We start from the raw sequence: 55,796 nt of genomic DNA on the forward strand, positions 1-55,796 counted from the left end.
CAGTGCAAATTGACTTACCAAGTACCAGACGTGGTAACGCAGGTAGGTGGCATGTCTTTGTTCACACTGCCTTGGTTAAACAAAGCAACTGCTCAGGATTTCTCTTTCACTGAGAACCGCAACTCCATTATGGATCTGTCTCAGATGCTGTACGCCGACCATGACCGTTCCACCATCTCGCTTACCTTGCCTGCTAAAAAGGTGCTGGCAGAAGTGCCTCAGTCGGTAAACCTGAAATGCCAGGTGGCCGAATACTCCCTAACTTACAAAAGAGTGAACAACCAATTAGTTTTCACCAGAGAGCTGCGCTTCACCACAGATAAAATTCAACCTCAGCAAATGGCCGAGTTCCAGGCGTTTTACAAAAAAGTAATAGCCGCCGACGCTCGCCAACTGGCATTGAAATAGCCAACATTTCAAACAAACAAAAGCCCCGAAGCCAGTAGGTTTCGGGGCTTTTGTTTTTAACCTCTTTTTGAAAAAACAGGGCTAAAACGTAATACATACCTTGCAAGAAGGCACCAATAGAATCAGAAAAGCAATCAACAACTAACAATCATTAATTAACTTCTTGGGTGGAAGTCTTGGATCACCTGCTTGAGGTAGTCACGATCTAGGTGCGTGTATATTTCAGTGGTGGTGATGGATTCATGGCCTAACATTTCCTGAACGGCCCGTAAATCGGCACCGCCTTCAATTAAATGCGTGGCAAAAGAATGCCGGAATGTGTGCGGGCTAATGCTTTTCTCTAGTCCGGTTTTGGCCGCCAGATCTTTGATGATGTTAAAGATCATAACCCGGGTAAGGCTGGCACCGCGGCGGTTAAGGAAAACAAAATCTTCGTGGCCTTTCTTAATGGTTTGGTGCCGCCGCACACCATCTAAGTATACCCTAATGTACTTAAGTGCATCGCGGCCAATGGGTACCAGGCGCTCTTTGTTTCCTTTTCCGGTCACGCGTATAAAGCCTAAGTCTTCGTACAGATTGCTCAATTTCAGCTCAATCAGCTCAGACACCCGCAAACCAGAGCTGTACAAGGTTTCCAGCATAGCCTTGTTCCGCGTGCCTTCAGGAGTGCTCACGTCTATAGCTTCAAAAAGGGAAACTATCTCGTCGTAGCTGAGGGTATCAGGTAGTTTGCGCTGCAGTTTAGGGCCTTCAATGGTTTCTGTGGGGTCTGCATTGAGCAGGTCTTCCATGATCAGGAACTTGTAAAATGCCCTGATGCCTGAGATGGTGCGCGCCTGAGAGTGGGAGGTCATGCCCAAGCCGTTAATCCATTCCAGGAAACCCTGCAGATGGCTGGCTTCTACGTCAAGCGGATTTACTTTCTGACCAGTTGAATCAAAATACTGCACTAACTTTTTGACATCACGCAGATAGGCCTCTACGGAGTTGCCAGACAAGGATTTCTCTACCTGCAGGTATCCTTGAAATTGTTTAAGACTGTTAGACCAATTCATGGGGGAAGTGAAATGGGTGTTTTAAGATAAGCAACATGCTAAGGTTTCTGCCAGTAAAAGAGGCCTAAAAGTTTTATTCCGTACATTTAGCGCAGAATTGCTTTTTTAACCTCACCCTGACAGCAAGGCAGAAAGTTATTATGAAAATTTTAATACTCAACGGGCCTAACCTTAATTTATTGGGCAAACGCGAGAAATCTATCTATGGCTCAAGGTCTTTTGAAGATTACTATGAAAAAGACTTGGTTCCGGCCTTTCCTGATTTGGAGCTGGAGTATTTTCAATCAAACACTGAAGGCACTCTCATAGACAAATTACACGAGGTAGGTTTCCACTATCAGGGCATAGTTTTCAACGCCGGTGCCTACACCCACACCTCCTTGGCTTTAGCAGATGCCATTGCCGCCATTGAGGCACCTGTCATTGAGGTGCACATCTCTAATGTGTATGCCCGTGAGGCTACTCGCCACGCCACCTTCATTGGCGGCCGCTGCAAGGGCAGCATCAGCGGATTTGGGTTGGAAAGTTATCGGCTTGCCTTGCAGTACTTTGAGCGCCAGCGGCCAAATAAGGTTGGATTTAATTACACCAAAGCGTAACCCAACTGCGTTTTAAGGTGTACCACAAGTTCGCACCACACCTTCACTTTTCTGTTTCAGGCCTGTTTTTCTAAAACAAGCCCTAAAACGCGCACCCAAGTGCAGGAGGAGATTGATAAGCCGAACCAACACACCGCCACCTAAAGCCCTTTTACCCATGCTCAATTTTTATCCCGGCCCTTCAAAAGTTTATCCTGAGGTGAGAGATTACCTTGTGATGGCTTATGATGAGGGCATTCTGAGCATTCCGCACCGCAGTGACCGTTTTGTGCAGATGATGCGCGACTTAGTAGGTTTACTGCGCAAGAAACTGAACATACCCCAAGACTATTATATCTTCTTCACCTCTTCGGCCACAGAGTGCTGGGAAATTATTGCCCAAAGCCTTACTCCTAACAAAAGCATGCACGTGTATAACGGAGCGTTTGGTGAGAAATGGCTGGAGTATGCTAAAAAGCTTCGCCCTGATTCTTACGGGCAGTCATTTGAATTGAATGATGCGATAGATGCTCCTCTCTTGCCTGTAGAGGACCATACTGATGTGATTTGCGTAACCCAAAACGAGACCTCCAACGGTACGCAGGTCAACATGCAAACCCTGCTGAAGCTGCAGAATCAACACAAAGACCCGCTATTAGCCATTGACGCCACCTCCAGCATGGCCGGCCTGAACCTGAAGTTCATTCGGGCAGATATCTGGTTTGCCTCCGTGCAAAAGTGTTTCGGATTACCGGCTGGCATGGCCGTGATGGTCTGCTCTCCCCGCACCATGCAGCGGGCCAAGGCGCTCAATGACAAAAAGCATTACAACAGCCTGGTATACTTCTATGAGAAAATGCTCAATTACCAGACAGGCCACACCCCCAATGTGCTTAACCTGTACCTTATGCGGCAGGTTCTGGATAGAAAGCCTCTCATAAAGCAGGTAGACCAGATGTTGGTGGAAAGGGCGCAAGATCTGTATGCTTTTTTTGAAGAGTTCACAGATGTACAGCTGCTGGTAGAAAACCCTGAGGTGAGGTCACACACGGTGATAGCGTTGAAAGGTCCCGCCAAGCTTATTCAGGAAATAAAAAGGAACGCGGCCACCCAGGGTATTGCGTTGGGTAATGGGTACGGAAACTGGGCGAAGGACACCTTCCGGATTGCCAATTTTCCGGCCATTGTTGATGCCGAGTACGACGAGCTGAAAAATTTCTTCCGAAAGAACTACCAGTAAAGGTCACGTTTATTGCTTTAGCCAATCAACAGCCTCTGATTCAGATTCAAAATTGCGGGTATTAATGGTAAATTTGATTTCTTCTACCACCTCAGTGTAAACTGTCTGGGCAAATTCTTCCTGCTCCCCAAGTTCTTTAGGAGACATAAGCCTTGCTATTTTCTCCAGCCGGGTAGCGGCCATTGCCTTGCCTAATTTTTGAATCAGGTCTTTATAATCCTGACTATCTAAATCAATCTGGTAACTGCGGGAATCAACTAGCAGGCGCTTAATGTCATAGTGGTTAATGGTGTTAATGAGCTGCTGACAAGAATGATTCAGCTCCGCCATGGTGCCTTTTATCAAATCAGGCCACTTCACTGAAAGTATGTCTTTCGTTACTTCGTACTTTAATTCAACAAGGCGGTCTTGGTATAGCAGCATAAATATTTGATATCGTTTAACTAATGTAAGAATTAAAAAAGGCAAATCCTCTTGCCAATGTACAGAGTGTCAAATCTTTTTATTTAGTTAACATTCCCAAAGCCACCTAAGAAGCGTAATAAATGCACTGAAAACCAGATGCAGTTACATGCTGCTGCCAAAGTAAATTTGCTAGTTTTGCAGCTCATTATATCTGGCTCATGCTAAAACTATGATTGATTTCAGCCTCAAAGAAATTGTTTCTGTTAGCCTTATCTTGTTTGCCATTATAGACATACTGGGTTCTATACCTATCATTATTGAGCTGCGGCGGCGCGAGGGAGTAATACAGTCAGAGAAAGCTACCATTGTGGCTGGTTGTATTATGGTGGCATTTCTGTTTTTGGGCGATGGAATCTTGAGGCTGTTTGGTATTGACTTTCAGTCTTTCGCGCTGGCTGGTTCTATCATTATCTTTTTGCTGGGCATGGAAATGGTGCTGGGCATTCACCTGTTTCACTCCAACCCCGAAGTTAAAACAGGCTCTATTGTTCCCTTAGCCTTTCCGCTGATTGTGGGCGCCGGTACCATGACCACGCTCCTGTCTCTGCGAGCGGCTTATGCCTTACCTAACGTAATGGTGGGCATTCTGCTGAACCTGCTTTTCGTGTACATAGTCTTAAAAAGCTCAAACTGGCTGGAGCGAAAACTAGGACAGAACGGCACCGAGGTGCTCCGCAAGGTGTTCGGGGTAATACTGTTAGCCATTGCCATAAAACTGTTCAAGACCCACGTAAGCTTCTAAAGCTGTTTTTGGGCTGATTTCTGAAAAAGGAGCCAAAAACAGACTTTCCCCTGCTTTCACCACGCAATACATCACTTCCAATCAAAATATTCCAGTCCCTGCGCGGTGCCTTCCATAGCATTGGGTAATTTTGCAGAACACAATAAATTCTGTTTTGATAGAAATATTTACCGACGGTGCTTCACGCGGCAACCCAGGCCCTGGCGGGTATGGCGTTATTTTGCGCTATGGCCCACATGTGAAAGAGCTGAGCGAAGGCTTTAGAAAAACCACCAACAACCGCATGGAGCTGTTGGCGGTGATTGTTGCCCTGGAAGCTATTACTAAACCAGGCATACCGGTTACCATTTACTCAGACTCAAAGTACGTGGTAGACGCCGTTGAGAAGCGTTGGGTTTTTGGCTGGGAAAAGAAAGGGTTCAGCGGCAAAGCCAACCCCGACCTGTGGCAGCGGTTTTTGAAGATCTACCGCAAGCACCAGGTAAAATTTGTTTGGGTTCGCGGTCACGCTGGCCACGCCGAAAATGAGCGTTGCGACGAATTAGCCGTAGCCGCCGCTCTGCAACCCAACTTGCCCCCAGACAAAGGGTTTGAAGCCGCGAATTAATTTGCTAATTGGTTAATGTGCTAATGGTTTAATGGGTTCATGTGCTACTTAACAAATTAGAAATTTCTTGAACAGCAACTTTGACAGCAAGCCACAGAAAACTTATACCAAAGCTCGATGGCACTCCACACTAAAATTAGCACATCAGCACATTAATAAATCAGCACATTAACAAGTGGCCAACGATTACTTCCAGTTTAAGCAGTTTCTCATAAAGCAAGATCGGTGCGCCATGAAAGTGTGCACCGATTCCTGCGTGTTAGGAGCCTATGCAGATGTAGCCGGAGCTCGCCGCATACTGGACATTGGCGCGGGAACAGGGTTATTAAGTTTAATGGCAGCGCAACGCGCCCCGGAGGCGCAAATTGAGGCCGTGGAGATTGAACCCGATGCCGCAGCACAAGCCCAAGAGAATTTTTTGGCTAGTCCGTGGGCAAATAGGCTGAAGTTGCACCGTCAAAGCTTGCAAGAGTTTGTTTTACAGGCTCCGGGGTTGTTTGATAGCATCATCAGTAACCCTCCGTTTTTTCAAGCCTCTCTAAAATCTACAGATGTTGCCAAAAACACAGCCAAGCACACCGGTACGCTTACTTTTAAAGAGATTGTAGCATTTGCTCAAAAGTTCCTTAAGCCAAACGGGAAACTACACATTCTGCTACCCCCGCATGAAGCAAAAGTTTTTGAACAAGAGGCAAACACAGCCGGTTTTTTCACGAACCAAGTACTCAATATAGAAGCTACCCCAAACGGAAAGTTGCTGCGTGCCATCCATAGCTATTCACGCCAAGCTTCTCCTTTGCAAACCCACTGGCTGCCCGTGCGTGAAAAAGACGGTAGTTATACCCTCCCCTTCCAGAAGCTTCTGCAGGAATTCTATTTAATTTTTTAAGTCTGTTTTAGCCTTGTTTTCTACAAAACAGCGCAAAAACAACTACCCTTCCCGCTCTTTAAATTTCACACCGTACTGTTCTAGCTCTTCCAGCACTGGCTCATACAGTTCAGCCTGAAGCGGTACCACCACACCGGTTTGACGCAGTTTCCCCTGCAGCAGCAATTTGGTAGCTATGCCAATAGGTAAACCCACTGTTTTGGCCATGGCTGTTTTTACTTCATCTTCCCCAATTACTACCAATGAGGAGGTAAGAGATTTCCGCTGCCCGTTCAGCTCATACTCAAACTGGTGCAGCATCACAATCATGTCTTTGTCGCCGGGGCTAAGTTTCCATTTTTGGGTGAGCAACTTTTCTAGAGCTTGGGCAGGGGTAGCTTTTTCTAGATCTATAGGTAGTTCATCAAAAAGACCAGTCCACTCTACCAGACGCAGTTCATCTGCTTCAGGGTTTAAACCAATGTACTTGGCCACCCGCTCCCGCAGATTTTTTTCTTGTGTTTTAGCAGGCAACAAGCTTTCCACCAGCTCCCGGTAAGTCATGCGGTCAGACCCCTCCAAAGAGTATGAGTCGTCGGTGAGGCCTAACTGCACCAGCACGTGCCACGCCTGGCAGTATCCAGCCCGCCTCAAGGTGCCGCGCAGCATGGTAGGTATATTATCCAAGCCATACAATTTCCGGTAGCCCAAAGAATCGCGGTTAGCGTAACCGTCAAAATAGCCAAAGCCATCTACCAGAAACGTTTCAGTACGGTTAAAGAGGTGGTGGTACGGAATGTATTTATAGGTCCCATTCTGGATAAACTTAGCCGTGCCCTGACCAGCCAATACCACATTGCGCGGGTTCCAGGTAAACTTGTAGTGCCACGGATTATTGTCTGACTCCGGAGCCACCAAACCACCAGTGAACGACTTGAAAGAAGTAACTGTGCCGCCCTGCGCTTTTATATGATGAATAATCTTGATGGCCGACATATGGTCTATGCCAGGGTCAAGACCACATTCCATGATAAAGGTGAGCCCTTTCTCTTTGGCTTCTTCATCCATGGCTTTTATTTCAGGTGGCACATAAGACGCCGTGACTAAATGTCTGTTTTGGGAAAGACAAGTCTCAGCTACCAAAGGATGAAAAGCCGCCGGCAACATAGAAATCACCACATCGGCCTCTACAATGCAGGTTTCCCGCTGGGCCAAGTCATGCACATCAAAAGGGAACACGCTCACCTGCTCATGTTCCCGTACCTCTGGCGCCAGATGATCTACTGTGACATCTCCTATGGTCACCTGCCACTTTTCTGCGGCAGCGTTAGAAACCAGATAATCAATCAGAACGGAGGCGGAGCGTCCGGCACCTAAGAGCAGAATCTTTTTCATAGCGGGTGTTCAGGGCGTTTATGGCTTACAAAATGGGCAATTTCTGGCGGACAGGCAACCCTACTTGGTTTTTCAGGCTATCTTATTAACTTTGACTCCCGTACGAGGTCTGCGGCACCCGCACAATATGATAGAAAAAGTACAACTTACCATTACCTATGAGGTAGTTACTTCTGACGAAGAACTGACGCAAGAAGAACAGAAAGTGCTTCATTTGGCCCAACAAGCTACCCAAAATGCCTACGCCCCTTACTCCAACTATTTAGTTGGTGCTGCCTTACTTCTCTCTGATGGCAGCATGCACCAGGGCACCAACCAAGAAAATGCCGCTTATCCGTCGGGCCTTTGCGCCGAACGCACTTTATTGTTTGGCGTAGGCTCTAATCATCCTGATAAAAAAATAGAGATGTTGGCCGTTACCGTACGCCGTAGACATGAAAAACATTTTCTGAAAGCCTGCCCCTGCGGCGCCTGCCGTCAGGTATTGGCCGAGTACCAGAACCGTCAAAATGCGCCTATCCGTTTGCTCATGCAGGCCGAAGACGGTAAAATAACCCGCTTGAATTCAGTAGAAGACCTGCTTCCGTTCATGTTCACCAAAGATCAGCTGTAAGCTTGGCTTCAATGCATAGAACTATACAGGTTTCCCGTACGGCACATCTGCATCAGCTGGGGGAACTGACCCCGCACACACAACACGTGTGGTTGGTTCTGCATGGCTACGGTCAACTTGCCAAGTACTTTGTACGTCATTTTGAAGTATTAGCGGACGAAACCACCGCCGTACTAGCACCCGAGGCCTTGTCAAGGTTCTATCTGCAAGGCTTCAACGGCCGCGTAGGCGCCACCTGGATGACAAAGGAAGAACGTCTTCATGAAATACATGATTACATTGGTTATTTAAATGCCGTGTATGAGCAGGTCAGGTCGGAAGCCCCTCATGCCCAGCTTCACGTGTTAGGGTTCTCACAGGGTGCTGCCACTGCTTGCCGCTGGCTAGCTCAGGCGCACTGGCCGGTGACAGAGTTTGTGCTATGGGCTGGTGTGTTTCCGGAAGATATGGAGATGACGGCTGCCCAGCAAAATTTGGCGAACACCCGCCTTACTTATGTGTATGGCTTGCAAGACGAATTTGTAGCCGATGACCGGGTGCAGGAGCAACTTAACCGTGTACGGCAAGTTGGGCTTCAGCCAAAAATTATCACGTTTGAAGGCAAGCATGAATTAAACGCAGAAGTGCTGCTACACCTAAAAAAATTCTCCTGATTCATCTATTTAATTATATTTGCTCAAAATAATATATCTATACAATACTTATATATCATAAAATTTATCATTAATCTTTATTCAATCTTTTTATGAAAACTTTTATTAGAACAATTCTCTTTGCCTTTTTAAGCCTGGCTCTTTGCGCTACCTCAACATGGGGGCAATCTTACAGATCTAACCAGAGCGGAACCTCTTCAGATACCGGTCAACTCTACGACACCCAAAAGCGGATGGTCCTTTACACGGCCCGGTTTCCGGAATCAAAAAATATGCTGACGCAGTTTCTGCAGAACTTTGCCATCCGGATAAACAAGAAAGAGGAAACCACAGAATATCTGGAGGTAGAATTTACGGTATCACCAGAGCATTTGCCCAAACTTGACTCACTCAGCAATTTATTAGGCTGGATGGAAAGCAATGTAATGACCACGGTAGATAAAACAGAACGCGTTTCCAGGTACCACTATAATTTGGAAGACGAGCAAATAAAACTTGATAGCCTGCAGGCTGCCCTACACAGAGGCAATCTTACGCCTGAGTTGACAATCTCCCTTGAAAAAGGCATGGCTCAGTCAGAGGCCGTCATAAGAAACCTAAAAAGAGAACTCAAAACCATTAGCCAGCGCGACAGTTTGGCATTAGTCTCTATAAAGCTGCACGATGAAATAAGCGTACCCACCACCTCAGGCAAGGTGACGTTTGTGAACATGCCAGGCGTAGAGTACGGATTACTGTTTGTGGAGAACCCTAAGCCGGGCATAAGCTCTAAACTGTATCAGAGCTATTCAATTAAATATATGTTTACGCGCGGCAAAAGCTACTTTACCGTGGGGGTTATGAAAGAGGTGAACCCAAACCCAGTAGAGGGCGCCACAGACAAAAGCGACTCTACCCGTTACGGCGAAATGTTTGCCTTTGGTTTTGGCCAGGACTTTTACCCTAAGCACTTTGGGCGAGGCAAGCGCAAGTTCTTTAACCTCTATACCGGCTATCAGTTAGGCTTGGCTATTCTCACACAAAATGACGAAGAAGACAGCCGCGCCATGCCTACTGCAAACCTGAGTATGGGGCTGGAACTGATTAAAACCAAACATATTTTACTAGACAACAAGGTAAGTTATTTTCTACCCCTACACGACCTGAACCGAAACCTCAGAGGCATTCTGTATAATGCTTCCTTCAACTTTGTGTTTTAGCAGGTTGTCTGGCAGTATTTATTGGTCATTGCCCCACATGCCGGGCATGACAATCTCCAGCAGGTGTTGGTCAGGGTCACGGAAGTAGCATGACTTGCGGTTGTGAGGCCACTCCTGCTCGTGTTCGATGGCAATAGCGGCCTGCTGCAGCTTTTCTTTCCAGCTTAAGTACTCCTCTGGCTCGCATTCAAACGCAACATGCAATTGGCCGTACCCAAAGTGTGGGGGCAGATCATTTATTTCTTTGGTCACCTCTGCTATAAAACAAAGCAGCACTGAACTTCCGGTTCTGAAAAACACATGACGCCCTGCAGCCTCTGCAATAATAGGGAGCCCTAAAACTTGATTGTAGAACTGGGTGGTACGGGTCAGGTCTTGCACGTACAGGCAAGTTTCTTTGATTTGGCGAAATTTCATACGTAAGGCATTTTCTTACTCTACCAGTAAACTCACCTTATGTTGCCTGTTTATGGCTTGTTTTCGTAAAAACAGCTTAAAAACAGAAAAGCCTTTCATATGCTGAAAGGCTTTTCTGTTTTATTGGCGGCTGATAACGGTAGCTGATGCCTGAGCTGTTGGAAGCACCATCACCTCTGCCAGATTCACGTGTTTAGGCCGGGTGACCATAAAGTGAATAATTTCAGCAATATCTTCTGCCACTAAAGGCTCAAAACCTTGGTACACGCTGGCCGCGCGGGCCTTGTCGCCTTTAAACCGTACTTCAGAGAATTCTGTCTCTACGGCACCGGGGTTCACTTCTGAAACTTTGATACCCTCATGCACCAAATCAATGCGCATGCTTTTAGAGAGGGCGTCAACAGCAAATTTACTGGCGCAGTATACGTTGCCGTTGGCGTAAGCCTCTTTGCCGGCAATTGAACCGATATTTATGATGTGGCCGCTCTTTCGCTCAATCATGCCTGGCAGCACCGCTTTTGTCACGTACAACAGGCCCTTCACGTTAATATCCAGCATGGCGTCCCAGTCATTGACATCGCCGCTCTGGATGGGCGCCAGACCGTGTGCATTTCCAGCGTTATTAATGAGCACGTCTATTTGACGCCATTCTTCCGGTAGGTTCTGGACCGCCTCCTGCACGGCGGCGTTATCACGTACATCAAACTGAAGGGTCTTTACTTGATCTGCCCCGAATAAATCAACCAGTTCATGTAAACGTTCCTCTCTTCTGCCGGCTGCAATAATTTTAAAACCGTTCTGCGCCAACACAACGGCTGTGGCTTTGCCTATTCCAGAAGTAGCACCAGTTACAAAAGCTATTTTCTGCGCCATGGGGAGGTTATTATTCAAAATTGAGGTATAGAGTAATGGTATTGGTGGTGAGACGCTGCATGGTGTTGTAGTACAAGTTGTTGTGCGCCGGCTCATGCAAGTTTGTGATACCCCTTGAATACCTGAGTTCTGGAGAGAACTTGAAAAAGGGGTAAAACATATCAAACCCTACGCCATACTCAATAGTAAAATCTGAGCTGCCCACCTGCAATAACTCTGGGTTTCCTTTTTTAATACCGCCCACCACAAAAGATGGTTTTACGCCCGCTATGAAATACATCTGGCTGTTTTTACGGCGCAAAGACTCATATTTCACCAACAAAGGCATTTCAAGGGAAAAAGTATTGACCTCCTGCACTACATAATCATCTGTAGAAACAGACCGTAAATCACCCTTATAGTCTATAGCCCGACCGTGATAGCCTACGCCTGGTTGAAAGCGCACCAGAAAATTAGGAGCCAACCGGTAGGTAGCAATGAAATTGACGTTGAACCCCACCCGGTTTACTGCATTAGCAGAGTAAGCAGAATCAGTCTGCAAGCGGTTTACATAGCTACGTGAATGCTCTAGCTGATACCAAGACGTGTTCAAACCCAAAGAAAAGCCCCACCGCAGAAGCCGTTCTTCATACCCTGGTAGGTTTTCGGTTTTAATTCTGCCTTGCGAAAAAGCCGGGGAAGACAACCCCAACAAAAAGATAATGAGTACGGCTACTATTTTTTGCCCGTGTAAATGGAGCTGATGCCGAAAGTAAGTGAGTGCCATTCTGTGGTTTTAAATCCGATTTTATTTAAAATAGTCAGAAAGTCTTTGCCATCTGGGAACGCCTGCACCGACTCAGGCAGGTACGTATAAGCGGCATTATCTTTAGAGATGAGCTTTCCGAAAACCGGTAGTATGTGCTTGAAATAAAAATTATAGGTCTGTTTCATAGGAAACTTCTGCGGCTTGGAAAACTCAAGAATTACCGCTTTCCCACCAGGCTTCAGAACCCTGTACATTTCTGATAAGCCTTTCTCCAGGTTCTCAAAGTTACGCACTCCAAAAGCCACCGTAATGGCGTCAAAATGGTTGTCTGGAAACTGGATGTTCTCAGAATCTCCTAACTGCAGCTCAATTACGTTTTCCAGCCCGCGCTTTTTAATTTTCTCGCGGCCCACCGCCAGCATTCCTTCAGAGATATCAAGACCAATAATCTGCCGGGGCTTTAAACGCATCGCCTCCAGGGCAAAGTCGCCGGTACCGGTGGCAATATCCAGCAACAACTGTGGTTTGGTCTGCTCTAGCAGTTTCACCGCTTTCTTACGCCAAATAATATCTATACCCGCACTCAGGAAATGGTTAAGGAAGTCATAGCGCTTGGCTATGCTGTTAAACATTTGGGCAACCTGCGTCTTCTTTCCGGTCTCTTGATCTTTATAAGGAACTACTGACATGTATTGTTACTTCTCAATTTGAAAGGGCAAAGCTACTATGGTTTAACTACATTTTACCGATAATGTTGTAAGTCGCCTCTACTCTTACGCACAAAGCCCCAGCCAAAAGGGCTGGGGCTTTGTTTTTGGGCTGTTTTAAGAAAATCAGCTTTAAAACATAAATGCTTATTGTTCGTCGGCTCTTCTGATGACGTTGAACTCAGTGCGGCGGTTCAGCTGCATGTTTTCAGCGGATGTATTAGGCGCAGCCGGACGACGCTCTCCGTAGCTCACGGTAATTAATCTGTTAGGGGCAATACCTTGCTGAATCAGGTAGTTATAGGCTGCCATAGCGCGATTTTCACCTAACTGAATGTTGTAGGCATCTGAGGCACGTGAGTCAGTGTGTCCGTCAATAGAAAGGCGTAGAGTTGGATTTGCCTTCAACACCCGTGCTATATTATCTAACTCAGTAATTGACTCAGCACGAAGGTTGTACTTATCAGTATCGAAGTAGATGCGTTTGAAGGCAAAGGCGCCACCACTTATGGCTGTTTCATCTACAAAATCAATATAGAAGTCTTTCTCTACCACAGTGGTGTCATTCAAAGAAAGCGGCACCTCAAATTGCTCGTTGGCTATGTTTTTACCGTCACGTGACAAGGCTACCTGGTACGGACGAGAAGACAGCACGGTCACTTGGTAAGTACCCGAATCTGGTTTTGTCACATCTCTGTACTCAAGTGGGGTATTGTTTGCAGCCTTACCAGTGAAAACCAACTCAACCCCTGGTATAATGGTACTGTCCCGCAGGCTGTATACACGCCCCTTAACAATAGCATTACGGATGTAGTTGATGGTGTAAATGTCTTTTTCACCGTAGCCACCCATACGATAAGAAGAAAGGTACGCCAAACGTCCATCTGAACTTAAACGGTAATAAGTATCATCATCTGGCGTGTTGATTGGGTAACCCATGTTTTCAGGTCTGCTCCAGCGGCCAGAAACGGTGTCAAACTCTATTTTGAAGATATCGTACCCACCCATTGTGTTATGGCCACGTGAACTGAAGAACATGGTTCTGCCATCTGGGGTAAAGTAAGGGCTATCTTCATCAAACGGTGTATTCACTCCGTTTCCAAAGTTTCTAGGCGCTCCCCAATCACCATTGTCCATTCTTTTTGAATAGTAAATGTCAAGGTCACCATTTTCTGAAAAACGGTTGGTAGAGAAATAAAGCGTACTTCCATCTGGAGTGATATAGGCATCACTTTCAAATTCACGTGAGTTGATGTTGCTGTTCAGTTTAGTTGGCGGGGTCCATTCACCAGTCTCGCCACGGCTTGAAACAAAGATGTCACCGTTTTGGTCCTGACGGTACATGAGCAGCTTTTGGTCATTATCAAAAAGTTGGATAGAAGCATCGTGCCCGGTACCGTTCAGTCTGCCGCTCAACGAACGGGGGGCAGACCATGAATCTGGCCCCAAACGGTCAGCTTCAAAAATATCTTCGTAGTATTCACCGTCTTCGGCCTCTTTGCCACCGGTTACGGCTCTACTTCTGGAAGTAAACAACAGGTAGTTATCATCTTTTGAGATAACTGGGCTATGTTCTGAATAAGCTGTATTGACCTCAGGGCCAAGGTTTTTCACGAACACATCTTTAGGGTTAGCCACTTCCTTTTTGGCGTTACGTGCATGCTGTATCAGAAGAGCGGCCTGCTCTTTGCCTTCCACATCGCGTTTGCCTAGTGTCTTCTGGTAATCCTGAGCATTCTTGATGGCCTCATCAAATTCATAGTTCACCAAATTCACCCGGCCCATCCAGTAAAGGGCGTCTTCCCCAACTTTCGGCTTAAGGGTGTAGGCTTTCTTAATGTACTCGCCTGCTTTCTCTTTGTCAAAGGCAATTAAGCTAATACCTGCCCGGTAAAGGGCTTTGGCATTATCCGGATCCCTTTCCAGCACCTGCTCATAATAAGGCAAGGCTGCACGGAAATTGGCTTGGTTGAACATCTTATCTCCTTTTCTGATAAGCTGGCGAGTACTCTGCCCCATGGCAGCAGTGACCATGAAGAATAGAGTCAGAAATAATAATGATGTTTTTAACAACCGTTTGTCTAAGTAATCCATAGGTTAGCTTTTAATACTTGCTTCTTTTTTTGCGCAAAACTTAATAAAATAAGCTAGAAGTTAGCTTCAGTCAAGTGCCCGCTGTTCTTGGTCAATATATTCACAGCACAATAATATCTAAATTCTACAATATACATTATAGCAAATACAATATTATTACGTGCTCTACACTAAAATAGCTGGCAGTAAACCAATATTTCTGTTCAAGACCTTTCTTACCTTCTACCTTTGGGCATACGATACTCATAAAATCAAAAAATGGTTTTCCTTTTATGCATGAAAATTCAAGCTCTCATTATGCTTAAAACAGCTTTTCAATTGGGTTGGCAAATATTTGGTACCTTTGAGAAATCTGAAGAGGCACCTATATCTGTTCTTTCACCGTAGGTTTAGAGCGTATAGCATCAGCTGCCTTCAATTCCATTAGAGAAGCTCATATGATTATTAAAGACGCAAAGTTTATCAGTAGTAATACCCGCGCAGACCAATGCCCTCAGACAGAGCTTCCTGAGTATGCTTTTATAGGACGCTCTAACGTAGGCAAGTCTTCTCTAATAAATATGCTCACTGGCCGCACTAAGCTTGCCAAAACCTCCTCTTTTCCGGGAAAGACCCAGCTGATCAACCACTTTCTGATCAATGACAAATGGTACATAGTGGATTTACCCGGCTACGGGTGGGCTAAGGTCAGCAAAACCTCCAGAGAGTCATGGCGCAAGATGATCCATTTTTATTTCCAGAACCGTCCCAACCTTGCCTGTGTATTTTTGCTGATTGATTCACGCTTGCCCCCACAAAAAGTAGATGTGGAATTTTTGGAGCAGCTAGGCATTATGGGGGTTCCTTTTGTGCTTGTCTTCACTAAAACCGACAAGCAGTCTGCTGCCAAAACAGATGCGAATATTTCGCTTTTCATGAATACCTTAAAAGAAAACTGGGAAGAACTACCTCATTACTTAAAAAGTTCATCATCTTCAAAAGAAGGTCGGGATGAGATTCTGCAGTTTATTGAAAGTGTAAACCAACAGTACCACTAGGCTCGGCAGTAACTTTATGTCCTGAAAAACTGCGGCTAGGTTCATGCTGCCTCACCGCTACTAATCTGGCCATGTGTTTTACAGGCAATAATTTTGTTTAATTTTATCGCCTTAAGTACGTATACCAACTGCCTGCGGGTGTAAATAAATAGTCTTACCCATAACCATTAGTTTATTATGCCATTTGACCTGAAAGAGATTGCCTCTATTTCCGGTATGCCCGGCCTTTACCGGATTATTGCCCCCACCCGTAGCGGTGTTATTGTAGAGAGCCTGGCCGAGAAGCCGGTAAGAAGCGTAGCGCAAGCCCGCAACAGAGTTTCTATTCTGCAGGAAATTTCTATGTACACCAATGATGCAGAGCACACCGTGCCCCTTGCTGAAATTTTTGACAGAATCAGAAAGCAATACGGAACCGACTTACCTGTAAACGCAAAATCAAGCTCACAAGAACTTTCTGCATTTGTAGAGTCTGTTTTGCCTGATTATGATCAAGACAGGGTGTACGCCTCTGACATGAAAAAACTAGTACAGTGGTACTCGCTGGTGAATCAGTTTGTGCCTTATACTGAAGAGCAGGAAGCCCCGGCTGAGCAACCAGAGACAACTACAGCAGAAGCCTCTACAACTTCTGAAGCCGAGGAAGCTGAAAAACCAAAAGCATCAAAGAAAAAGGCAAAGTAATAAAACAGAAAAGCCCCGCCAATGGCGGGGCTTTTCTGTTTTATTACTTTTCGTAAAACTGCCCGAAAACAGGTTACACGGCAGCTAATGATCTGTCTTTTACCTTTCTGGGCATCAATAAAGCCTCTACCTCTTCCACCATTTCTTTTGACCCTATATACAAAGGGCATCGCTGGTGCAATTCATTAGGCTGTAAATCTAAAATTCGGTTTTTCCCGTCTGACGCTTTCCCTCCGGCCTGCTCAACAATAAAGCCCAAGGCATTGCACTCATACAGTAAACGTAGTTTACCAAGTGGAGACTTCTGCGTATTAGGGTACATATAAATGCCGCCTTTCAACAAGTTACGGTGAAAGTCTGCCACCAACGAGCCAATATAGCGGGCTGAGTAGTTGCGTACGCGGCAAAGTTCTATGTAATCTTTCACCCCAGCCGGGAAGTGGTGAAAACCACCTTCGTTTACTGAATAAATCTCTCCCTTAGCAGGAATAGTGATGTTGGGGTGTGACAAGAAAAATTCACCCAAAGAAGTTTCATAGGTAAAACCGTTCACGCCGTTACCTGTGGTGTACACTAGCATGGTGCTGGAACCATAGATAATGTACCCCGCTGCCACCTGCTCCGTACCCTTTTGCAGGCAGTCTTCAATGGTGCCGTCTGCACCTTGGTCAGACAAGCGGCGGTAAACAGAGAAAATAGTACCTATAGAAACATTCACATCAATGTTTGAGGAACCATCTAGCGGGTCAATGGCTACAATGTAGCGCCCTTTGTGATTGCCTGTTTGGATTAAGCCATCTTCTTCTTCAGAAACAATGGTGCAAACCTCTCCTCCATTCCGCAGAGCTCTGATAAACCGTATGTTCGCCACAATGTCAAGCCTTTGCTGGTCTTCACCCTGAACGTTCTGCTTGCCATACGCCCCGCCAATATCGGTAAGGCCAGCATGGTTGATAGCCCGGTTCACAATTTTAGCCGCCAACGCAATGTCACGCAGCAACTGAGACAACTCACCAGTGGCATAAGGAAAATCCTCTTGCTTGCGCATAATAAACCGGTCAAGGGTAGTGCCTACCGGAAGCGCTAAGTTTTCTTTGATAGTCATAGGAATAGGATTGGTTTGTATAGGTTTGAACAGTTATTGCAAATATATCAATAAACTAACTATATAAGAGTAAAGAATTAGCAACTTTACACTCTAACCAGCTTAAATAAATTAATTTATTAATTAAACTCTTCCCCTTCAGATGACATTATTTAAATGCCACTTCAGAAGAAGGGTTAGATTAGATATCACAAAACTCGCCTAAGGTAAAAGGAAACCATTGATTAGCCCTTGGAGGAGCCAAGAAAAGCTTCAGTCGCAATTTGAGCCTGCGCAGTTCCTTTTTTATTCAAGAATGAAATGATGTATAAGGCAGAGTGCTTTTTCTACGTTAAAAAGCCATTCTTGTTACAGCTTCCTCTTTTAATCAAACCGTCTACAGAAGACGCATGGCACAAGAATTTAGCGTAAACTACTGCTACTTAGCCTTATTTGCCACCAAAAAACTTGAATCTACTGCCAAACATTTGTTTTTTACTTATTTTAAGGAAATTAGCCTTAAAACACCTATTTCAACAATGAATACTATGGAATACATTATTGTAACTGAACAAGCCCGACCGCAGGTAGCTCTAATTCAGCTAAACCGCCCAAAAGAGCTAAATGCCCTTAACTTACAGCTGATGGGGGAACTGCGCGACGCCCTTAAGGAACTTGACGACAATGACCAAGTGAGAGCTATAGTGATAACGGGCAATGAACGTGCCTTTGCTGCCGGTGCGGATATAAAACAAATGGCTGGGAAAACAGCCGTTGACATGTTGAACATTGACCAGTTTTCTACCTGGGATCAGATAAAAAAAACGAAGAAGCCTATTATTGCGGCAGTAAGTGGTTTCGCTTTAGGCGGAGGATGTGAGCTTGCTATGACCTGCGACATGATTGTGGCCTCTGAGACTGCCCAGTTCGGCCAACCTGAAATAAAAATCGGGGTAATGCCTGGTGCGGGTGGTACCCAACGCCTCACCAGGGCTATAGGGAAAGCCAAAGCCATGGAGATGGTTCTCACCGGAAAGTTTATCTCGGCCACAGAAGCTGAGCGGTGCGGGCTCATAAACAAAGTAGTTCCTGTAGAGCTTTATTTGGAAGAGGCCTTTAAACTTGCTAGTCAGATTGCGCAACTGGCACCGGTAAGCGTGAAACTAGCCAAGGAATCTGTAAACCGTACCTTTGAAACACATCTGGACGAAGGTCTACATTTTGAACGCAAAAACTTCTACCTCACATTTGCCTCAGAAGATCAAACCGAAGGCATGAATGCTTTCATTGAAAAGCGTAAGCCAACCTTCAAAGGCAGATAAGAAGAAGGTTTGTTTTAGCGCTTTTTTCCTAAAATCAAGCCTAAAACAGACCTTCTTCAACTTTGATAAGCGCCATGCCTTGCTGGTGCTCAGACATAGATTGGCTCCGTATTCACGACATGGGTTGCGCTGTAAAAAATGCCTCTGTACCTTTGTCTCTGAAACCAGACAAGCGGCCGTTAGGCTGGCTTGGCTGGTCAACTAAATATTAATTCATCAACTTATAGATTAGCAATGGCAGTATTAGTAGGTAAAAAAGCACCCTCATTCACCGCAACCGCGGTAGTAGACGGCGAGTTTGTAGAAGATTTTTCTTTGACCCAATACATTGGCAAGCAGCATGTGGTATTCTTTTTCTACCCGCTGGATTTCACCTTTGTTTGCCCAACCGAGATTATTGCCTTCCAGGATCGGATGGAGGACTTCAAAAAGAAGAATGTGGCCGTAGTGGGTTGCTCCATTGACTCTCACTTCTCACACTGGGCATGGTTAAACACCCCACGCGACCGTGGCGGCATTGAAGGTGTAACCTATCCTTTGGTTGCAGATACTTCTAAAACCATTGCTTCAAACTATGATGTTTTGGCTGGTCATTATGATTATAACGACGAAGGCGAAATGACCTTCACCGGTGAGCCTGTAGCCTACCGTGGTTTGTTCTTGATCGACAAGCAAGGCATTGTTCGCCACCAGGTAGTAAATGACCTGCCCCTGGGCCGCAGCATTGACGAGGCATTGCGTATGGTAGATGCCCTGCAGTACTTTGAAGTGAAGGGTGAAGTTTGCCCAGCTAACTGGGAAGAAGGCAAAGAAGGCATGGAAGCTACCCGCGAGGGAGTTTCTAACTACTTAGCCGGTCACTAATTCAACTACAACGATACAAAACAAAAGAGCCTCTGCCAAACAGAGGCTCTTTTGTTTTGTATCTTTTCACACCAGTTATCAGTAATAAAAAGAGCAGTTCTGCTTATTTATCCGGCAAAACGGCACACAAAGATTATCTTATTATTAAAATCCTATTCTAAGCAATAACAGACACTTAAAATAACCGCTTTTACGCTGTATATTTGCCCAGCGCTACTATACCGTTCAAAAAAAGTATAAATCGCCTTACTTGTTTTATTAAGTACGTCCCCTTACAATGTCTACAGTATTATATAACCTTGGTATCAAAGCTTATGGACTAGGCCTGCGCTTAGCTTCACCCTTCCATACCAAAGCTGCTCAGTGGATTAATGGACGAAAGAACCTTCTCGAAGAAATAGACAATCAAATGAAACCAAATACCAGCCCGGTGGTATGGTTTCATTGCGCCAGCGTAGGAGAATTTGAACAAGGCCGGCCTTTGATGGAGGGCTTCCGTAAAAAGTACCCAGATTATAAAATTGTCTTAACCTTCTTCTCTCCTTCAGGCTACGAACTACGCAAGAATTACCCAGGGGCAGATTATATTTTCTACCTCCCGCTTGACACTTACCACAACGCCAAATGCTTTGTTTCTTTGGTGAAGCCTAAATTGGCAATTTTCATCAAGTACGAATTCTGGCACCATTACACCAAAGCCTTAAAGAAGCGCCACATACCCCTGATTTCGGTTTCGGCCATTTTCAGGCCAGACCAGGTATATTTCAGCAAGCGGGGAACCTTTTACAGACGCATTTTGGAGCGGTTCTCGCACATATACACCCAAAACCAAGCTTCCGCTCTTCTCTTATCAGGAGTGAACTTCACTAAAGTAAGCACCGCCGGCGACACGCGTGTTGACAGGGTACTTCAGAATGCCAGCCAAGCGGCTCCAATTCCGGTGGCCGCCACATTCAAAGGCACTTCTCCTGTCATGGTAATTGGCAGCAGCTGGCCGGAAGACATGAAGGTTTTACGGCCATTCATGCAAGAGCACCTGCAGAAGCTAAAGTTCATTGTGGCTCCGCATGAAATCAAAGAAAGTGAATTGCAGGATTTGGAAAAGACTTTTAACGGTAACACTGTCCGTTTTTCAGAGGCAACGCCTGAAAATTTTGCCAATGCCCGAGTTTTGCTCATAGACAACATAGGCATGCTTTCCGCTTTGTACCAATACGCCGATTATGCCTATGTAGGCGGGGCTTTTGGCAAAGGGCTGCACAACACTTTAGAGCCAGCCGCCTTTGGGCCACCCATCTTCTTTGGCACTAAGTACAACAAATTTCAGGAAGCCCAGGACCTGATTGAGGCAGGCGTAGCTTTTTCTGTCAAGAGCACCAATGATCTCAGCAATCAGTTTGAGCAGCTACATCACGATCAAAAAAAGCGGGAAAAGATAAAGCAGGCGGCTTATGAATACCTGCAAAAACAGTCTGGCGCCACAGACCGTATTCTAACGGCATTAGAATATTGGTTACCTTCGCGCCAAGCATGACAGGAACAGTTGTAAAATCTACGGGCTCTTGGTATTTGGTACGCTCCCACGCAAACGGGCTGCTGTACAAATGCCGCCTGCGCGGAAAGTTTAAAAACAAAGGGCTTAAGGTAAGTAACCCAATTGCCGTAGGCGATGAAGTTACTCTGGAGAATGAGGGTGGCGAGCAGCAGGCGGTCATCACTGACATTACCCCGCGCCGGAATTACATTATCCGCAAGTCTACCCACAAGGCGCACCACGCCCATATAGTGGCCTCTAACTTAGATCAGGCTTTTCTGGTAGTAACGTTAGTTTCTCCGCGAACATCTTTTGGGTTTATAGATCGCTTTTTGGTAACCGCTGAGGCCTACCAGATTCCGGCCACCCTTATCTTCAACAAAATAGATTTGTATGACAAGGAGTCTCTGGGCTACCTAAAACAGGTCATGCAGATGTACCAGGGCATTGGCTACCCCTGCTACCCCTGCTCTGCCCATACCGGACAAGGCATATCTGAAGTTCAGGCTTTGCTCAAAGAGAAAATTACCCTTTTCTCCGGGCACTCCGGCGTAGGCAAGAGCACATTGGTTAATGTGTTAGTACCAGATCTGGAGATAAAGACCTCAGAAATCTCCGCTTTTTCTGATAAAGGGGTACACACCACCACTTTTGCCGAGATGTTTAAGGTTGAGGAAGATACTTATCTCATAGATACCCCAGGCATAAAAGAGTTGGGCGTAGTGGAGATGAAGCGCGAGGAAATAGCGCATTATTTTCCTGAGATGCGGGAGCGCCTGAACCAGTGCAAATTCAACAATTGCCTGCACCTGAACGAACCCGGCTGCGCCGTACAGGCTGATGTAAAAAAAGGAAAAATTGCCTTACCGCGCTACGAGAGTTACCTCAGCCTGCTGCAAGACGAAGACACCCACCGCTAATTCAGTGGCCGCTGTTTTGAGCCTGGTTTTAGAAAAACAAGCCTAAAACGTCTCACATAGCTCTTCAAGAAGAATTTCAAGGTTATTTTTATGCCTTCAGTCACTGCTTTTGCAGATAAGCCTCTATCAAGTGGAGCATGTACAGAAACTGTTGCTGCAATGGAATATAAGTTCTGGAAAAAGATTTACTAGTTAAATCTTTTTTCAACTGCGCTGCTGTTAAATACGCCACCTCCTCAATTTCTTCTTTCTGAAAATCAAAAGCCGTTGCCTCTGAACTGGTTTGGTAAAGAAAAATACCTGCATGCTCACGATCCAGTAACTGCGCCACTACATCTTGCCCATCAATAGACATGGTAGCTATGTGGTGAAGTTCCTGCGGCGTTGCCTCAATACCTAGTTCCTCCTTCAGCTCTCTAGTGGCACAACTCAGGTATGTTTCATGCGGATTCAAATGACCTCCAATACTGACATCCCAAAGGCTAGGGAAAAGGTCTTTGGACTTGCTACGCTGGTGGCAAAGAAAGCCTAGCTGCGGATGCCAAATAAATATTTGCGCTGTTCGGTGCCAATGCCCCTGTTCATGCACCTGCCGGCGGGGCAGCAGTTGCCCTAACGGTAAATTCGCCTCGTCAAATAACTCAAGATACTCCATTGTCTGGCAAGATAATACAGCTGCTTAACTTAGAGGAAGTCCTGACACTGTTTCTTCAGGCAAAAGCTTCCAGTACAATATCATTTGTATGGCACCGCTTATATATTTTGCTGTTTTTGCCTTGAATTTTCAAAAACAGGGCGAAAATGGAAGACATCAAACCACGGGCTGGCACAGGTCAGGTATGGCCACAAAATTTCCGTACCTTTGCAGCACCAAAGCTGCCGGTTTGAATTGAACAAACGGCAATTTGGCACTGTTAGCATTTTTACATTAGCACATTTTTACATGAAAACCGCAGAAATCCATACCGCTAAGGGCGTAATGAAAGTAGAATTCTACGAGCAAGATGCCCCTAAAACTGTTGAAAACTTCACTAAACTGGCCAAAGAAGGCTTCTACGATGGCCTTTCTTTTCACCGTGTTCTTCCTGACTTTGTGATTCAGGGAGGTTGCCCTAATTCCCGTGAGGGTTCTAAAGGAATGCCGGGCACCGGCGGACCAGGCTACAAAATTGATTGCGAATTGACTGGCGGAAACCAATACCACGACCGTGGTGTGTTGTCTATGGCACATGCCGGACGTAACACCGGCGGTTCGCAGTTCTTTATCTGCCACAGCCGCAACAACACTGCTCATTTAGACCGCAACCACACTTGCTTCGGTAAAGTGGTAGAAGGTCTTGATGTGATTGATGATATCCGCCAAGGCGACCGCATTGAGAAAATTGTGGTAAACGAGGCTTAATAATGAGTAATGAACAATGATTAATGAGTAATGATCAATTTGGAGAGAAGACCAAACATTAATCATTACTCATTGTTCATTATTCATTGGTCATTAATCATTTACTAAAGTAGAAGAAGCAGCACTGCATATAAACCAGTACCCACTAAAAAAGCAGAGAAACGGCTTTTCCGCTCTTCGGGTAGCTCTTCTTTGAGTACGTTAAGCACCACCCCTCCTGCCAAAAATGCTAACAGTAAAGCTGTAGCCGCCTCTGAAATCTCCATCGCCAGCCCAATTCCCCAACCTATAGATAGTGCTAAGGCCAGAATCCATCGGCCTACATGCTGGTAACGCTTTTTATGATGCTCGCGCAATCCAAAATCGTTGACCAGGAAGTGTAGGGCCATGGCAACAAAGTAAAACAATACCTCTTCTACGTTCTGTTCTTCGCGCTTGTGCAGAAGATAACCTACCAGTGCATTGTACACCGCAAAAGAGCCTATGTGTATCCAGAAAACAGAGGGCGGGGTATCATCTGAAGTTCCCTTGCCGCCATCTCTTGATTTGATGGCCAAGCGCTCCATTCCATAGAAAATCACCAGCCCCACCAAAGCCATCAGGTACATGTGGTGTTTCAGAAAAGATAACCCTCGGCTCTCGGCAGCCTCTTGCAGGTGCTCCTGCCCCTCCTGAAGCTCCGGAAACAAATGCAAGAACACGTAGGCCACTGACACCCCTCCAGCTCCAGAAAGCCACAAACTGCGCGGCACACCCTCCAGAAACTTTAATTTATGCCCAAACAGGTGCACGATCATCAGCCCAAGTAGCGGCAATAGGGTCAGCAGGAATTTTTCCATGTGGCAGAGGTTGTTCTTAGGTAAGTTTATACTCCCGCACATGCCCAAAAGTTAAACGCCCGGCACTGGCTGGTGCGGGCGCTTAACTTTATGTTTATAGCCTGTTTTTAGGAAAAAAGGGCTAAAAGCCTCCTCGCAGGTCATCCTCGTCTTCGTCATCTTCCAGACTAAAGCCACCGCCCGAGAACATACTGCTGAGCAGGTCTTTGAACTGCAACCCGGCGCTGAGGCGGTTGCGGGAAATTAGGCTGTACTCCGCTAAACCGTGCAAGCAGAACTCCATGAAGAACAGGTGTTCTGCCTCGTCTTTCAGCTTTGGCTGGAAATGTTTCACCACTTCTGACAAGTCGGGCACTTGGTTGAGCGCACGCTTGTATTCGGCATCAGAGGCATCGTTGAGCAGGTCAAGGGTGTGGCCATCAGAGAACCAGTCTGATATTTTCTTGTAAGGGTTCTTATCTTTCTGCTTCTTGAATTTATCTGGGTCTGGGAAGTAGTTCAGGAACTGCGTACGGATGGCCTTACCCATTAATCGGTAAGCAACGCCCCCGGCTCCCTCCTGCTCCCCCTCATACACCAGCTCCACTTTTCCGGTAACGGCGGGCACCGCGGCCAGAAAATCTGCAACGCGCACGTGCGATTGCGCCTCTGCATTCACCAATACCCTTCGTTCAGCGGCACTCACCACACTTTCATAAGCCGATATGGTCAAGCGGGCAGACACACCGCTTTTGGCATCTACATACTCGCTCTCGCGGGCTTCAAATGCAATCTGTTCTACCAGGTCATGAATCAGCTCATGGCCTTTCACGCGCTCCTGCTGGGCCGAAACAATGCGGGCCTCTTGCTTAGTGATGCGCTTGCCAATCTCAATGCTCTTAGGGTAATGGGTAATAATTTGGCTGTCAATGCGGTCTTTGAGCGGTGTGACTATAGAGCCACGGTTCGTATAGTCCTCTGGGTTAGCGGTGAACACGAACTGAATATCCAGCGGCAGCCTGATCTTAAAGCCTCTGATTTGAATATCGCCCTCCTGCAGAATATTGAACAACGACACCTGAATACGGGCCTGTAAATCGGGTAATTCATTTATAACGAAAATACCGCGGTGCGCCCTCGGTATCAACCCGAAGTGAATCACCCGCTCATCAGAATAAGGCAGCTTCAGGGTAGCGGCTTTAATAGGGTCGGCATCGCCAATCAAATCAGCCACCGAAACGTCTGGTGTGGCCAGTTTTTCAGTGTAACGCTCTTCACGCGGAAGCCAGGCAATAGGTGTGTCGTCGCCGTGTTGGGCAATCTGGTCTTTAGCGAAGCGTGAGAGGGGCTGCAGCGGATCATCGTTCAATTCAGAACCCGCCACTACAGGCACCAGCTCATCTAAGAGTTGAATCAAAAGACGGGCTATTCTGGTTTTTGCCTGACCGCGTAGCCCCAACAGATTAATGTGGTGCCGACTCAGAATGGCCCGTTGCAGGTCTGGAATCACCGTCTCCTCATAACCGTAAATGCCCGGAAATACTTCTTCACCAGAGCTAAGCTTTTTAATGAGGTTGGCTCTCAATTCTTCTTTCACTGTCTGAGGCTCATAGCCCGCGGCTTTAAGTTGGCCAAGCGTTTTGATCTTTTGCAGTTGTGCTGCGGGAATATCGGAATAAAGCATTTCTAGATTTGCTGATTGAAAATTGTTAATTGTTTTCTTTCTACGTTTTTAACTTGTTTTAAAAAAAACAGGCTAAAAACGGAAAGTTATTATGAACTGAATTGGTACCTTTACTCTCTATGAAACCAGTTGTGACCGCTTTAGTTTTTACAGTACTTGGTGCTGCCTTTGTGATCATTAGTGCCATTTTACGCATCTTTCACATTATTGACCGGCCAACAGGTTATGTTTTGTTAGGCGTTGGTGTAGTGCTGGGGTTGATAGGCGGCTTTATGCGCAGACGAGCCGCCAAGAAGTAAAACAAGCTATTTCAAGCGCTGTGCAAGAGTGCAAGTTTTCCTACAGCCCGCATGTGCAGCTTAAAACTTTCGTTTCTTATTCCGCCCGTAATCCCGAAATACCAGATTACCTAAGCCCTTCAGGCTGCTGTAGTAGGCTTGTCCGTTGTTTACTTCCGTAAACTCTTCCACAAACTGCTGCAAGTAAGGGTCTGAAGCAATCATAAAAGTGGTAATAGGAATGCCTAACCGCCGGCACTGTGCAGCCAGATTCAGCGTTTTGTTCACCACCTTTCTGTCTAGCCCGAAACTGTTTTTGTAGTATTTCAGCCCTTCTTTGAGGCAAGTTGGCTTTCCGTCGGTGATCATAAAAATCTGTTTGTTTGTGGTTTTGCGGCGGCGTAACAAGTCCATAGCCAATTCAAGCCCAGCCACGGTGTTGGTATGGTACGGCCCCACCATCAGGTAAGGCAAATCTTTCACCTTGATCTGCCAGGCATCGTTCCCGAACACAATAATGTCGAGGTTGTCTTTGGGGTACTTGATCTTCACTAACTCAGCCAAGGCCATGGCCACTTTCTTGGCGGGCGTAATGCGGTCTTCGCCGTATAGAATCATGGAGTGTGAAATGTCAATCATGAGCACAGTGCTGGTTTGAGTTTTGTGCTCCCGCTCAGTCACCTCCAGGTCCTGTTCCGTGAGAAAAAATTCATCTGACAGGCCGTGGTGAATCTGGGCGTTTCGGATAGACTCGGTCAGCTCAATCTGCTCCGGTGCATCGCCGAATCGAAATTCGCGCCGGTCGGCTGATGGCTCATCTCCTAACCCAGTCTTTGGTGTAGCATGATTGCCGCGGCCGCCCTTTTTCAGCTTCCCGAAAATTTCTTCCAGCGCGCTCTTCCGAATGCGCTGTTCGCCCTTGGCCTGCAGCTGGAACTGCCCATCTGGGCCTTTGTCGTCAATGTAGCCGTTCTTTTTCAGGTCCTCAAAAAAGTCTCCCAAACCATAAGAGTCATCGGTGAGGTTGTATTGTTTGTCTAGCTCGCTCATCCATTTCATGGCCTCGGCCACGTCTCCGGCGGTAAGGGTAATGAGCTGTAGAAAAATTTGGAGCAGGGCTTCAAAGCCTTGCTCTTTGGGTTTCTCTGGTACAAATTGAGTGAATCTATATCCGGATGCCATGTTACTTTTATTTTTGACGCAAGACACAAGACGTAAGACTCAAGATTCTCTTTTGGAGGAGAAGGTTTTCTATGCCGATGGAATATCTATAGCTAGAAAACCCCTTATTTGAAATAGAAGGATTTTGTCTTTTGTCTTACGTCTTGAGTCTTACATCTTATGTCTCTTTCTTAACAACGAAAAGAAGAATATGTTCTTACGCAAGTAAACCTTCTAATGGTAAAACAGTACCTTAAAATTAAAGGAATACCATACTTATATAATCAACATCCTATTTCATAAACTAATTATGCGCGCAATTTGGAAAAATACGGTTCTGGCGGAAAGCAAGGATACTATTGAAGTAGAAGGGAACCATTATTTTCCACCCACTTCTGTACGTTGGGAATTCTTTGAGCCAAGCCAACGCCGCTCAGTTTGCCCCTGGAAAGGCGAAGCCTCTTATTACACCATAAAGGTAGGTACTTTTGAAAACAAAGACGCCGCTTGGTTGTATCCGCAGACCAGCCTCAAAGCCAAACCCATTGAAGGCTTCATTGCCTTCTGGAAAGGCATACAGGTGGTGGGGATGTAGATTTGAAGATATGGGAATTAAGAGATGTGAATGAACATGTTTTCGACCTACTTTCAGAAAATAAGGCTGAAAACATATTCCTTTTTGGATTCTTCCGCAGGAGAGCTCCAAACAGCGGAGGTGCCATTGCCAGCCTTTGATGTAAAAAAGGACAACTTCATTATTATCTACAATAAGACTTCCTAACTTCTAATCTTATTATATTTAAGATTGAAATATGAAAGGCATAATATTGTACGCTACTATCTCCTTTTTCTTATTTTCCTGTAGAACCTCCCATAAAACGGAAAGAACTGCATTAAATAGGGAATTCAAATCAAACTTTACAGTACTTGATTCTATTGCTCAAGAGAAAAAAGGCATTTATACTCTTAATCATAAACAGATATCTTTCCTTTATTTAATTGGAGAGTGGACAGGTGTAGAAGGGAGCATGGATTATACAGGAGTTCCAAAGTTCACACAAAACGATCTTAATTTTTGGAAAGATTGGTTTAAAAGAAACAAAGCGAATTTGAGTATTGCAGATTACCAAACAACATTCAATCTCTATGAGAGAATCATGAAGACCAGCAAAATACTTGATTCTGATTTAGAGTATTTAGAAATAATTAGGAAGAAATACAGGCAGTTGAAGTAGGGCAACACACCTTCTCTATATTCTATAGACTCCGAAAGGCAAGTTCTTAAACTTACTGTATATCTCCCACAAGTTACGCTGTCGCTAAACTTGCTGGATATAAATAAACTCATCAAAACCAAAACGCCCCACCAAAAATGGCGGGGGCGTTTTTATGCTATATTTTGAAAAACAGGCTGAAAACGGCGGATGAATTAAGAGTCAATCCATTTGAACTTGTACTGCAGCTGTGGCACTTTTAAGCGGTCAGCTACGCGACGAAGTCGGTTGGGCAGGGCCATTAAATAATCGCGGGCACGTTCGCCTGCTTCATTTAGGCCGGTCATATTGGCAATTTTCCACTCACGGTTTAGTGTCTCCATGATCTCTAGATAATCTAGAGAGGTATATACACCGGTACGCTGGGCGGCATCTGTAAAGTGCCCGAACGTTTGCCCCTGATCAATGCCCAATTCCCGCAGATAGTGCGCGGGCATCACAATTTTCTTGCGCATCATGTCTTCGTAGGCGATCATCATTTCAGATGGGTCTACCTCAAAGATTTTCTTCACAAAGGTTTTGTAGGCCTTGGCGTGGCGTCCTTCATCGGCGGCAATGTAGTTACAGATGCGTGAAAGAGTGGTTTCACCGGCTTTCTTGGCCAAAGCACCCACCCGGCGGTGCGAGTAGTTTGTGGCCGTTTCCTGGAATGAGGTATATACAAAGCTGCGGTACGGGTCGTTGTCGGTCTGTATGTCCATGCCGTCCGCGATCAGGTACTGAGTAGAGGCCTCCATTTGGCGCATATCCACGCGGCCGGTCAGGTATAGGTAGCGGTTGAGCAAATCGCCATGACGGTTTTCTTCTGAGGTCCAGCCACGGTTCCATTTCATCCAGGAGCTATGCTCATCATTGTTGATGTCTGAGATGCTCATGATCCAGCTCTCATAGGTGGGCAGGGCTTCCTCCGTGATGGTGTCACCAATTAATACGGCTAACAAATCATAAGAAAGCTCACGGGCACGTTCTTGTAAATCGCGGATTTCATCAAAAAAAGTATCCATACGTGCATCGGGCAGAAAATCGGCGGGCTGCCAGCTGTCTTCTACCGTCTTCAAAAATTCTGGCAGGGTCTCATCCAGAAAGTTCTCTAGGTATTTCATCACCTCAGAACGGGTGGCTGCTATAGAAGATATCATAGGATCAATTTATAGGAAATGGCAAATATACTACTAAAAATGCAGAATGCCCTGATCTAGCCAGCCTCTCATGCTGAGCCAGAACAAACTGAACTATTCACTACGGGAAACAGCGGAGAAGGTGTCATGTTTTCTAATGTATGAGCCATAAAAATTGCGTCTGTTCTGTATCTTTGGGCATACGCGCTTTGCTCCTATGCCTTTTCCGCTCCTCAAGAAATTCTTACCTGCTTCAACTCGTCTGTCTCTCAGAATGTTGTATTGGCGTGTGCGTGGAGTGGTTTACGCCGGAAATAAAGTGTATTGCCCCCTGTGTGAAACCTCTTTCAGTACCTTTCTACCCTTTGGTGTACCAGAACGGCAGCAGGCTATGTGCCCCAAATGCAACACAGTAGAGCGGCACCGGCTGCTGTGGCTGTACCTGAAGCATGAATTACACATTGAAACAAAACCCTACAAGGTGCTGCACATGGCTCCGGAACCGGTACTGCAAGATCGCCTGAAGCAGTTGCCAAACTTACATTACCTGAGCGCCGATCTAACTGCTGCCAATGCTATGCAGAAGGTAGACCTTCAGCAACTGCCCTTCTCCAACGCCTCTTTTGATTTAATTCTCTGCTCACACGTGCTCGGTCACGTGCCAGATGATTTGCAGGCCATGCGCGAACTTAGTCGCGTACTCACTTTAAAAGGTCTTCTTTTATTACAAGACCACGTGTACCCCAATTTGGCAGTTACCGAAGAATTTCCCGACTCCCTAACCGCTCAGGAACGTTACAAGCTATACGGCCAACCCGACCGTCAACGCAACTACGGCCAAGATTTTGTGGAAAGACTGGAACAACAGGAACTTCAGGTGAAAGTGGTAGAATATACCCCTTTTACATCAGAGGAAGAATGTTATAAATTAGGTCTGGCCTATCGGGAGCGCCTGTACTTGTGTAGCCCCAAGCCCCGCTCATGACGCATTGGCTTACCAAATACCCTCGCTTACAGCGGCTCTTGTTTAAACCAGCCGGAAAAATTAGTTTCTGGCGACACCAGAACCGTCTGCCCAAGCTGGCCCCCACCGCTCCAGACCCTGTCACACCTGATATGGTTCCTCAGCCGCTGGAAGGTTACACTCAGGCCCACCACTACCGCCCCGGACAAACCATTGTCTTTTACCTGAAAGCCCAGCAGCCCCAAAACCTACTGCAGCTACAGTATCTCGCCCGAGGTAAAAATTGGGAGACGCTGGCTCAGTATTCTTTTGAGAAAATACATCAGTCAGATACTTTTGAAGAAGCACAGCAGGGATGCGCTTGGGAACCTAGTTGGGAGTACAACTTATCACCCGATGCCCCACAAGGCTATTACCGTGCGTTGCTCTCAAACCCATTGCTGGAAAAACCGGCTGAAATTCATTTTATAGTGGGCCAGGCACAAGCTAAAGCCCGAGTGGCTGTTTTGGCTCCTGTCACTACCTGGCTAGCTTACAACGCTTACGGCGGGCAATCGCTTTACAGAAACGCCATTGCCCCGGCGACGGTGCCATATGTTTCAATGCACCGGCCTAATACCGCTCTTACCTACAAGGCTACCCACAGCATGCAGCACAACCTGCTCATTGAATCAAATATCTTTTACTGGATATCTGATCAATTTCAGGCTGATTTGCTCCCCGATTACTACCTGCAGGCCCACCCTGAGCTGCTGCAACAGTACCAAGTGCTGGTGCTGGCGTATCATGCCGAGTATTTTACACAAGAAATGCACCAGTCTCTGCGTGCGTTAGTCTTCAACGGCCAAAAATCATTGTTGGCGCTGGGGGGAAATCAAGTGTACTGGCAGGTAAAGTGGCACCGGAACTTCACCCAGATAGAATGCCGAAAAGACGCCACTCTTTTTCAGGATAGCGATGAGAAAGGCAAATTGTTCCGCCACACGCCCCAGCCGGAAGTTCAGCTGTTTGGTTGCCAGTTTACAGAGGCAGGCATGGGAACCTACGCACCTTACCAGGTAGTAGCGTCTGAGCATTGGCTGTACAAGGGCTGTTCCGTAAAACAAGGGCAGATTTTTGGCGAAGCTGGTGTTGATGGACTGCCTATTTGCGGCGACGAAACAGATAAAACCACTTGGGGTACCCCTAAAAATTCCACTGTGCTTGCCAGGGGACTAAATAAAACTTCCGCGGTCAGTGAAATGGACGTCTATGCCCATACAAACCCTGAGTGGAATGGCAGCGGCGGCGGGGAAGTTGTTTTTACCAAGATTTCTGAAAAACAGGCCATATTGGCAACGGGTGCCATACACAGCGGAGCCGGACTTGGGCATGACAAGGTATTTACGCACCTCATTCAGAATTTTATGCAGAAGTATGCCGGTACCTCCAGCCATGGTACCACCTCCTCAGAAACTGCAGCGGCACCCGCTTCTTAGCAAGCCACCGCATGACACGTGACTCAGCGTCAGCGCTTGTTTCTTCTTCTAAAATCTCCAGCAGTTGCAGTGCTTCTGGGTAGTTAGAGGTAAAATAAGCATGCCGCGCCTCGTATTTCACCCGTTTTACCAGAGCCAGCTTTTCAACTGAGGTACGGACTAATTTCTGGGCCTTCTGAATGACCTGTATAGTAGATTGCAGCTGCCGGTCACCTTTTTTGTACACTTGCTGCGAGAGCGAGGCAATATGCACGCGGCGCTTACACAAAACCTTATCTAAATAGTGATAGCGCCAGCTACGGGAAGATCTTACCCAAAAATCAAAATCTTCATAGGCTAGAGCTAGGTCATAGCCATTTAGTTCTTCCAGTACCTGCCGCCTGATCATCATGGTGGGCGGACATATGAAATACCGGCTTAGCACATGGGCAAACACCTCCCCTTCTGCTGGTTCCGGTACTAATTCCCCAGAAGCAGACCGCTGATAAAAGTGACGAAGAAAGATTGATTTTTCATTTATCAAATCAGCATCGGTATACACTACTCCGTAATCTTGTGGTAAGGTTTGGAAAGCGCATACCTGCTCCTTCACCCGCTCTGGGTATAACACATCGTCCGTCGCAAAATCAATAATGTATTCTCCTCTGCTTTGCCCAAAGGCTTCATTGAATGACGCGCAGTTTCCTCTATTCTTGTGGTGCTGGATAAATTGGATGTGGGGATGGCGACGAACGTACTCTGAAATGACCTGTGCGCTGGCATCCGAACTGGCATCATCTACCACAATTACTTCCAAATTAGAATAGGTTTGTGCTAGAACAGAATCCAGAGCCTCCTGCAAAAACTTGGCGTGGTTGTAACAAAGACAGATGATGGTGACCAGCGGCTCGTTCATTTTGAGATAAAATATGACCGAAACAGGTACAGAAAGAAAAGCAGATAAACGCCATAACTTAAGGCATGAGCCATGGGCAAGCCCTCTAACCCAAGGCTAGGTAAAAGCAGCATAACAACTGCCACATAAAGCATACCAAATCCTAATTGGGTAACCATGTAAAGCTTCACCCTTGCCTGTACTGTTATTATGTAAGAAAGAACCCAGGCGGTCATTTTAAAGAAATCGCCCAGCAACTGAAAGTCCATTAATCCCTTAGCCGCTAAAAACTCTTCATTAAACAGTAATCTTATGAAGAATTCTCTGTGAATGCCTAAAAGAAGTAACCCTCCCCCTACCAGCGGAACTAATAAAAAAAATACACTTCTTACATACTCCCGCAGGGCTTGTGGCTGTGACAGCAGAGCGGCAATTTTGGGGTAGTACACCATACCCAACACTGATACGTAAACAATGGTATAGCTATCAGAAATTTTAGCCACCGATTGCCACAGACCCGTTTCATACAAAGAAAACCGCTGGATGGCAATTTCCCGCACCACAAAGTCCACAAACCTACTCCCCAATAACATTGCCACCGCCATGAGCAAAAACTTGCCAAGTTCCTTGTGAACCTGCACCGGAAGCTTTACTTGCATGGGCGGTATAAGCCCCCTCTTGAACACAGCAAACAGCCCGACAATACCGGCCACCGACTGACCAGTTAAAAACAGGACCAACGCCACAGTCAAATCCACACGCCCTACTGCCCACCACGTAACACCAATACTGGTTAAGCTAGTAAGCAGACTTAACCCCACATATAGTTTAAGCGCCTGCCTAGCTAGCAGAACCGCCAGCCAGAACAGCTGTAACAATAGCAGAGCAAAAAGGCCCAGCACCCACCAAAGGCTAAAATGGTTGGCTACTTCAGAGGTCGTGCCTCCAAACCGTTCAAGAAAGAACTCCGGGAATAAAACAAAAACGAGAATTCCTGTCAGAAATGAAAGTAGATTCAACCATAGGCCAGACCAAAAAAAGGACCGGTAACCTTCAGTACCTGGCTCATTGGCAGCCAAATGGCGAATTAACCCTACGTTGATGCCTGCATTGGGCAGAGTGGTCAGTAAAGCTACTAAATTCTGGAAGTGGGCCAACAGCGTTATGCCATTGGGGCCATAGTAAACGGCAAAAAGCTTGTTGATGACAAATGTACTGCCAGCCCTAGCCACGGTAGATAATCCTGACCAAACTGATGCCCCTAGAAACTGCTTCCAATGCTGCTTGCGCGCCATGCTGCAAACTACAAAGAATGCTGCAGCTTTACCACGCAGCTGCCATGGTCAGTAAGGAAATTCAATAATAACTTAACTGATAAGCGGTGGAAGTGACTGTCAGCACGCTCTGCAGAAGCTATTTCAGGCTTGTTTTCCAGAAAACAGGTCTAAAACAGAAGTGCAGTAGTAGCAGGTGAGATCTTTATACTTTTTCAAAAAAAGCATTTATCTGCTCTATGACAAATTGCTGCTCCTGTTCCGTCATGCCCGGAAACAACGGTAAGCTCAGGCTAGTTTTGGCCAGTTCTTCAGCCACCGGAAAACTACCTTTTTGATGACCTAAATTCTGATAGGCCGGCTGCAAGTGCGGCGGAACTGGATAATGCACCAGCGTGGAAATTCCCTGCTCTTTCAAATACTGTTGCAGTGCATCCCGGAAGTGAGTTCTGATGACAAACAAATGATACACGTGCTCCATATCTGGCTCAGGAATTACCGGCAGCAGTAGGTCACCTACTCCCCTCAAAGTTTGAAGGTACACTTGCGCCAGCCGTTGCCGCTCCTGGTTCAGGCTGTTAAGGTGCTGTAATTTAACTGAGAGTACCTCAGCCTGTACAGAATCTAAGCGGGAGTTTATACCAGCCATGGCGTATTGGTACTTCTCACTTTGTCCATAATTGTGGTATTGCCGCACCCAATTTGCCAATTGCGGATCAAAAGTAGTAACTGCACCGCCGTCGCCTAAGGCACCTAGGTTTTTGGTTGGGTAAAAGCTGGTGGCGTTTATTTTCCCGAAAGTGCCTACGGTTTGCCCCTTGTACCTGGCGCCGTGTGCCTGGGCGAAGTCCTCCACCAGCTCCAGCCCTTTATCGGTGCAGAGGGTAAGTAACTCCTTCATCTGGCAAGGCTGACCGTATAGGTGAATGGGAAGTATTGCTTTTGTTCGTGCGCTAATCACGGGTAAAACGGTAGCGGCTGTAATGTTGAAGGTTTGTGCCTCAGGCTCCGCAAAAACAGGTGTGGCACCTACTTGCTGTACGGCATTAATGGTGGCAATGTAACCGTTAGATGGCACTACTACTTCGTCTCCCGGCCCAACACCTAACGCCCGCAAACTAATAGAGAGCGCATCATATCCGTTCCCCACACCAACAACTTCTGTGCCTCCCAAGTACTCGCTAAAGCTATGCTCAAACTTTGTGACTGCGGTGCCTAAGATGAATTGGTTTCTTCTGCTTTCCTTTACCAATGCCGATTCTATTTGATCTTGCAAACCAGTAGGAAAATCTCGGAATGTAAAGAATGGAACCTGCATTTAAATGGGCGAAGGAGTAATTGAATGGATGTGGGAATATAACCTTGATGTAATGAATGATTTATAAGTGAAGTTAGGAAGAAATTAAATCTAAACATCTCTTACCCGTTTTCAAGCTGATTTTACGAAAAGAAGTCAAAAACAAGAGTTATCACTTCCTCCAAGTCACTCCATAAACAGAAAAGTAGGTTTCCAAGTCACTATTCCTCCTAAACGTTCTTTGAACGTGAAAAGCCCTTGATAGTCCGCCTCAGACTCAAGTGGCGGGGCGGAGACTCCTAAATCCAGAAGTTCAATGTCTTTGCGGCGACAGTACTCATAAATTCCCTGAGTAAGCAAAATAGTAGGGCTGTAGGTATTAAAAGAAGTGGGGCTAGCTGGGTACAGGTGATTTAAAATACGCTTGTTGATCTGCACTGTAACCCCAACTGCAGCCAATTCTCCGTTGCAGCGCACCGTAAACAATTGATATTGTTCCGGGAACTGCTGAAAATACTGGTTTAATTGCTCAAACGATAGCGAAAGAGGCTTTTGCTTCTCCGATCTGCAGGCCTGCAATAACTGATAAGCCTCCGGCAATTGCTCAATGCCTTCCTGCTGTACCGTAAAACCTGCGCGTAAACATTTCTGCAACCTCCTCTTAGCGGAAGGATGAAGAAGTTCTGTGAATGCCGCGCGACTTACTTGCAGATGATGGTTTCGCTGTTCGTATATTGTTTTATAACCTATCTCTAAGAGGGTTTGCCTGACCAACATGTTTTCTTTAGAACTGTAGACATCAGGGCACTGCAACCATTCCACCTGCGTCACCCCCTGCTCCCGCAGGTTCTGGTGGAGGTGGTAAACCAAAACTTTTGCCACATCTCCAGGCAAATCAGGAGAAAACTGTAAGCCGCCAAATGGTGCCCGCCAAGGCGAAAATGCCTTTTCATTCTCTACAAAAACATGAGCCAGCGCCACGGTTCTATTCTCTTGCAACAAAGCGTACATGCGCCAAAATGGCCCGTTCTGAAACCTGACATGCTGCGGCTGTAGGTACAGGAACAGATCAAAGGCCAGGGGTGGCAATTCAGCTTCTGACGTCAGGCATACCAACTGGTACCGCTCATCTGGGAAAGGCAGCATTTCCATAGCTAATTCAGCAACTGCAGAAATTCCTCATACTGCCTTATATAATCTGCCTCATCATACAACGTAGACGTCAGGCAGCAGATCACCGCTCCTTCAGAGGGTTGTACCTTAATCCAGCACAAAGGCGGAATATATAGTCCTTGGGTAGGCGTGGTAAGTTCAAACACCTGCTGCCCCTCGGCATGCTGTGTCTCTACCCGCACACTTCCGTTCACTACCGTTAAAACTTCCTGGGTGGTGCGGTGGGCGTGGCCGCCCCGCACTTTGCCTACTGGGGTACCGTATACCCAAAAGACTCTTTTCACTTCAAAAGGAAGGTTATTTTCATCTTGAGTGGTGACCAGCGTGCCGGTAGCATCTGTCAGCTGTAAAAAAGAAATAAGGTGCGGCGCAGGATATTTCATGTGCCCGAAGTTACGTAAACCTGCCGGAATGGTGACAGCTAACGCAGCATGTGTTGCAAAAACACAGTGTATGCCATTCCTTTTGGTATCTTTGCTGCCCTTTTTCTAGAAAGTATGCTTTACCTTATTCTTTGCATTCTGTTTAACGCGTTGCTGGTGTTTATTTTTAAACTGTACCAGGTGTACCGCATCCGCACGTTTCAAGCCATTGTGATCAACTACGTGATCTGTCTTTTCACGGGGGCTTTGTTTGATCAATCGGCGCTGCCAATAATTACTCAGAATATTGGTGCCAGTTGGATGTGGGCTAGCTGGCTGCTGGGCTCTCTTTTTATTGGCGGCTTTTATTTGATTGCCATCACCACGCAACGCATTGGTGTTTCAGCGGCCACGGTAGCCATGAAAACCTCATTGGTCATTCCGGTGCTGTTCAGTCTGCTCATTTTACAGAATACGCTCAAAGATTATACTTTCCTGAACTACCTGGGCATGGCGCTGGCCTTAGTGGCCATTGTAGTTACTTCGCGCAGAAGCAAAACCGAAGAAGTTGGCTCTCTTAGCCTAATGGACTGGGCACTGCCAGTTATAGTCTTCTTTTCCGCGGGCGCGGGAGATGTTATCATCAATTACACCAATGATCAGCTGTTACAACCTGAACAGGCTGGAGCCTTCACCATCTCTACCTTTGCCGCCTCGGCTGCCATCGGTTCGTTGGTGTTGTTGTACCAAGTTATTGTAAAAAAGGTGCCGTTTGAGAAGAAGAATTTAGTGGCTGGCATTGGCCTGGGTATACCAAACTTCTTTTCTATCTATTTTTTGGTGAAAGCCCTCTCCGCTTTCCAGAACGACGGAGCTTTTCTGTACCCTGTTAACAACATAGGCATTATTCTAGTGGCCACACTGGGTGGTATGCTGTTTTTCAAGGAGCGACTGACCAAGTCGGGTTGGTTTGGTTTACTGCTGGCCGTTACGGCCCTGCTTCTCATTTCTTATCAGGAAGTGGTGCAGATTCTGTTTTAGACTTACTTTTAAAAAAACAGGCCAAAAACGGCAGTCTCTGGTTTTTCTGAAAGCTTCTTATCTTTGCCTTACATGGAGGACACCTACCGCACCATTGTCGCGCCCGTGGAGGGGCTGTACAAAGAGAAAGGCAGCAAGTTTATCGCCAAGGCCTATCCGGTCCGTTCAGAGGAAGAAGTCAAAGAAGTTCTGCAGGCCCTGCGGAAGGAGTATTTTGATGCCCGCCACCATTGCTATGCTTATTTACTGGGAGCAGACAAAGCTCTTTACCGCGCCAACGACGACGGTGAGCCCAACCATTCAGCTGGTGACCCGATAATGGGTCAAATAAAATCTGCTGGTTTAAGTAATGTATTGGTGGTGGTGATCCGCTATTTTGGTGGCACTAAGCTGGGCGTGGGAGGGTTGATACATGCCTATAGAACTGCCACCGCTGATGCCCTGACCCAAGCCGAAATTGAGGAACGCCACGAAACAACCTTTGTGACGGTGCAGTTTGCTTACGAGCAAATGAACGATATTATGAGGATAGTGAAAGATTTTGACCTGCCTGTCCGCGAGCAAGATTTTCAGCTAGATTGCCGACTGACGGTAGAAGTGCGCACTAGTATGGCACAGCAGATAGCAGAGCAATTTGAGAACTTCGGAAGCTTAGGGAATCAATAGCCCTAATTGGCTACTTTAAAGTAAAAGCCCCAGCCTTGCAAGGTTGGGGCTTTTTTTATTTCTGATTATAATGTATCAATCATTGTTCTGCCCTGTAATATCTTTTACTTTCTCTTTTACCTGATTCATCAGTTCATCCGTAAAAGTGACTTCGTCTACGTCCATGGTGTTGCCTTTTGGCAGTTCAAACTGCAGCTTTTCAGCATATGGGGCGGGGCGGTTCATCACGAAGGCGGCTGTTACTTCAGAGTACTTCTCACGGGCTTGCTCAGCGGTAAGCTTTCCGGTTACAATTTCATGCATTAGGTTTAGGGCCAGAATATTGGCCGCTTCCATATCACAACGCGCCGATATTTCTCCTTTGGTACGTTCCACAATCACGCTGCCGTCAAACTTGGCTAGTTCTGTGAACTTCTCAATAGGCACGTGGTAATCTATTACCTGCTCCAAAGTGTCTGAGTGCGGCTGTGGAAAATTATGGGGGATCTCATCTCGGTATACAATGGTGCGCTTCCAGGGTCCATTGTTATACCAGATCAACCGGCTAGGAATGGCCTCGTTTGGCGGACCGTATTTCTCCATCATCTGCTCTTTGCTTTTCTGCGCCATGGCCGGCCAGCCTTCCGTAACAGCGTTTAGCGTATCGGCATCTACAATTCCGGGTGTAGGTTGTTCACCCGCTTCACCCACGGTTTTAGTTTTTATATTGCTCATCATGCCTGTGGCGGCAGTCTTTAGTCGCTCTACCGGGTTTTTGATTGGGTCTTTCTCGCTCATATTGCTAAAACTTTAGATAAAGTGCCTTTACCTCAGGCTTATATGTAGTACGAGGGCGTTCAGGTAGAGTTCTATGCAGACTCACCTGCAGTCAAACTTCCTTTTGAACATCCTGAATCTAAAACTGGCAACTATTTTATGTTTTTGCGTACTTTCCCGCAGCGTGCCTGCATAACACCAGTTTATCTGCACCTACAGGAAAAGCTTATTACCTCTAACCGCTCCATGACCGACTCTACCCTGCACAAAGCCCTCCGAAAAAATACCCTTAAAAGAAAAGTTGGTCAGCGGCCCGGCACCCTTTCGGTACCCGATACCGCCTTTGCTCCGCGTCTGTTCTTGTTTTCATATGCCCATGATTTTTTTCATGAGCAGGAGTACTCTTCTTACCCTGAGTTGTTAGCTGCTTTCAGGGCACACCCAGAGGTAAAACATTGGATTGATGTGCGGGGCTACGCTGACATTGCGCTACTAGAGCAGATAACAACAGATTTTCAGATTCACCCGCTGCAGATGGAAGACGTGCTGAATGAGTACCAGCGCCCAAAGGTAGAGGAGGAAAGCGGCCGGTTGTTCATTGTCTCGCGCATGATAGACTTTAATGAGCAGCACCAGTTAGAGGACCGACAACTGTCTCTGTTCACAGGACCCAACTATGTACTCACACTGCAAAGCGACTACGTAGACTGCCTGGAGGTGCTGCGCGAAAGAATGCGCATAGGTAAAGGTACTATCCGGAAACGGCCGGTCATGTACCTCACGTACGGCATACTAGATGTGGTGATGGACTATTATTTCCCGGCCATGGCTAAAATTGGCGACTATGCCGAGGAGCTGGAAGACTGCCTGTTCGACAATCCGAATAAAAAACTGCTGGGCCAGATTCTAAACTTAAAACGTGAGGTGGTAAAAGTACGCCGCATTGTATGGCCGGAGCGGGACAAGATCAACGAGCTCCTGCGCATGGAGGAGGATATTATTCCGGCAGAATTAAAGATTTACTTCAAAGACGTTTACGACCACTCCATTCAGCTTATGGATCTGGTAGACAACTACAAAGAAACCACCAGCAGCCTTTCAGACCTGTACCTCTCTAACGTGAGCAACCGCCTGAACGAGGTCATGAAAGTGCTCACCATCATCTCTACCATCTTCATTCCCTTAAGCTTTATTGTAGGTCTTTACGGCATGAACTTCTCCCGCGAAGGTCTGGACGGCAACGTGAATCCGCTGAACATGCCGGAGTTGTACCAACCGTACGGCTATGTTACCTTGCTTGGTTTTATGGCTGTGGTAGTATGCGGTATGGTATACTATTTTTACCGAAAAGGCTGGCTTACCAATAACGAATAAAGGCGTTTTGGGTCTGTTTTGCTTAAAACAGACCCAAAACGCCTTGTAAATTGACCATTACTGATCAAACGCCAGCAGTGGTCAATTAAATTATTTCTGGGCTACCAGGTTTACGTTCAGCACAAACTCGTTGCTGATGGCTTTATCACCTAGGTTGTCAAAGAAGCTGCCTGAACCGTATTTAATGTCATACTTGGTTCTGTCGATTTTGATGTCAGCGTTAGCTTTGATTTGGTTACCCACATGCTGTACAGTTGCCGGGAAAGTGATGGGGTGCTTAATTCCTTTGATGGTTAAATCACCATTCACCACTACTTTACCTTTACCGGCTGGAGTTACTTTATTGATCACCAAAGTAGACTTACCGTACTTGCTGGTTCCAAAGAAATCATCAGACTTCAAGTGGCCTACTAAATTACCGTTCATTTCTTTGTCAGTAATGTCAGTTACGGTAATAGTGTTCATGTCGATCTCAAAGTAACCGCCCAGAATGTTTTTTCCGTCGCTGTTCAGTTTTCCATCGGCTATGCTTATGCCACCAGTGTGTGTACCAGTTACTTTGCTACCCGTCCAGGTAACTTTTGACTGGTTTTTCACCACTTTGTAATCAACTCCTTTTCCAGCAAAGGCAAATACTACCAGCATTGCCAACACTGCTACTACTGTGTTTCTAAGTTTCATTTTCTTTTTGTGTCTTAATGTTAATGACGATGCAAATGTATAAACAATTAATGTATGTACACGTAATTTTTTGAAAAAAAAATTTTACACAGTCACATTCACTTGAAATAGATGTTCATGGAAGATGCTGTTTTAGGCTTGTTTTGCGCAAAACAGGCTAGAAATGAATGAGGTCAGGGAAACCGCTATGCATGAAACTAAAGGGGGAAGTGGACATTTTACCTTTGAAAACCCCTACAAATACTACCTGCCCTGCACAATTGTCTTCTGTACCACTTGTTGGTCAGTTGAGAAAACAGTGTATTGATTTTTTACTTCATCATACCGCACACTTACCGGAAAGTGGGTATCAATTGGATCTTTCCCCAGTAATTTTGCCTGTACGTCAAATAGATAGGCCTTCCCAGGGCCAGTCTCTGTGACGACATACAGCTGCCTGTCTCCCCCGAAATGGAAGAATTGCACCTCTTTAGGCGATGAGGTAACAAACCTGCGGTCTAGTAGCAGGCGCAGATCTTGGCTGTACAGGGCAACCCGGCCAGGGTCAGTACGGGCAATGATATAGGACTTGCCATTTGGTTCAACTACCATTTTAAAGGCGCTCCGCCGGTCTGGCCGAACCAACTGCTCCCTTTTTGTAATCTCACCGGTTAAATCAAAGGTGATAACTTCTCCGCTCTGGGTAACCAAGGTAAAGTTTGAGCGACGGAAAGAAATACCCACCCTGCCGTACACTTCAGATTTAAGGTTTGTATTCAGGTAAATAGGAAAACCCGGATAAGCCTCGCCCTGATTGTTAAACGCATAGATGTAGCCATTCTCCAACACTACCAGAATCACGTTGCGGCCGTTCACCTTGAAATGCTGAGGAGCCGACGCCAGCCTGCTTTCTAAACGCTTGGGGTCCCACCCCTGCTGCAGGTTTCCCTCCATGTTCATGATGAAAACATTGCCTAAGGCATCATCTACCACTAATCTGTAATCTTTGGCTTTATCATAGTCGAAAACGTTCAGGTGCTGCAGACGGGTAGAGTCCCCCAGATTGAATGGAAAATTTTCTAAGGCCCGGCCGTTCCGGTCTACGCAATGAATTTTGTTGGAGGTAGCAAAGAAATACGTCAGGCGGTCATTGGGCCCGTACGGATACTGCTGCACAGAACCAATCACTTTGCTGCTGAGAGAATCTGACCAATTCCGCTTGCCTTGCTGTGCTCCAATGGCATGTAGCACAAAGGCCGAATCCTGCACCACTACTTCATCGCTCTTGTCAATGGGGTGCTGGGTTAGAAAAGGTTTAGAAATCAGCTGCGACTTCAGATCAAAGGTTTCAATTTGCCACAACCCTTGGTCGGCTAAAATTGCCTTAACGCCAGATTCCTCCTGATGCCGCAAAATAATGCTAGTATAATATTGGTCTTCAGCGGCACTGAACTGAAAAGTAAAGGAGTTGAACTTCTTGATGACTGAATTATTTGCCATCAGCTTGCTTTGGCTTTCTTTGTTAACCGACCGGAGCAAGAGATTCCAGGCATTGGGAGTATTGATGAAAAGCCCAAGATTGTTCTCCTGTTGCATTTCTTCCAGCATGGGCTCCATGGCTCCAGATTTGCTCCACACTTTTCCGACGTCAATATCATTCAGGAGCGTGCGCATGGTGGCTACATCGTCGGTGAAGAGCAGGTAGTCGCGCACGGTGGTGTAGTAGGTTTGTTCAAAGCCCTTGAACATAGGACCAAACAGCTGCTGCGGCAATTCCTTCACCGTCAGTAACCGTATAATATTCTCTCCGTGCTTCTCCTGGGTTCCGGCTGAGTTGCCTGGCTGCATTCGGTTCAGCATAGTTTGCGAAAGCGCTGGGTTACCAGATTGCACAAACAAAACTTTCTCGGCTGAGGTACGAATGTCATGCGCCTCCAGATAACAGAGACCCAGTTCGCCGGCAAAGGAGTTCGCCAATGTGTCTATAAAGGTGGCGGCCGCTTTACCCGGTTCCCGCCGAAGCGCCCCTACTTGGTCAAGCCCCATGTGCAGTAACAGGGCTGCTCTGGCTGGCACTAACTCCCGCAGCATCAGCTTTTTGGGTTTGTGCCCATCCATTTGACCGAAAAGGGCACCTTCTACCGTTTCAGGGTTTGAGAAGCCATTCAGGAACAGACGGTTGTTCTGTATTTTCAAACCCAGCATGCTGTTGCGGCAAAGGCTGCTAAGCATGTTCACATCGTCTCGCAGGTCTTCTTTCAGAAAGGTATTCAGAAGATCCGGTAAATGCCGGTAGTTTATAAATACATTGGCAAAAACATCGGGCTGGCTCAGGTAGTTGGTGTTTTTGTAATCTTGGGCTGGCGACTCCAGCTGCCCGCGATTTATTTTCCGGACAATTTCTTCTACCAGCACAGAACTGGCACTGATCACCAAATTATTATGGTAGCTGAAGTAAGTAAGGTTGTTATTATTGTTTGTCTCAGAGATGACATCAGTTATCTGGTAACCCTGATAGTCGCGGGTGTCTAGCCTGTACTCATCGGCTTTGCCTAAGTTCTCCACCAATGTGCGTACGTAACGGTGTTCGGCCACCGTATTTACGGGCACATAGTAAACCAGCTCCTGCTCTGCTTTGCCCAACACGTGCAAAGACATCAGAATATTTTTTTGGTCCAGGAAATTACGTAGTTGTGATCTGCCAGAGGAAAGACTGTCTAACAGGGTGAGTTGGTCTTCTAAGCGCAGCACATACGGTGTTTGGGTGAGGGTGCCCCAGAGGTCTGTGCGTTTCAGGTGCTCTACCAAACGGGGTGCATGATCAGTTTCCACCACAAAAACGGCATCATCGGGCACCAAGGTCCAAAGATCCACTTTTGCGCGTGCCTCTGACCATTTAGAAAAGCCGTAGAAACCCAGCGCCACCAGCACCACCAATCCACACAATAAGAGAATCGTCTTTTTCGGCATCCTGAAAACTTAGCCCCGGGCAAAAGCCGGGAGGTTAAGATTTACAAAAATAACGGAAAAAGCTGCGCTTCCATGTATTTGTTCTTCTAATGTGCTGGCGCGAATGCCTCTACAGAACTAAGTTCACCCCAACTGACACCTTTCATTTCCGCCCTGCCCCCATTATATTCTTGCCTTTGATTGCCTAACTCTTCTTACTTTAGCCCCTCATTTTACTTTAAAATACATGCGGGTAGTACTACAGCGGGTTACAGAGGCAGCGGTAACCATTGACGGAAAGGTAAATGGGCAGATTGAAACGGGGCTGTTGGTGTTGGCAGGCTTCACCCCTACTGACACCCTTGAAGATTTACAGTGGACGGCTAAAAAAATTACCCAACTGCGTATTTTCTCTGATGCTGATGACAAAATGAACCTGAGTGTGCAAGATGTTAACGGCGGAATTCTGCTAATCAGCCAGTTCACGCTTTACGCCAACACTAAAAAAGGAAACCGCCCCTCTTACATTAACGCCGCACCGCCGGCCGTTGCCATTCCGTTGTATGAGCAGTTTCATACTCTATTGCAGAGTGCTTTAGGCAAACCTATACCCACTGGTATTTTTGGCGCTGACATGAAGGTAAGCCTGTTGAACGACGGCCCCGTCACCATTACCATTGATTCACAAAATAGAGAGTAGTTTAATTGTTGATTGCTTATTGTTGATTGTTATTCCTTTCCAAGTAGGTTTCAATCATAAGAGTTAGCAGCATGTCTTTGACAACTTCCGTTTTTGGCCTCTTTTTACAAAATTTACCCAAGAACGGAAGTTGTCAAAATAATTATTCAGCAATTAACGATCAAAAAACAATCAACAATTAACAATCAACAATTCTAAAAATGACGATAGAGCAGGCGCAACAAGAAGTAGATACCTGGATCAAGGAAGTAGGCGTTCGGTATTTCTCGGAGCTGACTAATATGGCCATATTAACCGAGGAAGTGGGGGAAGTGGCTCGTATCATTGCCCGCCGGTACGGAGATCAGTCGTTCAAGAAGAGTGACGAGGAAGTGGATTTAGGTGCCGAAATGGCCGACGTTTTATTTGTATTGCTGACGCTGGCCAACCAAACTGGAGTGAACCTTACTGAAGCCTTCGCCAAAGGAATGGAAAAGCGCACCAAGCGAGATAAAGACCGGCACCAGAACAACCCGAAGCTGCGGTAAGTCAATTAGGCAGTATTTTGAGCTTGTTCAAATAAACCTGAAATTGAATGGGCCTTGGCTTTAGCCAAAACAGTAGTCTTTTGGCTAAAGCCAACTTTTGATGTTCATTCCCCTAGGCTGAAGCCTAGGTCTATTTAAGAAAAACTTTTTACCTATCTCCTGAACAATTGGCTAGAGCTTGCGGGCAAATGGTGTGGCTTTTTTACACACTTTGCCAGTAAAGCACACCGTTTTCAGGCTTCTTTTCAGAAATCAGCCCTTAAACAAGGCAACAGCTACTCTGCCTTAACTAGGAAATCTCCCTGCAGCACCGGCACAACATCATACTTATCTTCTTCCAGGCAAAATTCTATATCGGGAAGAATATGCAGACGCTCTAGCCGCTGCACATGAGATGATTTTGACAAGAAACCGAGCAAGTCTGCCTTAGCGGTCTGGTACAGGTGGTAAGCCGCCAGAGTGGCATCGTGGTTCAACTCAAAAGAATCTTGTAACCTCTCAGCCAAGGCACCGGCAAACAAGGTGTCTTCCAGATTAAAAACACCTTTCCAGCCCGCACAAACCACTACTACGTCTTTGCCTGCTTTTTTAAGATACTCGGCTACGGCACCTACATTCACCATGGCCCCCACTATCACCTCATCAGCTGAGCGGGAAAGGCGGATGGCTTGTGTGCCGTTTGTGGTAGTAATAGCCAAACGCTTCCCTTTCACATCTTCCTCTAAATAATGGAAAGGAGAATTGCCCAGGTCAAAGCCATCTGCCTTTATGCCATCACGTTCGGCGGCCACTAAATAACCTTGCTCTTTGAAAGCCCAGCAGGCTTCCAGCTCACTTACGGGAGCAATATGTTCTACTCCGTTCGCCAGCGCGGTTACCATACTGGAAGTAGCCCGCAGCACGTCTACGGCCACGGCAATCTTACCCTCTAATGCATACAAAGGCAGCAAAGTAGGGCTAAAACAAACGTCAATGGAAGGCATTTTAAGGAGTTCTGAGTCTTGAGTTCTGAGTCTTGAGTCATTTAAAATTAAGCGTTTTGGGGCTGTTTTCTTGAAAACTGCACCAAAACGCCACCAAGTGTTCTAAGTCAAAAGTCGTGCAAATTGAATTATCTGACTCAGGACTCTTGACTCATGACTCAGAACTACCTAAAGGGTTGGTTTATAAAAGGGCAGCTTAACTACCAGTGCTTTCAGTTGCTTGTTCCGGACTTTGATATACAGCTCTGTGCCGGGGGCAGCAAATTCTTTTTTCACGTAGCCCAGGCCTACACCTTTACCTAAACTAGGAGACATAGTGCCGGAGGTAACTTCCCCAATTTGCTCGCCTTGGGCATCTACAATTTCATAATGGCTACGCGGTATACCTTGCTCCTGCATTTCAAAACCTACAAGCTTACGAGAGACGCCTTGCTCTTTTTGGGCTTTCAGGTTCTCGGCGTTGGTGAAATCTTTGCTGAACTTGGTCACCCAGCCTAAACCTGCCTCCAAAGGAGAGGTGGTATCTGTGATATCGTTCCCGTAGAGGCAATAGCCCATTTCCAGCCGCAGCGTATCACGGGCACCTAAGCCAATGGGCTTTATGCCAAACGGGGCACCGGCTTCCATGATTTTTTCGAACACCTCTTTGGCGTTTTCATTCGGCACATAGATCTCAAACCCTCCAGAACCGGTATAACCCGTTGCCGAAATAATTACATTTGGCACTCCGGCAAACTCGCCTTTGTCAAAGGTATAATACACCATGTTGGCTAAGTCAACCTGCGTGAGTGACTGTAAGGCCTCTACCGCCTTTGGCCCCTGCACGGCAAAAAGAGAAGTCTCATCTGAAATATTCTGCAGCTCCGCGCCATTGGAATTGAACTGGCTTATCCAATTCCAGTCTTTTTCAATGTTAGAGGCGTTTACCACCAGCATGTACTCATTTTCTGACAGGCAGTACACCAGCAGATCGTCAACAATACCACCTTCATGGTTAGGCAGAGTAGAATACTGAATTTTTCCTGGTGTTAGCTTTGAGGCATCATTAGAAGTTACCCGCTGAATTAAATCAAGCGCTTGCGGCCCTGACACCAGAAACTCGCCCATGTGCGACACATCAAAAATACCCACTGCCTTACGCACCGTGTGGTGTTCATCAAGGTCAGATGAGTACCGTACCGGCATGTTATAACCAGCAAAAGGCACCATTTTGGCACCTAAGGCCTCATGCACATCGTTCAGCGCTATTTTCTTTAATTCCATATATAGCAGGTTAAGATCAGTAAGATGTTGTGCCGCAAAAGTACGGAAATAGCTGAGCATTTTAAATGACTGCACTAACAAGTTCTGGCAAAGAAGCCATTGCACTCCTACTTTTTTCTTACAAACAGAAAAGCAGAAAAGTTATATTTATAAGCCACTGGCTTAAAGGCAAATGCAAAGGGTACAGCTAAAGAAACAGTCAACTAAAACCCGCACCGTCTAAAGCAAAACTCTGCTAGAGCTGTAGTTCTTAAAATAAGCCAGTTTTTTATCAGAAACAAACACAACTCATCCTTCAGCTGCTACGTACAATTTAATAATTGTATGATTCTGCTACTACAAGCCAGTTTAAGCAAAAAGAATGGTGGAAGAATGCAGTTATGTGGAAAGAATTGGCATAGGTAAAAAACTGGGGGAGGCATGAGTTTTAAGGAGACTATTTTACATGAGGCATTGGTACTGTTTGAGCAGAAAGGTATTGAAAATATCTCCACCGATGATTTATTAGAAGCGTTAGATATCTCAAGGGGTACGTTGAACGAAATAGCCAGCTCTAAAAGAGAACTTGTGCAATTGTGCATACTGCAGTCTATTATGAAAAGGCAAGCCGTGGCAGATTTAGTTGTTGCCGAGGCTGAACACCCTTTAGAAGCCTTGCTTCAGTTACTCCAACTCTCACTAGAAGAGGTATATTCCTTCAGCCCCGCTTTTGTAGAAGACCTTAAAAACCATTACCCATGGGCTTGGGGCAGGCTACAGCTCTTTATGCGGAAACTTTCTCAAAACTATTTGAACCCGCTCTTGAAAGAATGCGTAAGCCGTGGTTATCTGCAGGCCGACCTTCCTTCTGAAATGGTGGTTCGTCTGTTTATTAATCATTTGCAGGGACTGCTCAACCCCCACCTGTTCCCTGCATATGCGTTCAATTACCAAGAGCTGTTCAAGCTGGTAGTAGTGTATTACCTGAAAGGTTGCGCTACCCCTCTGGGGCAGGAACAGATAGAAGAATTCACCTACCGTGAATTGGCCGTGTAGGTTTAAATAAAATTTTATTTTTGTGCAGCCGCCTTACCTGCATGGGTAATTCGGCTGTTTGTGTGTATACAAACGGCTTATATCTGAACCCTTAGCCTCACCCAAATGAATCTTTCAACCAAGCTCTTCGCGGGCTTTGTTTTAATCTCGTTCCTTTTCTCGGCGGTAGCCATTGTGAACTTCAGGCTTTCTGAAGACGTGATTGCCAACTCTGAGTTTGTGGCGGAATCTATGAACACCACCCGTACCTCAGCCGCCCTTCAGCGCAGCTTGGTAGACATGGAAACCGGTCTTAGAGGTTATCTGCTCACTGGTGACAAAGCATATCTAGAGCCCTATTCCACCTCGGCCAGCACCCTGCCAGGACAGTTTGAACTCATTAAAGCCTATATTGATGACAAGCCAGAACAATTGGCGCGTATAACTGAAATTGAGGAAACGCACCGCAAATGGCGCTATGACTTTGCCGAGCTGCTTATTTCTGAAAAAGAGAAAGAAACCTTAGACACCCTCCGGGCCGGACGCATCACGCCAAGAGCAGATGGGTTTGTCGTGCTGAACGAAGAAGGGAAACGGCTCACAGACCGCATCCGTAGCTTGTTCAAAGACTTTAACGCTATTGAGTTCAACCGCCGCGAGCAGCGTAAGGCCAAACTGGAACAAAGTATTTCTGACACCCGCCGGGTTTCCACCACCCTTACTGTTTTCTCAGTACTGCTGGGCATGGGCTGGGCCTACTACATTACCCGCCTTATTTCACGCCGGATCATGAAAATGGTGGATCTGGCAGACAAAATTTCGTACGGCGAATACAAAACCCAGATTGAAGACAACGAAAACGATGAACTCACCCGCCTTTCTGACTCCCTTAACCGAATGGCGCTCACCATTGACAAAACCTTTACCGAACTAGACAGCAAAAACAAAGAACTAGACCAGTTTGCCTACGTGGTGTCACATGATCTTAAGGCCCCACTGCGTGGCATTGAGAACGCTTCACGGTGGGTAGAGGAAGACATGGGCAAGGAACTCCCCACAAACGTACAGGAGTATCTTATGATGATGCGCATACGTGTGCACCGCATGGAGAACCTAATCAACGGTATTCTGGCTTTGGCACGTATTGGTCGCTCTAACTTAGAAGAAGAAACCGTAGATGTGCAGTACCTGCTTTATGAAATTATAGACATGATTAACCCGCCTACAGGTTTCAACATTCATATTCCGGAGAGGCTGCCTGTTTTGCACGCTGTCAAAGTAGAGTTGCAGCAGGTGTTCTCAAACCTTATGAGCAACGCCATTAAATACCACCATGATACCAAAGGAAACATCACGATTGGGTATAGAGATCTAGAAGTGGCACATGAATTTTCTGTGGCAGATGACGGCCCAGGCATTGAAGAAGAGTACCACAGCAGGATTTTTCTTCTTTTCCAAACCTTACAGGAGCGTGATGCCGTAGAAAGCACCGGAGTAGGCCTGGCTATTGTCAAAAAAATCATTGAACGCCGGGGCGGAACTATCAATGTGGCGTCTGAATTAGGCAAAGGATCTGTATTTACCTTTACTTGGCCTAAACAAAAGTTGTCAGATAATTGATTAAATTCTAATTTTGACCTTAACCTAGTATAAAAACACTGATTATATGAGTGAATCCCAACATAGTATTTTGTTAGTGGAAGATGATTATCTTGATGCTATGAGCGTAGAGCGTGAATTGCGCAAAATCAAGGTAATGGTGCCACTACACAAGGCTAAAAACGGCCGTGAGGCTCTGGCCATGCTACGCGGGGAACCAGGCACACCAAAACTGAATCCGCTGCCAACCATTATTTTGCTGGACATCAACATGCCCAAAATGAATGGTATTGAGTTCTTAGAGGAAATCCGCAGAGATCCGGTTTTGGCCCACCTGAACGTGTTCATTATGACCACTTCCAACGAAGATTCTGATCGCTTCGCGGCACAGAACCTGCGCGTAAACGGCTATATTGTAAAGCCCCTTACTTTTGACACGTTCAACGATGGCGCCTCTAGCTTAGACAGCTTCAGCCTGTTTCTTGACCTGCTCAAACTGAAACCACAGTAAAAAACACTACCTATAGCATAAAAGCTGCTGTTTTGGTAAAAACAGGCCCGAAACGCTTTTATGGCTTAATGGAAAGTCCTGAAGATTAGTGATAAATTTAGTTTATAGGAAAGTGAAAAAGTTTAGCATTTACAGCAAATCACATTCTTTTATTTGGACTAGAACAGCAATAATATATTCCTTATTGCTACTCTTGATTTTCATTACAACTGTAATGAAGTATTTAACGAACCTTCCTGATTCTCATCAAGCCTACGACATTTTAATTTTTGTGGGAATTGGTGTTTTACTTTACGGTATTGCTTGTGCAATGCTTGGTATTGGGAGGTATAAACCACTCAAAGGCAAATTGAATGGTTCTATTACATTTGAACATGATTCAATAACAATAGCAGAAAAAACCATCACCATTGACCTAATAACTAAAATAAACTTTGAAGGTACAGATTGGTTAGGCTTATATAAGAGAAATGGTCTTACCGAGTATTTCGAAAACTCGTTATCGCAAGGGGTGCAGAATTACCTGATCTTGCATCTTAGTGATGGACAAATAATTAAAACACAATTTCAATTGCTTGATGCCTGTGGATTACAGGAGATGGAAGATGAAATAAAATCGTATTACCTCAAAGACAAAATCAGCTATTTACAGGCTGTAGACCTCTTAGGCTTGTCCAGTCAGGACAAGTGGAATGATTTAAAGAGGTTAAAAACCAGCCAAAACTCTACAAAATATCAACAGAAAAAAGGATAGATCTTCTCAGGCAACTAACTATCACACAAATAGCTCCCCTTGCTCAGGCAGCAACCTAAAAGATATTCTGTGGTGCGAAGAGGTGCCGTATTTGGCAATGGCCTCGCGGTGTTTTTTGGTGGGGTAACCTGCGTTCTGCCCCCAACCATAAAAAGGGAACTCCTCCCCGAGCTTCAACATAAGCTCATCGCGGTGGGTTTTAGCCAGTACAGACGCTGCAGCAATACTGAAAAAACGACCGTCTCCCTTAATCATGCAGGCGTGGGGCACCTGTTTGTAAGGCTTGAATCGGTTTCCGTCTACCAAAAGGTACTCCGCTTCAACCGGCAATTGGTCCAGCGCCCGGTGCATGGCGGCAAAAGAAGCGTTCAGAATATTGATCTGGTCTATTTCCTGGGGACTTACCTCTGCCACCGCCCAATGCAATGCCTCTTTGCACACCTCCTCCCGTAAAAAATCACGTTGCTTGGCACTGAGTTGCTTTGAATCATTCAGCAACGGATGGTAATAGTCTGGGGGCAGAATAACTGCCGCTGCCACCACAGGCCCGGCCAGACAACCCCGCCCCGCTTCGTCTAAACCAGCCTCGAAAAGGTTACCGCTATGGTTGGATATCAGCATTTGTTCTGCATTTCTTTTTATCACAATGAAACAAAAGACCAAGTTAAAAAATTCTGTTTTATTCAAAACTAAGCACACCCACCCTCTAGCTACGGGCGTTTATAATAGAACTTGTGTAACAACAGAAATTGGCTACACCTCATCCTCTTTTGTTTCTGACAGCAAAATAGTTCTTCTGTTTTCGACCTACTTTTAAAAAAACAGGTCAAAAACGTGCCAGAACCGGTTCATTAGGCTAAAATTCTTGCCTCCTACATTTTAAAATCTTTTATTTAGCATCTCAATCCTTACCGACTAAACTAACATCATGGAGTACCAAATAAAATCTTATGAAGAATACCAGAACGAGTACCGGAAAAGCGTAGAGCAACCGGAGGAGTTTTGGGCCGGCATTGCTGAAAACTTTACTTGGCGCAAGAAATGGGACAAGGTACTGGACTGGAACTTTGAGGAACCAAATGTGAAATGGTTTGTCAATGGCAAACTGAACATCACTGAGAACTGCCTTGACCGCCATCTGGAGAAACGCGGAAACAAACTAGCCCTGATCTGGGAGCCCAACGACCCCAAAGAACGTTACATCCGCTATACCTACCGTGAACTGCACGAGAAGGTGTGCCAAATGGCCAATATTTTAAAGCGCAACGGCGTGCAGAAAGGTGACCGTGTGTGCATTTACATGCCCATGATCCCGGAGCTTGCCTTCAGCGTGCTGGCCTGCGCCAGAATTGGAGCTGTTCACTCTGTTATCTTTGCGGGCTTCTCCCATACCGCCATGGCTGACCGCATTAATGATGCGCAAGCCAAAGTAGTACTCACTTCGGACGGCCTTAACCGTGGCTCTAAACAAATTCCGGTAAAACGGGTGGTAGACGAGGCCGTGGCCGATTGCCCCACCGTAGAAAAAGTAATTGTAGTGGAGCGCTTAGGTTGGGCTGTGAACATGGTGGAAGGCCGTGACGTGTGGTACCATGAGGAACTGGAGCACGTAGATAAAAACTGCCCTGCCGAAGAAATGGACTCAGAAGACCTGCTCTTCATTCTGTACACTTCGGGCTCCACCGGTAAACCGAAAGGCGTGGTACATACCTGCGGAGGCTACATGGTCTACACAGACTACACGTTCCGGAACGTATTCCAATACCAGGAAAGCGATGTCTATTGGTGTACCGCCGATATTGGCTGGATTACTGGCCACTCTTATCTGCTTTACGGCCCGCTGCTCTCTGGTGCTACCTCTCTTATGTTTGAAGGTGTACCAACTTTCCCAGATGCCGGTCGATTCTGGCAGGTAATAGATAAGTTTGGAGTCAATATTTTCTATACTGCCCCTACTGCCATCCGCTCGCTCATGGGTGCTGGCTTAGACCACGTTTTGTCTTACAGCCTTGACTCTCTAAGAGTGCTTGGTTCAGTGGGCGAACCTATCAACGAAGAGGCCTGGCACTGGTACCACATACACGTGGGCAAAGAACGCTGCCCAATTGTAGACACGTGGTGGCAAACTGAAACCGGTGGTATTATGCTCAGCTCTCTGGCTGGCGTTACACCCATGAAGCCTAGCCACGCGGGCTTTGCTCTGCCCGGCATACAACCTCTGTTGGTAGACCAGGAAGGCAATGAAATCACCGAGAATGAAAAAGAAGGATATCTGTGCATGAAGTTCCCGTGGCCGGGCATTATCCGGACCACCTACGGAGACCATGAGCGCTGCCGCCAGAGCTACTTCAGCACTTACAAAGGGCTATATTTTACCGGCGATGGCGCTAAGCGCGACAAAGACGGCCTATGGCGCATTATTGGTCGCGTAGATGATGTGATCAACGTTTCTGGTCACCGCTTTGGCACCGCAGAAATTGAAAATGCCATCAACCAAAACAAACATATAGTTGAAAGTGCCGTGGTGGGTTACCCGCATGAAGTAAAAGGCCAGGGAATTTATGCCTTTGTGGTAACCGGTGAAAATGCTCCCGCCAACCCTGAAAACTTAAGGGCTGAGGTAATTGAAACTATTGTTGATCAGATAGGTAAAATTGCCAAGCCAGACAAAATTCAGATTGTAAGCGGTTTGCCTAAAACCAGATCAGGCAAAATTATGCGCCGTATTCTTAGAAAAGTGGCCGAAGGTGAGACTTCTAATTTAGGTGATACCAGCACCTTGCTTGACCCACCAGTAGTAGACGAGATTATTCAAGGGGCCCTTTAAGGCCCCTTTTTTTATGCTTTGAATTTTGACTATTTGCAGTTCATATTTTAGCTGCTATGTATATTCCGCCGCATTACCTTCAACAAGACCCGGAAAAACTACTCTCGTTTATCCGTACCTATCCGTTTGCAACGCTGGTGAGTACACAAGAGAACCGGCCCTGCGCCACACACCTACCCTTCACTGCTAACGCAAGTGAAGAGGGTAAACTGGTACTGCATTCGCATATGGCGCGGGCTAACAGCCAATGGAAAAATCTAGTTGGTCAGGAGGTGTTGGTTATTTTTCAGGAGCCGCACGCCTACATTTCTCCTTCTTTCTATAATAAACCTCTGAATGTACCAACCTGGAATTATGCAGTGGTTCATGCCTACGGGCAGGTAAAGTTAATAGAGGCATCAGCAGCGGTGTTTGAAGTTTTGGAAAACATGATTATAAACAACGAACCTACCTATTTAACCCAGTGGCAACAATTACCCCTAGAGTATAAAGAACGTATGGCAAGAGGAATTGTGGCTTTTGAAGTGGAAGTAACTGAGCTGCAAGGCAAAGAGAAGCTAAGCCAGAATAAAGCTTTAGATGAACGCCACCGCATTGCCGAAAACCTTAAGCAAAGTACTAATACCGCAGTAGCTTCCCTCGGACACTTAATGGACTCAACCTTTTCACCCCAGAATTAGTACTACTAATCGGTTGGTGAAACGGCCATACACTTTAAGTCTTTGTTATGCCTTTAAATATCCGTCACGACGAACAACATCAGCAGTTCACGGCTCTGCTAGATCAGGCAGAAATTGGGGAGCTTGCCTATGCATTACCCGATTCAGAAACCATTGACTTTCAGCACACCTTTATAGAAAAAGAGCATCGGGGCCAGGGCCATGCCAATACGCTTATTAAATTTGGGC

Annotated in this window: 58 protein-coding genes (2 of these 58 only partly in view); 33 read left to right on the forward strand and 25 right to left on the reverse strand. The window is 46.2% G+C overall.

Annotated elements, in window-relative coordinates; all coding sequences use genetic code 11:
* On the forward strand, nt 1-408 hold the end of the coding sequence (locus A8O23_RS07275; RefSeq protein WP_066618836.1) for a transglutaminase domain-containing protein. The gene continues 3,378 nt to the left of window position 1, outside the view; the window shows 408 of its 3,786 coding nt (coding positions 3,379-3,786); the start codon falls outside the window, past its left edge; it ends in the stop codon at nt 406-408.
* 155 nt (nt 409-563) lie between these two features.
* Here the strand turns inward: A8O23_RS07275 and xerD are convergent, their stop codons facing one another.
* A complete protein-coding gene (gene xerD, locus A8O23_RS07280) occupies nt 564-1,463 on the reverse strand; it encodes a site-specific tyrosine recombinase XerD (RefSeq protein WP_066618839.1) in 900 nt (299 codons plus the stop codon).
* Nucleotides 1,464-1,603: 140 nt separating this feature from the next.
* Between xerD and aroQ the strand changes: the two genes are divergently transcribed.
* Nucleotides 1,604-2,062: a type II 3-dehydroquinate dehydratase gene (aroQ, locus tag A8O23_RS07285; RefSeq protein WP_066618841.1), complete on the forward strand. Its 459-nt coding sequence runs from the start codon at nt 1,604-1,606 to the stop codon at nt 2,060-2,062.
* A gap of 157 nt (nt 2,063-2,219) precedes the next feature.
* Nucleotides 2,220-3,281, forward strand: coding sequence for an aminotransferase class V-fold PLP-dependent enzyme (locus A8O23_RS07290; protein ID WP_066618844.1), 1,062 nt, complete (start codon nt 2,220-2,222; stop codon nt 3,279-3,281).
* A 9-nt stretch (nt 3,282-3,290) separates the two neighbouring features.
* Here A8O23_RS07290 and A8O23_RS07295 read toward each other — a convergent pair whose 3' ends face one another.
* A complete protein-coding gene (locus tag A8O23_RS07295; RefSeq protein ID WP_066618847.1) occupies nt 3,291-3,704 on the reverse strand; it encodes a hypothetical protein in 414 nt (137 codons plus the stop codon).
* Between the two features lie 211 nt (nt 3,705-3,915).
* Here A8O23_RS07295 and A8O23_RS07300 point away from each other — a divergent pair, with 211 nt between their 5' ends.
* The 3 genes from A8O23_RS07300 (at nt 3,916) to A8O23_RS07310 (ending at nt 5,984) form a co-directional block, all read left to right on the forward strand.
* On the forward strand, nt 3,916-4,488 hold the full coding sequence (locus A8O23_RS07300) for a MarC family protein (protein WP_066618849.1): 573 nt from the start codon (nt 3,916-3,918) through the stop codon (nt 4,486-4,488).
* Between the two features lie 154 nt (nt 4,489-4,642).
* A complete protein-coding gene (gene rnhA, locus A8O23_RS07305) occupies nt 4,643-5,095 on the forward strand; it encodes a ribonuclease HI (protein WP_066618852.1) in 453 nt (150 codons plus the stop codon).
* Nucleotides 5,096-5,270: 175 nt separating this feature from the next.
* Nucleotides 5,271-5,984 (forward strand): tRNA1(Val) (adenine(37)-N6)-methyltransferase, encoded by a 714-nt coding sequence (locus tag A8O23_RS07310; protein WP_082882942.1) that lies wholly within the window; start codon nt 5,271-5,273, stop codon nt 5,982-5,984.
* 42 nt (nt 5,985-6,026) lie between these two features.
* Here the strand turns inward: A8O23_RS07310 and A8O23_RS07315 are convergent, their stop codons facing one another.
* Nucleotides 6,027-7,358, reverse strand: coding sequence for a saccharopine dehydrogenase family protein (locus A8O23_RS07315; protein WP_066618855.1), 1,332 nt, complete (start codon nt 7,356-7,358; stop codon nt 6,027-6,029).
* Nucleotides 7,359-7,485: 127 nt separating this feature from the next.
* On the opposite strand from A8O23_RS07315, the gene cdd reads away from it, so the two are divergent.
* From cdd to A8O23_RS07330, 3 genes are all read left to right on the forward strand, one after another.
* Nucleotides 7,486-7,971 (forward strand): cytidine deaminase, encoded by a 486-nt coding sequence (gene cdd, locus A8O23_RS07320; RefSeq protein WP_066618858.1) that lies wholly within the window; start codon nt 7,486-7,488, stop codon nt 7,969-7,971.
* 11 nt (nt 7,972-7,982) lie between these two features.
* Nucleotides 7,983-8,624 (forward strand): alpha/beta hydrolase, encoded by a 642-nt coding sequence (locus A8O23_RS07325; RefSeq protein ID WP_066619511.1) that lies wholly within the window; start codon nt 7,983-7,985, stop codon nt 8,622-8,624.
* 92 nt (nt 8,625-8,716) lie between these two features.
* The gene (locus tag A8O23_RS07330; RefSeq protein ID WP_066618860.1) at nt 8,717-9,823 is read left to right on the forward strand and encodes a hypothetical protein; all 1,107 of its coding nucleotides are present in this window, start codon (nt 8,717-8,719) and stop codon (nt 9,821-9,823) included.
* A gap of 18 nt (nt 9,824-9,841) precedes the next feature.
* Here A8O23_RS07330 and A8O23_RS07335 read toward each other — a convergent pair whose 3' ends face one another.
* The 5 genes from A8O23_RS07335 to A8O23_RS07355 all read right to left on the reverse strand — a co-directional run bounded on the left by A8O23_RS07335 (nt 9,842) and on the right by A8O23_RS07355 (nt 14,662).
* A complete protein-coding gene (locus A8O23_RS07335; protein WP_066618862.1) occupies nt 9,842-10,240 on the reverse strand; it encodes a VOC family protein in 399 nt (132 codons plus the stop codon).
* A gap of 120 nt (nt 10,241-10,360) precedes the next feature.
* Nucleotides 10,361-11,113, reverse strand: a complete 753-nt coding sequence (locus A8O23_RS07340) for an SDR family NAD(P)-dependent oxidoreductase (RefSeq protein WP_066618864.1) — start codon at nt 11,111-11,113, stop codon at nt 10,361-10,363.
* Between the two features lie 10 nt (nt 11,114-11,123).
* A complete protein-coding gene (porT, locus tag A8O23_RS07345; RefSeq protein ID WP_082882943.1) occupies nt 11,124-11,879 on the reverse strand; it encodes a type IX secretion/gliding motility protein PorT/SprT in 756 nt (251 codons plus the stop codon).
* A complete protein-coding gene (ubiE, locus tag A8O23_RS07350) occupies nt 11,828-12,550 on the reverse strand; it encodes a bifunctional demethylmenaquinone methyltransferase/2-methoxy-6-polyprenyl-1,4-benzoquinol methylase UbiE (RefSeq protein WP_066618867.1) in 723 nt (240 codons plus the stop codon). Before ubiE ends, porT begins: the two co-directional genes overlap by 52 nt.
* Before the next feature lie 165 nt (nt 12,551-12,715).
* Entirely contained in the window at nt 12,716-14,662 is a 1,947-nt protein-coding gene (locus tag A8O23_RS07355; RefSeq protein ID WP_066618870.1) for an OmpA family protein, read from the reverse strand.
* 437 nt (nt 14,663-15,099) lie between these two features.
* On the opposite strand from A8O23_RS07355, the gene yihA reads away from it, so the two are divergent.
* The gene (gene yihA / locus A8O23_RS07360) at nt 15,100-15,699 is read left to right on the forward strand and encodes a ribosome biogenesis GTP-binding protein YihA/YsxC (RefSeq protein ID WP_066618873.1); all 600 of its coding nucleotides are present in this window, start codon (nt 15,100-15,102) and stop codon (nt 15,697-15,699) included.
* Nucleotides 15,700-15,876: 177 nt separating this feature from the next.
* Nucleotides 15,877-16,383, forward strand: a complete 507-nt coding sequence (locus A8O23_RS07365; RefSeq protein ID WP_066618876.1) for a DUF5606 family protein — start codon at nt 15,877-15,879, stop codon at nt 16,381-16,383.
* A gap of 73 nt (nt 16,384-16,456) precedes the next feature.
* On the opposite strand, the gene fbp is transcribed toward A8O23_RS07365, so the two are convergent.
* The gene (fbp, locus tag A8O23_RS07370; RefSeq protein WP_066618879.1) at nt 16,457-17,488 is read right to left on the reverse strand and encodes a class 1 fructose-bisphosphatase; all 1,032 of its coding nucleotides are present in this window, start codon (nt 17,486-17,488) and stop codon (nt 16,457-16,459) included.
* Nucleotides 17,489-18,015: 527 nt separating this feature from the next.
* On the opposite strand from fbp, the gene A8O23_RS07375 reads away from it, so the two are divergent.
* The 4 genes from A8O23_RS07375 (at nt 18,016) to rsgA (ending at nt 22,107) form a co-directional block, all read left to right on the forward strand.
* The gene (locus A8O23_RS07375) at nt 18,016-18,789 is read left to right on the forward strand and encodes an enoyl-CoA hydratase-related protein (RefSeq protein ID WP_066619516.1); all 774 of its coding nucleotides are present in this window, start codon (nt 18,016-18,018) and stop codon (nt 18,787-18,789) included.
* A gap of 234 nt (nt 18,790-19,023) precedes the next feature.
* Complete coding sequence (locus A8O23_RS07380) at nt 19,024-19,653, forward strand: peroxiredoxin (protein ID WP_066618884.1); 630 nt, start codon at nt 19,024-19,026, stop codon at nt 19,651-19,653.
* A gap of 277 nt (nt 19,654-19,930) precedes the next feature.
* Nucleotides 19,931-21,187 carry a 3-deoxy-D-manno-octulosonic acid transferase gene (locus A8O23_RS07385; RefSeq protein WP_066618887.1) on the forward strand — a complete coding sequence of 419 codons (1,257 nt, stop codon included), beginning with the start codon at nt 19,931-19,933 and terminating at the stop codon, nt 21,185-21,187.
* A complete protein-coding gene (rsgA, locus tag A8O23_RS07390) occupies nt 21,184-22,107 on the forward strand; it encodes a ribosome small subunit-dependent GTPase A (protein ID WP_066618889.1) in 924 nt (307 codons plus the stop codon). The genes A8O23_RS07385 and rsgA overlap by 4 nt, the downstream gene beginning before the upstream one ends.
* A 100-nt stretch (nt 22,108-22,207) precedes the next feature.
* Here rsgA and A8O23_RS07395 read toward each other — a convergent pair whose 3' ends face one another.
* A complete protein-coding gene (locus A8O23_RS07395; protein WP_066618892.1) occupies nt 22,208-22,762 on the reverse strand; it encodes an NUDIX hydrolase in 555 nt (184 codons plus the stop codon).
* Nucleotides 22,763-23,050: 288 nt separating this feature from the next.
* On the opposite strand from A8O23_RS07395, the gene A8O23_RS07400 reads away from it, so the two are divergent.
* The gene (locus A8O23_RS07400) at nt 23,051-23,509 is read left to right on the forward strand and encodes a peptidylprolyl isomerase (protein WP_066619518.1); all 459 of its coding nucleotides are present in this window, start codon (nt 23,051-23,053) and stop codon (nt 23,507-23,509) included.
* Between the two features lie 104 nt (nt 23,510-23,613).
* On the opposite strand, the gene A8O23_RS07405 is transcribed toward A8O23_RS07400, so the two are convergent.
* Both A8O23_RS07405 and A8O23_RS07410 read right to left on the reverse strand, forming a co-directional pair.
* Nucleotides 23,614-24,348: a ZIP family transporter gene (locus A8O23_RS07405; RefSeq protein WP_066618894.1), complete on the reverse strand. Its 735-nt coding sequence runs from the start codon at nt 24,346-24,348 to the stop codon at nt 23,614-23,616.
* Between the two features lie 121 nt (nt 24,349-24,469).
* Nucleotides 24,470-26,011 (reverse strand): sigma 54-interacting transcriptional regulator, encoded by a 1,542-nt coding sequence (locus A8O23_RS07410; protein WP_066618896.1) that lies wholly within the window; start codon nt 26,009-26,011, stop codon nt 24,470-24,472.
* A gap of 119 nt (nt 26,012-26,130) precedes the next feature.
* Between A8O23_RS07410 and A8O23_RS07415 the strand changes: the two genes are divergently transcribed.
* Nucleotides 26,131-26,310: a hypothetical protein gene (locus A8O23_RS07415; protein WP_066618898.1), complete on the forward strand. Its 180-nt coding sequence runs from the start codon at nt 26,131-26,133 to the stop codon at nt 26,308-26,310.
* Nucleotides 26,311-26,370: 60 nt separating this feature from the next.
* On the opposite strand, the gene A8O23_RS07420 is transcribed toward A8O23_RS07415, so the two are convergent.
* The gene (locus A8O23_RS07420) at nt 26,371-27,471 is read right to left on the reverse strand and encodes a vWA domain-containing protein (RefSeq protein ID WP_066618899.1); all 1,101 of its coding nucleotides are present in this window, start codon (nt 27,469-27,471) and stop codon (nt 26,371-26,373) included.
* 289 nt (nt 27,472-27,760) lie between these two features.
* Here A8O23_RS07420 and A8O23_RS07425 point away from each other — a divergent pair, with 289 nt between their 5' ends.
* Entirely contained in the window at nt 27,761-28,045 is a 285-nt protein-coding gene (locus A8O23_RS07425; protein ID WP_066618902.1) for a DUF427 domain-containing protein, read from the forward strand.
* Between the two features lie 217 nt (nt 28,046-28,262).
* On the forward strand, nt 28,263-28,685 hold the full coding sequence (locus tag A8O23_RS07430) for a hypothetical protein (RefSeq protein WP_066618909.1): 423 nt from the start codon (nt 28,263-28,265) through the stop codon (nt 28,683-28,685).
* A gap of 194 nt (nt 28,686-28,879) precedes the next feature.
* Here the strand turns inward: A8O23_RS07430 and A8O23_RS07435 are convergent, their stop codons facing one another.
* Entirely contained in the window at nt 28,880-29,863 is a 984-nt protein-coding gene (locus A8O23_RS07435) for an acyl-ACP desaturase (protein WP_066618910.1), read from the reverse strand.
* Nucleotides 29,864-30,116: 253 nt separating this feature from the next.
* Here A8O23_RS07435 and A8O23_RS07440 point away from each other — a divergent pair, with 253 nt between their 5' ends.
* Together A8O23_RS07440 and A8O23_RS07445 are read left to right on the forward strand one after the other, a co-directional pair.
* A complete protein-coding gene (locus tag A8O23_RS07440) occupies nt 30,117-30,827 on the forward strand; it encodes a class I SAM-dependent methyltransferase (RefSeq protein ID WP_161486704.1) in 711 nt (236 codons plus the stop codon).
* Nucleotides 30,824-32,284 carry a N,N-dimethylformamidase beta subunit family domain-containing protein gene (locus A8O23_RS07445; protein WP_066618913.1) on the forward strand — a complete coding sequence of 487 codons (1,461 nt, stop codon included), beginning with the start codon at nt 30,824-30,826 and terminating at the stop codon, nt 32,282-32,284. Before A8O23_RS07440 ends, A8O23_RS07445 begins: the two co-directional genes overlap by 4 nt.
* Here A8O23_RS07445 and A8O23_RS07450 read toward each other — a convergent pair.
* The 5 genes from A8O23_RS07450 to A8O23_RS07470 form a co-directional block, all read right to left on the reverse strand.
* Complete coding sequence (locus tag A8O23_RS07450; RefSeq protein WP_066618916.1) at nt 32,211-33,179, reverse strand: glycosyltransferase family 2 protein; 969 nt, start codon at nt 33,177-33,179, stop codon at nt 32,211-32,213. The genes A8O23_RS07445 and A8O23_RS07450 overlap by 74 nt on opposite strands.
* Nucleotides 33,176-34,453 carry an MATE family efflux transporter gene (locus A8O23_RS07455; protein ID WP_066618918.1) on the reverse strand — a complete coding sequence of 426 codons (1,278 nt, stop codon included), beginning with the start codon at nt 34,451-34,453 and terminating at the stop codon, nt 33,176-33,178. Before A8O23_RS07455 ends, A8O23_RS07450 begins: the two co-directional genes overlap by 4 nt.
* Before the next feature lie 184 nt (nt 34,454-34,637).
* Nucleotides 34,638-35,750: a DegT/DnrJ/EryC1/StrS family aminotransferase gene (locus A8O23_RS07460; RefSeq protein WP_066618920.1), complete on the reverse strand. Its 1,113-nt coding sequence runs from the start codon at nt 35,748-35,750 to the stop codon at nt 34,638-34,640.
* 165 nt (nt 35,751-35,915) lie between these two features.
* Entirely contained in the window at nt 35,916-36,881 is a 966-nt protein-coding gene (locus A8O23_RS07465; protein WP_066618923.1) for a GNAT family N-acetyltransferase, read from the reverse strand.
* 2 nt (nt 36,882-36,883) lie between these two features.
* Nucleotides 36,884-37,285: a sugar 3,4-ketoisomerase gene (locus tag A8O23_RS07470; protein ID WP_066618929.1), complete on the reverse strand. Its 402-nt coding sequence runs from the start codon at nt 37,283-37,285 to the stop codon at nt 36,884-36,886.
* A 114-nt stretch (nt 37,286-37,399) separates the two neighbouring features.
* On the opposite strand from A8O23_RS07470, the gene A8O23_RS07475 reads away from it, so the two are divergent.
* Nucleotides 37,400-38,305, forward strand: coding sequence for a hypothetical protein (locus tag A8O23_RS07475; RefSeq protein ID WP_066619523.1), 906 nt, complete (start codon nt 37,400-37,402; stop codon nt 38,303-38,305).
* A 72-nt stretch (nt 38,306-38,377) separates the two neighbouring features.
* Nucleotides 38,378-38,971 (forward strand): IMPACT family protein, encoded by a 594-nt coding sequence (locus tag A8O23_RS07480; RefSeq protein ID WP_066618932.1) that lies wholly within the window; start codon nt 38,378-38,380, stop codon nt 38,969-38,971.
* Between the two features lie 75 nt (nt 38,972-39,046).
* On the opposite strand, the gene A8O23_RS21690 is transcribed toward A8O23_RS07480, so the two are convergent.
* Entirely contained in the window at nt 39,047-39,748 is a 702-nt protein-coding gene (locus A8O23_RS21690; protein ID WP_192849036.1) for a hypothetical protein, read from the reverse strand.
* Nucleotides 39,749-39,886: 138 nt separating this feature from the next.
* Here A8O23_RS21690 and corA point away from each other — a divergent pair, with 138 nt between their 5' ends.
* A complete protein-coding gene (gene corA / locus A8O23_RS07490) occupies nt 39,887-41,101 on the forward strand; it encodes a magnesium/cobalt transporter CorA (protein ID WP_239693361.1) in 1,215 nt (404 codons plus the stop codon).
* Nucleotides 41,102-41,191: 90 nt separating this feature from the next.
* On the opposite strand, the gene A8O23_RS07495 is transcribed toward corA, so the two are convergent.
* Both A8O23_RS07495 and A8O23_RS07500 read right to left on the reverse strand, forming a co-directional pair.
* Nucleotides 41,192-41,782, reverse strand: a complete 591-nt coding sequence (locus A8O23_RS07495) for a YceI family protein (protein ID WP_066618935.1) — start codon at nt 41,780-41,782, stop codon at nt 41,192-41,194.
* A 243-nt stretch (nt 41,783-42,025) separates the two neighbouring features.
* A complete protein-coding gene (locus A8O23_RS07500; RefSeq protein WP_066618939.1) occupies nt 42,026-44,731 on the reverse strand; it encodes a hypothetical protein in 2,706 nt (901 codons plus the stop codon).
* A gap of 226 nt (nt 44,732-44,957) precedes the next feature.
* Here A8O23_RS07500 and dtd point away from each other — a divergent pair, with 226 nt between their 5' ends.
* Nucleotides 44,958-45,410: a D-aminoacyl-tRNA deacylase gene (dtd, locus tag A8O23_RS07505; protein WP_066618942.1), complete on the forward strand. Its 453-nt coding sequence runs from the start codon at nt 44,958-44,960 to the stop codon at nt 45,408-45,410.
* A gap of 200 nt (nt 45,411-45,610) precedes the next feature.
* Entirely contained in the window at nt 45,611-45,937 is a 327-nt protein-coding gene (locus tag A8O23_RS07510) for a nucleotide pyrophosphohydrolase (protein ID WP_066618945.1), read from the forward strand.
* 275 nt (nt 45,938-46,212) lie between these two features.
* On the opposite strand, the gene A8O23_RS07515 is transcribed toward A8O23_RS07510, so the two are convergent.
* Both A8O23_RS07515 and gcvT read right to left on the reverse strand, forming a co-directional pair.
* Nucleotides 46,213-46,920 (reverse strand): 2-phosphosulfolactate phosphatase, encoded by a 708-nt coding sequence (locus A8O23_RS07515; RefSeq protein WP_066618947.1) that lies wholly within the window; start codon nt 46,918-46,920, stop codon nt 46,213-46,215.
* A 168-nt stretch (nt 46,921-47,088) separates the two neighbouring features.
* Complete coding sequence (gene gcvT, locus A8O23_RS07520; RefSeq protein ID WP_066619530.1) at nt 47,089-48,183, reverse strand: glycine cleavage system aminomethyltransferase GcvT; 1,095 nt, start codon at nt 48,181-48,183, stop codon at nt 47,089-47,091.
* A gap of 420 nt (nt 48,184-48,603) precedes the next feature.
* Here gcvT and A8O23_RS07525 point away from each other — a divergent pair, with 420 nt between their 5' ends.
* The 4 genes from A8O23_RS07525 (at nt 48,604) to A8O23_RS07540 (ending at nt 52,061) form a co-directional block, all read left to right on the forward strand.
* Complete coding sequence (locus tag A8O23_RS07525) at nt 48,604-49,218, forward strand: TetR/AcrR family transcriptional regulator (protein WP_074988338.1); 615 nt, start codon at nt 48,604-48,606, stop codon at nt 49,216-49,218.
* A 105-nt stretch (nt 49,219-49,323) separates the two neighbouring features.
* Entirely contained in the window at nt 49,324-50,817 is a 1,494-nt protein-coding gene (locus tag A8O23_RS07530; protein ID WP_066618952.1) for a sensor histidine kinase, read from the forward strand.
* 46 nt (nt 50,818-50,863) lie between these two features.
* The gene (locus tag A8O23_RS07535; protein WP_066618954.1) at nt 50,864-51,307 is read left to right on the forward strand and encodes a response regulator; all 444 of its coding nucleotides are present in this window, start codon (nt 50,864-50,866) and stop codon (nt 51,305-51,307) included.
* Between the two features lie 214 nt (nt 51,308-51,521).
* The gene (locus A8O23_RS07540; protein ID WP_066618962.1) at nt 51,522-52,061 is read left to right on the forward strand and encodes a hypothetical protein; all 540 of its coding nucleotides are present in this window, start codon (nt 51,522-51,524) and stop codon (nt 52,059-52,061) included.
* Nucleotides 52,062-52,082: 21 nt separating this feature from the next.
* On the opposite strand, the gene A8O23_RS07545 is transcribed toward A8O23_RS07540, so the two are convergent.
* Complete coding sequence (locus tag A8O23_RS07545) at nt 52,083-52,682, reverse strand: ribonuclease HII (protein WP_066618964.1); 600 nt, start codon at nt 52,680-52,682, stop codon at nt 52,083-52,085.
* A 307-nt stretch (nt 52,683-52,989) separates the two neighbouring features.
* On the opposite strand from A8O23_RS07545, the gene acs reads away from it, so the two are divergent.
* The 3 genes in view from acs to A8O23_RS07560 are tightly spaced (at most 56 nt apart) and all read left to right on the forward strand, a layout consistent with a single transcriptional unit that may run on beyond the window.
* Entirely contained in the window at nt 52,990-54,888 is a 1,899-nt protein-coding gene (acs, locus tag A8O23_RS07550; protein ID WP_066618966.1) for an acetate--CoA ligase, read from the forward strand.
* A 56-nt stretch (nt 54,889-54,944) separates the two neighbouring features.
* Nucleotides 54,945-55,568 carry an FMN-binding negative transcriptional regulator gene (locus A8O23_RS07555; RefSeq protein ID WP_066618969.1) on the forward strand — a complete coding sequence of 208 codons (624 nt, stop codon included), beginning with the start codon at nt 54,945-54,947 and terminating at the stop codon, nt 55,566-55,568.
* 47 nt (nt 55,569-55,615) lie between these two features.
* Nucleotides 55,616-55,796 carry the 5' portion of a GNAT family N-acetyltransferase gene (locus tag A8O23_RS07560; RefSeq protein ID WP_066618971.1) on the forward strand. 83 nt of this gene lie beyond the right edge of the window, so the window shows 181 of its 264 coding nt (coding positions 1-181); its start codon is at nt 55,616-55,618; its stop codon lies beyond the right edge, outside the window.

Origin of the sequence: Rufibacter roseus (assembly GCF_001647285.1) — a bacterium.
Classification (GTDB): domain Bacteria; phylum Bacteroidota; class Bacteroidia; order Cytophagales; family Hymenobacteraceae; genus Nibribacter; species Nibribacter roseus.

Excerpts from the sequence above, each read along its gene's own strand:
- xerD (WP_066618839.1), bottom strand. The coding sequence starts at position 1,463 with ATGAATTGGTCTAACAGTCTTAAACAATTTCAAGGATACCTGCAGGTA.
- aroQ (WP_066618841.1), top strand. The coding sequence starts at position 1,604 with ATGAAAATTTTAATACTCAACGGGCCTAACCTTAATTTATTGGGCAAA.
- A8O23_RS07290 (WP_066618844.1), top strand. The coding sequence starts at position 2,220 with ATGCTCAATTTTTATCCCGGCCCTTCAAAAGTTTATCCTGAGGTGAGA.
- A8O23_RS07295 (WP_066618847.1), bottom strand. The coding sequence starts at position 3,704 with ATGCTGCTATACCAAGACCGCCTTGTTGAATTAAAGTACGAAGTAACG.
- A8O23_RS07300 (WP_066618849.1), top strand. The coding sequence starts at position 3,916 with ATGATTGATTTCAGCCTCAAAGAAATTGTTTCTGTTAGCCTTATCTTG.
- A8O23_RS07315 (WP_066618855.1), bottom strand. The coding sequence starts at position 7,358 with ATGAAAAAGATTCTGCTCTTAGGTGCCGGACGCTCCGCCTCCGTTCTG.
- cdd (WP_066618858.1), top strand. The coding sequence starts at position 7,486 with ATGATAGAAAAAGTACAACTTACCATTACCTATGAGGTAGTTACTTCT.
- A8O23_RS07325 (WP_066619511.1), top strand. The coding sequence starts at position 7,983 with ATGCATAGAACTATACAGGTTTCCCGTACGGCACATCTGCATCAGCTG.
- A8O23_RS07330 (WP_066618860.1), top strand. The coding sequence starts at position 8,717 with ATGAAAACTTTTATTAGAACAATTCTCTTTGCCTTTTTAAGCCTGGCT.
- A8O23_RS07335 (WP_066618862.1), bottom strand. The coding sequence starts at position 10,240 with ATGAAATTTCGCCAAATCAAAGAAACTTGCCTGTACGTGCAAGACCTG.
- A8O23_RS07340 (WP_066618864.1), bottom strand. The coding sequence starts at position 11,113 with ATGGCGCAGAAAATAGCTTTTGTAACTGGTGCTACTTCTGGAATAGGC.
- porT (WP_082882943.1), bottom strand. The coding sequence starts at position 11,879 with ATGGCACTCACTTACTTTCGGCATCAGCTCCATTTACACGGGCAAAAA.
- ubiE (WP_066618867.1), bottom strand. The coding sequence starts at position 12,550 with ATGTCAGTAGTTCCTTATAAAGATCAAGAGACCGGAAAGAAGACGCAG.
- A8O23_RS07355 (WP_066618870.1), bottom strand. The coding sequence starts at position 14,662 with ATGGATTACTTAGACAAACGGTTGTTAAAAACATCATTATTATTTCTG.
- yihA (WP_066618873.1), top strand. The coding sequence starts at position 15,100 with ATGATTATTAAAGACGCAAAGTTTATCAGTAGTAATACCCGCGCAGAC.
- A8O23_RS07365 (WP_066618876.1), top strand. The coding sequence starts at position 15,877 with ATGCCATTTGACCTGAAAGAGATTGCCTCTATTTCCGGTATGCCCGGC.
- fbp (WP_066618879.1), bottom strand. The coding sequence starts at position 17,488 with ATGACTATCAAAGAAAACTTAGCGCTTCCGGTAGGCACTACCCTTGAC.
- A8O23_RS07375 (WP_066619516.1), top strand. The coding sequence starts at position 18,016 with ATGGAATACATTATTGTAACTGAACAAGCCCGACCGCAGGTAGCTCTA.
- A8O23_RS07380 (WP_066618884.1), top strand. The coding sequence starts at position 19,024 with ATGGCAGTATTAGTAGGTAAAAAAGCACCCTCATTCACCGCAACCGCG.
- A8O23_RS07385 (WP_066618887.1), top strand. The coding sequence starts at position 19,931 with ATGTCTACAGTATTATATAACCTTGGTATCAAAGCTTATGGACTAGGC.
- rsgA (WP_066618889.1), top strand. The coding sequence starts at position 21,184 with ATGACAGGAACAGTTGTAAAATCTACGGGCTCTTGGTATTTGGTACGC.
- A8O23_RS07395 (WP_066618892.1), bottom strand. The coding sequence starts at position 22,762 with ATGGAGTATCTTGAGTTATTTGACGAGGCGAATTTACCGTTAGGGCAA.
- A8O23_RS07400 (WP_066619518.1), top strand. The coding sequence starts at position 23,051 with ATGAAAACCGCAGAAATCCATACCGCTAAGGGCGTAATGAAAGTAGAA.
- A8O23_RS07405 (WP_066618894.1), bottom strand. The coding sequence starts at position 24,348 with ATGGAAAAATTCCTGCTGACCCTATTGCCGCTACTTGGGCTGATGATC.
- A8O23_RS07410 (WP_066618896.1), bottom strand. The coding sequence starts at position 26,011 with ATGCTTTATTCCGATATTCCCGCAGCACAACTGCAAAAGATCAAAACG.
- A8O23_RS07415 (WP_066618898.1), top strand. The coding sequence starts at position 26,131 with ATGAAACCAGTTGTGACCGCTTTAGTTTTTACAGTACTTGGTGCTGCC.
- A8O23_RS07420 (WP_066618899.1), bottom strand. The coding sequence starts at position 27,471 with ATGGCATCCGGATATAGATTCACTCAATTTGTACCAGAGAAACCCAAA.
- A8O23_RS07425 (WP_066618902.1), top strand. The coding sequence starts at position 27,761 with ATGCGCGCAATTTGGAAAAATACGGTTCTGGCGGAAAGCAAGGATACT.
- A8O23_RS07430 (WP_066618909.1), top strand. The coding sequence starts at position 28,263 with ATGAAAGGCATAATATTGTACGCTACTATCTCCTTTTTCTTATTTTCC.
- A8O23_RS07435 (WP_066618910.1), bottom strand. The coding sequence starts at position 29,863 with ATGATATCTTCTATAGCAGCCACCCGTTCTGAGGTGATGAAATACCTA.
- A8O23_RS07440 (WP_161486704.1), top strand. The coding sequence starts at position 30,117 with ATGTTGTATTGGCGTGTGCGTGGAGTGGTTTACGCCGGAAATAAAGTG.
- A8O23_RS07445 (WP_066618913.1), top strand. The coding sequence starts at position 30,824 with ATGACGCATTGGCTTACCAAATACCCTCGCTTACAGCGGCTCTTGTTT.
- A8O23_RS07450 (WP_066618916.1), bottom strand. The coding sequence starts at position 33,179 with ATGAACGAGCCGCTGGTCACCATCATCTGTCTTTGTTACAACCACGCC.
- A8O23_RS07455 (WP_066618918.1), bottom strand. The coding sequence starts at position 34,453 with ATGGCGCGCAAGCAGCATTGGAAGCAGTTTCTAGGGGCATCAGTTTGG.
- A8O23_RS07460 (WP_066618920.1), bottom strand. The coding sequence starts at position 35,750 with ATGCAGGTTCCATTCTTTACATTCCGAGATTTTCCTACTGGTTTGCAA.
- A8O23_RS07465 (WP_066618923.1), bottom strand. The coding sequence starts at position 36,881 with ATGGAAATGCTGCCTTTCCCAGATGAGCGGTACCAGTTGGTATGCCTG.
- A8O23_RS07470 (WP_066618929.1), bottom strand. The coding sequence starts at position 37,285 with ATGAAATATCCTGCGCCGCACCTTATTTCTTTTTTACAGCTGACAGAT.
- A8O23_RS07475 (WP_066619523.1), top strand. The coding sequence starts at position 37,400 with ATGCTTTACCTTATTCTTTGCATTCTGTTTAACGCGTTGCTGGTGTTT.
- A8O23_RS07480 (WP_066618932.1), top strand. The coding sequence starts at position 38,378 with ATGGAGGACACCTACCGCACCATTGTCGCGCCCGTGGAGGGGCTGTAC.
- A8O23_RS21690 (WP_192849036.1), bottom strand. The coding sequence starts at position 39,748 with ATGAGCGAGAAAGACCCAATCAAAAACCCGGTAGAGCGACTAAAGACT.
- corA (WP_239693361.1), top strand. The coding sequence starts at position 39,887 with ATGTTTTTGCGTACTTTCCCGCAGCGTGCCTGCATAACACCAGTTTAT.
- A8O23_RS07495 (WP_066618935.1), bottom strand. The coding sequence starts at position 41,782 with ATGAAACTTAGAAACACAGTAGTAGCAGTGTTGGCAATGCTGGTAGTA.
- A8O23_RS07500 (WP_066618939.1), bottom strand. The coding sequence starts at position 44,731 with ATGCCGAAAAAGACGATTCTCTTATTGTGTGGATTGGTGGTGCTGGTG.
- dtd (WP_066618942.1), top strand. The coding sequence starts at position 44,958 with ATGCGGGTAGTACTACAGCGGGTTACAGAGGCAGCGGTAACCATTGAC.
- A8O23_RS07510 (WP_066618945.1), top strand. The coding sequence starts at position 45,611 with ATGACGATAGAGCAGGCGCAACAAGAAGTAGATACCTGGATCAAGGAA.
- A8O23_RS07515 (WP_066618947.1), bottom strand. The coding sequence starts at position 46,920 with ATGCCTTCCATTGACGTTTGTTTTAGCCCTACTTTGCTGCCTTTGTAT.
- gcvT (WP_066619530.1), bottom strand. The coding sequence starts at position 48,183 with ATGGAATTAAAGAAAATAGCGCTGAACGATGTGCATGAGGCCTTAGGT.
- A8O23_RS07525 (WP_074988338.1), top strand. The coding sequence starts at position 48,604 with ATGAGTTTTAAGGAGACTATTTTACATGAGGCATTGGTACTGTTTGAG.
- A8O23_RS07530 (WP_066618952.1), top strand. The coding sequence starts at position 49,324 with ATGAATCTTTCAACCAAGCTCTTCGCGGGCTTTGTTTTAATCTCGTTC.
- A8O23_RS07535 (WP_066618954.1), top strand. The coding sequence starts at position 50,864 with ATGAGTGAATCCCAACATAGTATTTTGTTAGTGGAAGATGATTATCTT.
- A8O23_RS07540 (WP_066618962.1), top strand. The coding sequence starts at position 51,522 with ATGAAGTATTTAACGAACCTTCCTGATTCTCATCAAGCCTACGACATT.
- A8O23_RS07545 (WP_066618964.1), bottom strand. The coding sequence starts at position 52,682 with ATGCTGATATCCAACCATAGCGGTAACCTTTTCGAGGCTGGTTTAGAC.
- acs (WP_066618966.1), top strand. The coding sequence starts at position 52,990 with ATGGAGTACCAAATAAAATCTTATGAAGAATACCAGAACGAGTACCGG.
- A8O23_RS07555 (WP_066618969.1), top strand. The coding sequence starts at position 54,945 with ATGTATATTCCGCCGCATTACCTTCAACAAGACCCGGAAAAACTACTC.